Source organism: Pelagibius sp. (genome assembly GCF_965227505.1).
In the GTDB taxonomy this organism is placed as follows: Bacteria; Pseudomonadota; Alphaproteobacteria; order Kiloniellales; family Kiloniellaceae; genus Pelagibius.
In genome coordinates this window covers 2249032-2303159 of sequence record NZ_OZ245757.1, presented here as the reverse complement: position 1 = coordinate 2303159, position 54128 = coordinate 2249032, and the positions used below count along the sequence as shown (strand labels likewise).

Annotated in this window: 56 protein-coding genes and 2 riboswitches (2 of these 58 only partly in view); of the genes, 35 read left to right on the top strand and 21 right to left on the bottom strand. The window is 67.6% G+C overall.

From position 1 onward, the window contains the following. Together ACO06P_RS10895 and ubiA are read right to left on the bottom strand one after the other, a co-directional pair. Positions 1–580: the 5' portion of a class I SAM-dependent methyltransferase gene (locus ACO06P_RS10895; protein WP_420345269.1), read on the bottom strand. It extends 101 nt beyond the left edge of the window; the window shows 580 of its 681 coding nt (coding positions 1–580); it begins with the start codon at positions 578–580; the stop codon falls past the left edge of the window. Beyond that, positions 577–1545 (bottom strand): 4-hydroxybenzoate octaprenyltransferase, encoded by a 969-nt coding sequence (gene ubiA, locus ACO06P_RS10890; protein ID WP_420345268.1) that lies wholly within the window; start codon positions 1543–1545, stop codon positions 577–579. The genes ACO06P_RS10895 and ubiA overlap by 4 nt, the downstream gene beginning before the upstream one ends. 58 nt (positions 1546–1603) lie before the next feature. Between ubiA and ACO06P_RS10885 the strand changes: the two genes are divergently transcribed. The 3 genes from ACO06P_RS10885 (at position 1604) to ACO06P_RS10875 (ending at position 4694) form a co-directional block, all read left to right on the top strand. Then, the gene (locus ACO06P_RS10885) at positions 1604–2422 is read left to right on the top strand and encodes a 16S rRNA (uracil(1498)-N(3))-methyltransferase (RefSeq protein WP_420345267.1); all 819 of its coding nucleotides are present in this window, start codon (positions 1604–1606) and stop codon (positions 2420–2422) included. Between the two features lie 321 nt (positions 2423–2743). Next, positions 2744–4108: a glutamate--cysteine ligase gene (locus ACO06P_RS10880; protein WP_420345266.1), complete on the top strand. Its 1365-nt coding sequence runs from the start codon at positions 2744–2746 to the stop codon at positions 4106–4108. A 148-nt stretch (positions 4109–4256) separates the two neighbouring features. After that, complete coding sequence (locus tag ACO06P_RS10875; RefSeq protein ID WP_420345265.1) at positions 4257–4694, top strand: type III secretion system chaperone; 438 nt, start codon at positions 4257–4259, stop codon at positions 4692–4694. Here ACO06P_RS10875 and ACO06P_RS10870 read toward each other — a convergent pair. Both ACO06P_RS10870 and ACO06P_RS10865 read right to left on the bottom strand, forming a co-directional pair. Next, positions 4691–5227 (bottom strand): hypothetical protein, encoded by a 537-nt coding sequence (locus ACO06P_RS10870; RefSeq protein ID WP_420345264.1) that lies wholly within the window; start codon positions 5225–5227, stop codon positions 4691–4693. The two genes, ACO06P_RS10875 and ACO06P_RS10870, sit on opposite strands and share 4 nt — an antisense overlap. A gap of 212 nt (positions 5228–5439) precedes the next feature. Beyond that, positions 5440–6240, bottom strand: a complete 801-nt coding sequence (locus ACO06P_RS10865; RefSeq protein WP_420345263.1) for a hypothetical protein — start codon at positions 6238–6240, stop codon at positions 5440–5442. Positions 6241–6528: 288 nt separating this feature from the next. Between ACO06P_RS10865 and ACO06P_RS10860 the strand changes: the two genes are divergently transcribed. Next, positions 6529–6753, top strand: coding sequence for a hypothetical protein (locus ACO06P_RS10860; protein WP_420345262.1), 225 nt, complete (start codon positions 6529–6531; stop codon positions 6751–6753). 131 nt (positions 6754–6884) lie between these two features. Then, a complete protein-coding gene (locus ACO06P_RS10855; protein WP_420345261.1) occupies positions 6885–7268 on the top strand; it encodes a RidA family protein in 384 nt (127 codons plus the stop codon). Between the two features lie 40 nt (positions 7269–7308). Here ACO06P_RS10855 and ACO06P_RS10850 read toward each other — a convergent pair whose 3' ends face one another. Next, complete coding sequence (locus ACO06P_RS10850) at positions 7309–8427, bottom strand: cyclase family protein (RefSeq protein ID WP_420345260.1); 1119 nt, start codon at positions 8425–8427, stop codon at positions 7309–7311. A 143-nt stretch (positions 8428–8570) separates the two neighbouring features. Then, positions 8571–10004, bottom strand: a complete 1434-nt coding sequence (gene tldD, locus ACO06P_RS10845; RefSeq protein WP_420345259.1) for a metalloprotease TldD — start codon at positions 10002–10004, stop codon at positions 8571–8573. A 162-nt stretch (positions 10005–10166) separates the two neighbouring features. On the opposite strand from tldD, the gene ACO06P_RS10840 reads away from it, so the two are divergent. The 16 genes from ACO06P_RS10840 to ACO06P_RS10765 all read left to right on the top strand — a co-directional run bounded on the left by ACO06P_RS10840 (position 10167) and on the right by ACO06P_RS10765 (position 26051). Further along, complete coding sequence (locus tag ACO06P_RS10840; protein ID WP_420345258.1) at positions 10167–11474, top strand: DUF3422 family protein; 1308 nt, start codon at positions 10167–10169, stop codon at positions 11472–11474. Between the two features lie 307 nt (positions 11475–11781). Further along, positions 11782–12609 (top strand): cytochrome c oxidase subunit II, encoded by an 828-nt coding sequence (coxB, locus tag ACO06P_RS10835; protein WP_420345257.1) that lies wholly within the window; start codon positions 11782–11784, stop codon positions 12607–12609. 14 nt (positions 12610–12623) lie between these two features. After that, positions 12624–14231 carry a cytochrome c oxidase subunit I gene (gene ctaD / locus ACO06P_RS10830; protein ID WP_420345256.1) on the top strand — a complete coding sequence of 536 codons (1608 nt, stop codon included), beginning with the start codon at positions 12624–12626 and terminating at the stop codon, positions 14229–14231. Positions 14232–14335: 104 nt separating this feature from the next. Then, a complete protein-coding gene (locus tag ACO06P_RS10825; protein WP_421935204.1) occupies positions 14336–15262 on the top strand; it encodes a heme o synthase in 927 nt (308 codons plus the stop codon). 5 nt (positions 15263–15267) lie between these two features. Continuing rightward, positions 15268–15399, top strand: coding sequence for a hypothetical protein (locus ACO06P_RS10820; RefSeq protein WP_420345255.1), 132 nt, complete (start codon positions 15268–15270; stop codon positions 15397–15399). Continuing rightward, a complete protein-coding gene (locus ACO06P_RS10815; protein WP_420345254.1) occupies positions 15399–16040 on the top strand; it encodes a cytochrome c oxidase assembly protein in 642 nt (213 codons plus the stop codon). Before ACO06P_RS10820 ends, ACO06P_RS10815 begins: the two co-directional genes overlap by 1 nt. A gap of 73 nt (positions 16041–16113) precedes the next feature. Continuing rightward, the gene (locus tag ACO06P_RS10810) at positions 16114–16932 is read left to right on the top strand and encodes a cytochrome c oxidase subunit 3 (RefSeq protein WP_420345253.1); all 819 of its coding nucleotides are present in this window, start codon (positions 16114–16116) and stop codon (positions 16930–16932) included. 58 nt (positions 16933–16990) lie between these two features. After that, positions 16991–17419 carry a DUF983 domain-containing protein gene (locus ACO06P_RS10805; RefSeq protein WP_420345252.1) on the top strand — a complete coding sequence of 143 codons (429 nt, stop codon included), beginning with the start codon at positions 16991–16993 and terminating at the stop codon, positions 17417–17419. Beyond that, positions 17412–18203, top strand: a complete 792-nt coding sequence (locus ACO06P_RS10800; protein WP_420345251.1) for an SURF1 family protein — start codon at positions 17412–17414, stop codon at positions 18201–18203. The genes ACO06P_RS10805 and ACO06P_RS10800 overlap by 8 nt, the downstream gene beginning before the upstream one ends. An 85-nt stretch (positions 18204–18288) precedes the next feature. Continuing rightward, entirely contained in the window at positions 18289–19779 is a 1491-nt protein-coding gene (locus ACO06P_RS10795; RefSeq protein ID WP_420345250.1) for a carboxypeptidase M32, read from the top strand. 134 nt (positions 19780–19913) lie between these two features. Continuing rightward, positions 19914–20171, top strand: a complete 258-nt coding sequence (locus ACO06P_RS10790; RefSeq protein WP_420345249.1) for a hypothetical protein — start codon at positions 19914–19916, stop codon at positions 20169–20171. Positions 20172–20696: 525 nt separating this feature from the next. Further along, on the top strand, positions 20697–21431 hold the full coding sequence (locus tag ACO06P_RS10785; protein ID WP_420345248.1) for a hypothetical protein: 735 nt from the start codon (positions 20697–20699) through the stop codon (positions 21429–21431). Between the two features lie 315 nt (positions 21432–21746). Beyond that, positions 21747–22469 (top strand): hypothetical protein, encoded by a 723-nt coding sequence (locus ACO06P_RS10780; RefSeq protein ID WP_420345247.1) that lies wholly within the window; start codon positions 21747–21749, stop codon positions 22467–22469. Between the two features lie 306 nt (positions 22470–22775). After that, positions 22776–24197, top strand: coding sequence for a threonine synthase (gene thrC / locus ACO06P_RS10775; protein ID WP_420345246.1), 1422 nt, complete (start codon positions 22776–22778; stop codon positions 24195–24197). Beyond that, positions 24194–25450, top strand: a complete 1257-nt coding sequence (locus tag ACO06P_RS10770; RefSeq protein ID WP_420345245.1) for a M16 family metallopeptidase — start codon at positions 24194–24196, stop codon at positions 25448–25450. Before thrC ends, ACO06P_RS10770 begins: the two co-directional genes overlap by 4 nt. 13 nt (positions 25451–25463) lie before the next feature. Beyond that, positions 25464–26051, top strand: coding sequence for a GNAT family N-acetyltransferase (locus ACO06P_RS10765; RefSeq protein ID WP_420345244.1), 588 nt, complete (start codon positions 25464–25466; stop codon positions 26049–26051). Between the two features lie 284 nt (positions 26052–26335). Here ACO06P_RS10765 and ACO06P_RS10760 read toward each other — a convergent pair whose 3' ends face one another. Then, positions 26336–26899, bottom strand: a complete 564-nt coding sequence (locus tag ACO06P_RS10760) for a YqgE/AlgH family protein (protein WP_420345243.1) — start codon at positions 26897–26899, stop codon at positions 26336–26338. Between the two features lie 372 nt (positions 26900–27271). Between ACO06P_RS10760 and ACO06P_RS10755 the strand changes: the two genes are divergently transcribed. The 3 genes from ACO06P_RS10755 (at position 27272) to ACO06P_RS10745 (ending at position 31074) form a co-directional block, all read left to right on the top strand. Beyond that, a complete protein-coding gene (locus ACO06P_RS10755; protein ID WP_420345242.1) occupies positions 27272–29482 on the top strand; it encodes a protein-disulfide reductase DsbD family protein in 2211 nt (736 codons plus the stop codon). A gap of 242 nt (positions 29483–29724) precedes the next feature. Then, on the top strand, positions 29725–30207 hold the full coding sequence (locus ACO06P_RS10750) for a peroxiredoxin (protein WP_420345241.1): 483 nt from the start codon (positions 29725–29727) through the stop codon (positions 30205–30207). 111 nt (positions 30208–30318) lie between these two features. Then, complete coding sequence (locus tag ACO06P_RS10745; protein WP_420345240.1) at positions 30319–31074, top strand: class I SAM-dependent methyltransferase; 756 nt, start codon at positions 30319–30321, stop codon at positions 31072–31074. On the opposite strand, the gene ACO06P_RS10740 is transcribed toward ACO06P_RS10745, so the two are convergent. From ACO06P_RS10740 to rocF, 3 genes are read right to left on the bottom strand one after another with little or no spacing between them, the layout of a single operon-like run. Next, positions 31075–31965: an ABC transporter substrate-binding protein gene (locus ACO06P_RS10740; RefSeq protein WP_420345239.1), complete on the bottom strand. Its 891-nt coding sequence runs from the start codon at positions 31963–31965 to the stop codon at positions 31075–31077. Positions 31966–32009: 44 nt separating this feature from the next. Beyond that, positions 32010–33227: an ornithine--oxo-acid transaminase gene (rocD, locus tag ACO06P_RS10735; protein ID WP_420345238.1), complete on the bottom strand. Its 1218-nt coding sequence runs from the start codon at positions 33225–33227 to the stop codon at positions 32010–32012. A gap of 42 nt (positions 33228–33269) precedes the next feature. Next, positions 33270–34220: an arginase gene (gene rocF / locus ACO06P_RS10730; RefSeq protein ID WP_420345237.1), complete on the bottom strand. Its 951-nt coding sequence runs from the start codon at positions 34218–34220 to the stop codon at positions 33270–33272. Between the two features lie 173 nt (positions 34221–34393). Here rocF and ACO06P_RS10725 point away from each other — a divergent pair, with 173 nt between their 5' ends. Both ACO06P_RS10725 and ACO06P_RS10720 read left to right on the top strand, forming a co-directional pair. Continuing rightward, entirely contained in the window at positions 34394–34699 is a 306-nt protein-coding gene (locus ACO06P_RS10725) for an ArsR/SmtB family transcription factor (RefSeq protein ID WP_420345236.1), read from the top strand. Continuing rightward, complete coding sequence (locus ACO06P_RS10720) at positions 34686–35618, top strand: alpha/beta fold hydrolase (protein WP_420345235.1); 933 nt, start codon at positions 34686–34688, stop codon at positions 35616–35618. Before ACO06P_RS10725 ends, ACO06P_RS10720 begins: the two co-directional genes overlap by 14 nt. Before the next feature lie 29 nt (positions 35619–35647). Here ACO06P_RS10720 and ACO06P_RS10715 read toward each other — a convergent pair whose 3' ends face one another. Next, a complete protein-coding gene (locus ACO06P_RS10715) occupies positions 35648–36082 on the bottom strand; it encodes a hypothetical protein (RefSeq protein ID WP_420345234.1) in 435 nt (144 codons plus the stop codon). Positions 36083–36457: 375 nt separating this feature from the next. Then, positions 36458–37513, bottom strand: coding sequence for an MBL fold metallo-hydrolase (locus ACO06P_RS10710; protein WP_420345233.1), 1056 nt, complete (start codon positions 37511–37513; stop codon positions 36458–36460). A 152-nt stretch (positions 37514–37665) separates the two neighbouring features. On the opposite strand from ACO06P_RS10710, the gene ACO06P_RS10705 reads away from it, so the two are divergent. Continuing rightward, a complete protein-coding gene (locus ACO06P_RS10705) occupies positions 37666–38259 on the top strand; it encodes a TetR/AcrR family transcriptional regulator (RefSeq protein WP_420345232.1) in 594 nt (197 codons plus the stop codon). Between the two features lie 21 nt (positions 38260–38280). Here the strand turns inward: ACO06P_RS10705 and ACO06P_RS10700 are convergent, their stop codons facing one another. Then, positions 38281–39252, bottom strand: coding sequence for a nucleoside recognition domain-containing protein (locus ACO06P_RS10700; protein WP_420345231.1), 972 nt, complete (start codon positions 39250–39252; stop codon positions 38281–38283). 136 nt (positions 39253–39388) lie between these two features. Here ACO06P_RS10700 and ACO06P_RS10695 point away from each other — a divergent pair, with 136 nt between their 5' ends. Beyond that, a complete protein-coding gene (locus ACO06P_RS10695; protein ID WP_420345230.1) occupies positions 39389–39850 on the top strand; it encodes an Lrp/AsnC family transcriptional regulator in 462 nt (153 codons plus the stop codon). 28 nt (positions 39851–39878) lie between these two features. Here the strand turns inward: ACO06P_RS10695 and ACO06P_RS10690 are convergent, their stop codons facing one another. Then, positions 39879–40505: a GNAT family N-acetyltransferase gene (locus ACO06P_RS10690; protein WP_420345229.1), complete on the bottom strand. Its 627-nt coding sequence runs from the start codon at positions 40503–40505 to the stop codon at positions 39879–39881. Between the two features lie 106 nt (positions 40506–40611). On the opposite strand from ACO06P_RS10690, the gene ACO06P_RS10685 reads away from it, so the two are divergent. Beyond that, the gene (locus ACO06P_RS10685; RefSeq protein ID WP_420345228.1) at positions 40612–41502 is read left to right on the top strand and encodes a LysR family transcriptional regulator; all 891 of its coding nucleotides are present in this window, start codon (positions 40612–40614) and stop codon (positions 41500–41502) included. Positions 41503–41556: 54 nt separating this feature from the next. Here the strand turns inward: ACO06P_RS10685 and ACO06P_RS10680 are convergent, their stop codons facing one another. The 4 genes from ACO06P_RS10680 to ispH all read right to left on the bottom strand — a co-directional run bounded on the left by ACO06P_RS10680 (position 41557) and on the right by ispH (position 44631). Then, positions 41557–41979, bottom strand: a complete 423-nt coding sequence (locus tag ACO06P_RS10680; protein WP_420345227.1) for a group I truncated hemoglobin — start codon at positions 41977–41979, stop codon at positions 41557–41559. 138 nt (positions 41980–42117) lie between these two features. Then, on the bottom strand, positions 42118–42564 hold the full coding sequence (rnhA, locus tag ACO06P_RS10675; RefSeq protein WP_420345226.1) for a ribonuclease HI: 447 nt from the start codon (positions 42562–42564) through the stop codon (positions 42118–42120). Between the two features lie 37 nt (positions 42565–42601). Then, a complete protein-coding gene (locus ACO06P_RS10670; RefSeq protein WP_420345225.1) occupies positions 42602–43567 on the bottom strand; it encodes a homoserine kinase in 966 nt (321 codons plus the stop codon). Between the two features lie 104 nt (positions 43568–43671). After that, a complete protein-coding gene (ispH, locus tag ACO06P_RS10665) occupies positions 43672–44631 on the bottom strand; it encodes a 4-hydroxy-3-methylbut-2-enyl diphosphate reductase (protein ID WP_420345224.1) in 960 nt (319 codons plus the stop codon). Between the two features lie 249 nt (positions 44632–44880). On the opposite strand from ispH, the gene ACO06P_RS10660 reads away from it, so the two are divergent. The 5 genes from ACO06P_RS10660 (at position 44881) to gcvP (ending at position 50706) form a co-directional block, all read left to right on the top strand. After that, positions 44881–45120, top strand: coding sequence for a CDGSH iron-sulfur domain-containing protein (locus tag ACO06P_RS10660; RefSeq protein WP_420345223.1), 240 nt, complete (start codon positions 44881–44883; stop codon positions 45118–45120). 93 nt (positions 45121–45213) lie between these two features. Continuing rightward, positions 45214–45756, top strand: a complete 543-nt coding sequence (locus ACO06P_RS10655; RefSeq protein WP_420345222.1) for a hypothetical protein — start codon at positions 45214–45216, stop codon at positions 45754–45756. Positions 45757–45915: 159 nt separating this feature from the next. Then, positions 45916–46010, top strand: a riboswitch (glycine riboswitch). After that, positions 46011–46137: riboswitch (glycine riboswitch) on the top strand. 54 nt (positions 46138–46191) lie between these two features. After that, complete coding sequence (gene gcvT / locus ACO06P_RS10650) at positions 46192–47319, top strand: glycine cleavage system aminomethyltransferase GcvT (RefSeq protein ID WP_420345221.1); 1128 nt, start codon at positions 46192–46194, stop codon at positions 47317–47319. Positions 47320–47347: 28 nt separating this feature from the next. Continuing rightward, positions 47348–47725 (top strand): glycine cleavage system protein GcvH, encoded by a 378-nt coding sequence (gene gcvH / locus ACO06P_RS10645; protein ID WP_420345220.1) that lies wholly within the window; start codon positions 47348–47350, stop codon positions 47723–47725. Between the two features lie 80 nt (positions 47726–47805). Further along, entirely contained in the window at positions 47806–50706 is a 2901-nt protein-coding gene (gene gcvP / locus ACO06P_RS10640) for an aminomethyl-transferring glycine dehydrogenase (protein ID WP_420345219.1), read from the top strand. A gap of 30 nt (positions 50707–50736) precedes the next feature. Here gcvP and ACO06P_RS10635 read toward each other — a convergent pair whose 3' ends face one another. Further along, the gene (locus tag ACO06P_RS10635; protein WP_420345218.1) at positions 50737–51996 is read right to left on the bottom strand and encodes a hypothetical protein; all 1260 of its coding nucleotides are present in this window, start codon (positions 51994–51996) and stop codon (positions 50737–50739) included. Positions 51997–52293: 297 nt separating this feature from the next. Between ACO06P_RS10635 and ACO06P_RS10630 the strand changes: the two genes are divergently transcribed. After that, complete coding sequence (locus ACO06P_RS10630; protein WP_420345217.1) at positions 52294–52923, top strand: class I SAM-dependent methyltransferase; 630 nt, start codon at positions 52294–52296, stop codon at positions 52921–52923. Between the two features lie 18 nt (positions 52924–52941). Here the strand turns inward: ACO06P_RS10630 and ACO06P_RS10625 are convergent, their stop codons facing one another. Both ACO06P_RS10625 and ACO06P_RS10620 read right to left on the bottom strand, forming a co-directional pair. Continuing rightward, the gene (locus tag ACO06P_RS10625) at positions 52942–53391 is read right to left on the bottom strand and encodes a hypothetical protein (protein WP_420345216.1); all 450 of its coding nucleotides are present in this window, start codon (positions 53389–53391) and stop codon (positions 52942–52944) included. Between the two features lie 127 nt (positions 53392–53518). Further along, positions 53519–54128, bottom strand: the 3' portion of a protein-coding gene (locus ACO06P_RS10620) for a metal-dependent hydrolase (protein ID WP_420345215.1). It continues 479 nt past the right edge of the window; only the last 610 of its 1089 coding nucleotides appear in the window; its start codon lies beyond the right edge, outside the window; its stop codon occupies positions 53519–53521.

Sequence of the window (54128 nt, the reverse complement as noted above, 5' to 3'; positions counted from 1 at the left end):
CGCGCGGCAGATAGGTGCGGCCGGGATCGCCCATCAGCACCAGGCAGTCCGGCCCGGCCAGGCTGCGCAGCCAGGCGGTGATGCGCTCGGCCGCCGGGCGCTCGTAGCAGACGTCGCCGGCCAGCACCACGTCCCATCCCGAATTTGCCCGGCCCGGGTTGGCCGTGCCCACAATATCTTCCCGGCGGACCGCCACTTCCGCGCCGTTGGCGGCGGCGTTGAGGCGGCAGGCGGCGCAGGCGAAGGCGTCGATCTCCACCGCTTCGACGGAGGCAGCGCCGGCCAGCCTGGCGGCGATGCCCTGCAGGCCCGACCCGGCGGCGAAGTCCAGCACCCGCTTGCCGCGCACCACCTCCGGGTGGTCCAGCAGGTAGCGCGCCAGCGCCTGGCCGCCGGCCCAGGCAAAGGCCCAGAAGGGCGGCGGCAGGCCCTCGCGGGCGAGTTCCTCTTCGGTGGCCTGCCACAGCGGCACCACTTCGCTTGCCAGATAGAGCTTCACCTCGGGGACCAGCGGCGGCTCCTGCAGGCGGGTGTTGGCGCGGACGAAGTCTTCCGGATCGGCTTTTGCGGCAAGGGTCATGGCGCGCCCAGCACCCAGGCGTGCAGCCAGGGGCTGCCGGCCAGGATGCCGGCCAGCAGCAGCCAGCCGGCGATGCGGTTCGACTTGAACTTGGCGAGACAGTCCGTCGGCGTATCCATCTTCAGATCGGCGACCTGCCAGAGGAAATGCAGCGCGACCGCGGCGAGGCCGACCCAGAAGGGCCACAGCAGCCCGGTGGCCGCGCCCGCGAGGCCGAAAAGGGCCAGGGCCACGGCATAAAAGCCGATCAGCCAGGGTTTGGTGGCGGAACCGAAGCGCAGCGCCGTCGACTTCACGCCGATCAGCGCGTCGTCCTCCTTGTCCTGGTGGGCATAGATCGTGTCGTATCCCAGTGTCCAGGCGATGCCGCCGAGGTAGAGCAGCACCGGGGGCCAGCCGAAGCCGCCGGTCACCGCCGTCCAGCCGATCAGCGCGCCCCAGCTGAAGGTCAGGCCGAGCCAGGCCTGGGGCCAGTAGGTGATGCGCTTCATCAGCGGATAGGGAAAGACCAGCAGCAGCGAGGCGGCGCCCAGCAGGATGGTCAGTCCGTTCATCTGCAAAAGGATGACGAAGGAAGTGAGCAGCAGCGCCAGCAGGAAAAGCCCGGCCTGCAGCAGGCTGACCTCGCCGCTGGGCAGCGGCCGGTCGGCGGTGCGCGCCACCCGGCCGTCGAAATCGCGGTCCAGGATGTCGTTCACCGTACAGCCCGCCGCGCGCATCAGGAGTGCGCCGATGCCGAAGTAGAGATAGAGCAGCCAGGAGGGTGCGGCCGCCGGCGTGACGGCGTCGCCCAGCGCGATGGACCACCAGCCGGGAAACAGCAGCAGCCAGACGCCGATCGGCCGGTCGAAGCGGGCGAGCCGGCAATAGGGCCGCAGCGCCCGCGGCGCCAGACGCAGGACCCAGTGGTCGGCGCGGATGTCGCTGGCCGTGTTACCGGCGGGGCTGGGCGTTGTGCCGTTCATCGCCTAATCTTTAGCCGCGAATCCTTGCGGGAGAAAGACGTGCGGCCGGGGTGCGACCATGGCGCAGGCTAAAACGAGGGCGCAGCCGGCTACCCGGCTCCATGTCGACGACACTCTGGAGGAGGGCCGGACCCTCGGCCTGGACCGCGACCGGTCGCACTTCCTGCGCTCGGTGCTGCGCCTCGGCCCCGGCGCGCGGCTGGCGGTCTTCAACGCCCGCGACGGCGAATGGCAGGCCGAGATCGAGGGGCTGGGCAAGGGCTGGTGCTCCCTGAAGGTCGGGGCGCAGCGGCGGCAGCCCACGCCGGAGCCTGACCTCTGGTTGGTTTTCGCGCCCATCAAACGCGCGCGCATCGACTTCATCGCAGAGAAGGCCACCGAGCTCGGCGTCGCGGTGCTGCAGCCGGTGATGACCCGCTTCACGGCGGTCAGCCGCGTGAACGAGGACCGTCTGGCCGCCAACGCCCGCGAGGCGGCCGAGCAGTGCGAACGCCTCAGCATCCCGGAGGTGCGGGAGACCCGCAGTCTGGGCGAGGTGCTCGACCAGTGGCCGCAGGGGCGGCGCCTGCTGGTCTGCGCCGAATGGGGCGCCGCGCAACCCATCGCCGAGGCGCTGCAGGCCGTGCGCGCCGGGCGGGGGGGAACCGGGACCTTCGCCGCCGATCCCTGGGCCATCCTGACCGGGCCGGAAGGGGGCTTTGCGGAGAGCGAACTTGACGCCCTCCGCAAACTGCCCTTTGCTGTGCCGGTCGGGCTGGGACCGCGCATTCTGCGGGCCGACACCGCGGCGCTGGCGGCTTTGGCCTGCTGGCAGGCGGTCCTGGGCGACGGTGCGGAACGTCCGCCGGCGGAGTTGGCTGGCTTTCCCACGGGATAAGATTCGATTTGGGGACCAGCTTGGTCGGAGGTTTGCAATGCGCGGGCGAATACGAAGTTTCAAGACCCGACAGTGATCCTGGAGTGATCCCCAGAACCTGAAGACCTGTGCGAAGGCCCCGCGGAGAGGGCCGCCAAAGCGGGCGACCAAACAGGAAAACGAGCAGGATCGAGATCCACCAGTCGAGCGTGCCGGGGGGCGGGCGCCGATACCATCCACCAAAAGGAACATCTTCAGGGTCCGACGGCGTACCGGCACAACAGACTCCGGCACAAGGTCGATCCCGGTGTAAGGTAATCCGGCACAAGGTTCGAAAACGGCATGTCCGCTCCTCCCCAGGTTCAGGGCGAGACCCTGACCGACAAGGCGCAACTGATCGCCTATCTCGAGGCTGGCTGCAAGCCCGCCGCAGACTGGCGCATCGGCACCGAGCACGAGAAATTCTGTTACACACTGGACGACTTCCGGCCCCTGCCCTATCACGGCGCGCGCAGCATCGAGGCGCTGCTGAAGGGCCTGCAGGCGTTCGGCTGGGACGGGGTCAAAGAGGGTGAGAACGTCATCGCGCTCACCCACAACGGCGCCAGCGTGTCGCTGGAACCCGGCGGCCAGGTGGAACTCTCCGGCGCGCCGCTGGAGACCATTCACGACACCTGCAGCGAGGTCCACCACCACCTCGACCAGATCAAGAAGGTGACGGAGCCCATGGGCGTCGCGGCCATGGGGCTGGGCTTCCAGCCCAAGTGGGCGCGCAGCGACATCTCCTGGATGCCCAAGGGCCGCTACAAGATCATGGGCGCATACATGCCCAAGGTGGGGAACCTGGGGCTCGACATGATGCTGCGCACCTGCACGGTGCAGGTGAACCTGGACTTCCAGTCCGAAGCCGACATGGTGAAGAAATTCCGTGTCAGCCTGGCCCTGCAGCCTATCGCCACGGCGCTTTTCGCCAACTCCCCCTTCACCGAGGGCCAGCCCAACGGTTTCCTCAGCTACCGCAGCCACATCTGGACCGACACCGATCCGGACCGCACCGGCGTGCTGCCCTTCGTCTTCGAGGACGGCATGGGTTTCGAGCGCTATGTCGACCACGTGCTGGACGTGCCGATGTACTTCGTCTACCGCAACGGCAGGTACATCGACGCTTCGGGCCAGTCGTTTCGGGACTTTCTCGCCGGCAGGCTGCCGGCCCTGCCGGGCGAGAAGCCCAAACTCGGGGACTGGGCCGATCACCTCTCGACGCTGTTTCCGGAGGTGCGCCTGAAGCGCTTTCTGGAAATGCGCGGCGCCGACGGCGGGCCCTGGAAATCCCTCTGTGCGCTACCGGCTTTCTGGGTCGGTCTGCTCTACGACGATACGGCGCTGGACGCCGCCTGGGATCTGGTGAAGGACTGGACCCTGGAAGACCACCGCTATCTGCGCGCCGAGGTGCCCAAGCAGGCGCTCCACACACCCTTCCACGGCGGCAAACTCAACGCGGTTGCCCATCAGGCGGTGGAGATCGCCGCCGAGGGCCTGAAGGCGCGCAACCGCCTGGACGGCCAGGGCGACAACGAGAGTCACTTCCTTGAACTGCTGCGCAGCCGCGTGGAGCGCGAGAAGTGCCCGGCGGAATACCTGCTCGACGACTATCACGGCCGCTGGGGCGGCAACATCGACCCGATCTTCACCGAGTGCGCCTACTGAAAGGCAGGCAGGCCGCGCGATCAGTCGGCCAGTTCCCCTTTCTGCTCGAAATTCGTCACAGGTGCTTTGAACCTGACGCTGCATACTGCCCGACACCCGACAGATGGCGAAAGCCGAGAGATCCGGTCGGGTGTGAGGATTGCCCAAGGTGGACGAGACAAGGCGCATCGAGGACGCCGTGCTGCGGGGGCGACCCGCAGCACCCAAGGCCGAGCGCGGCCTGGACGCGGAGGAGGGCGGTGCGCCGTCGGTCGGGGAGCGGAGCGGCGTTGTCGTCGAATCCGCTGAGGGCGCCGGGATCTTCGTGGTTTCCGCCCCGCTGGGCCCCTTGCCTGAAAACCCTGCGGCCGCGGCGGAGCTGCTCGTCAAGGCGATGGCCAGCAACCTTTGCCTGGCGGCAACCGGCGGCGGCTCGCTCGGCCTGGACGCTCGGTCGGGGATGCTGGTCCTGTCCTACATTGAGGAGTCCGGGGGCAACGACCGGGCGCGTCTGGCCGAAGTCGTTGCGCTGTGTCGCCGCAAGACAGCCGAGTTGCGCGGCAGCCTGATGGCGGGCCGAGATCCACAAACCTGGATAAGCTTCTAGTCTGTGCCTGTCGCCGGAGCGCCTTGCGCCGCTTCCTTGGCGCGGGCCTGCTTGGCCAGGGTGAGGGCGCGCACCAGGGCCGGCGGCATATCGCCCTGGGCCTCTTCCTGCGCCGGCGTCAGGCCCAGTTCACGCAGTTGGATGGCGGCCTCGGTTGCCAGGATCTCCGCCCTTAGCGCCGCGATGCGGGAATCGACGGCTGTGGCGCCGGCGAAACTGCGCCGCGTGGCAACACCGCGGAAGGTGCGCGGCTGGCTCAGGGCCGAGCGGCCGGCCCCGATGATGTTGGAGGTGCGTGGCGGCGTGCCGGTCACGGCGAAGTTGCCGATCCGCTGCCCCGCGGGGCCGTTGTTGAAAATGATGCTTCTGCCCACGGTGTTGTGAGAGCCGCGGGTTCCGCAGAACACCGAGGAACCGATCGACGTGCAGGAGGCTTCGGCCTGCGACGGCAGCGCGACGGTGGAGGCTGCGGCTAGGACGGCGGGGGCCAGGAATGCCGCCCCCCAAACGAGGGACCGCGCAAGAATTCTCATCGCCTTACTCCCTTCCTGTCATGGGTTCGAAGAAGAACCAGACGCTTGGAGATACGGGCCGTCCCCCCGTTCGGCTTCACCGCCAGTATGCCCCCTGGCACCCTGGGCGCCAAGGGGCGGCGCTGGAACTGCCCCCGAACGCCCCCCGAACGCCCCCCGAGCGCCCCTGGAGCGCCCCGGAGGCGGCCTGGGTACTTCTTTTGATCCACCGGTCAGCCGTCGCCACCCGGCTCGGACGGTGCCGACTGGCGGGCCCGTGCGTCTTGTGCCCGGGCTTCCTTGGCGAGCGCGAGGGCGCGCTTCAGGGCCGGCGGCATGTTCGGCACCGCCGCTTCCTGGGCCGGGGTCAGGCCAAGCTCGCGCAGCCGCGCCTCGGCATCGAGGGCCAGAGCCTCGGCGCGCAGCGCGCGGACCCGGGAGTCGTCGAAGGGGCCGCGGCGAAACCCGCCGGGCCGCGGGCCGAAGAGGGTGGTGCTGCTCAGGCGGCTGCCGCGCACCAGGGGGAGGGTGCGCCCGCGCAGCACACTTGATCCGCCGAAGCTGCGGTCGCGCCGCAGCAGCCCCGACGTCAGGGAGTTTCCGAAGCGGGTCGGCGCCGCCGAACTTCCGAAGCTGCGGTCGCGCTGCAGAAACCTGCTGTTGAAGGAGGAGTTGAAGCCGCGCGGGCCGACCGAGGAGCGGTTGCTGCGGAGGCTGCTCCGAGCACTGCTCCGGGTGCTGCTGCGGGCACTGCGCTTGCTGAAGCCGGCCAGATGCAGGCGCGCCGCGGCGGGCTGGCGGTCCAGGGCGGCTTTGCCCGCCGGCAGGGCGCCGGCGGCGATGCCGCCTGCGGGGGATATGCCCTGGGGGCGATCGAGCGCGCCGTTGAGGGTGCCGTTGAGGGTGCCGGTAAGGGTGCCGTTGAGGGTGATTGGGCTGAGGGCTGCGGCCTCTTGCGCCGCAACCGCCGGCACGGCCAGGGCAAAGGCCAGGACAGCCGCACGCCGGAGACTCTGAACTGATTGAAATCTCATGTCTTTCCTTCCTTTCGCCGTCCCCCGGCTGCTGCTCTTCTCCCCCGTTGTTGACCCCTGTTCTTGACCTGTGGTCGGTCCTCCGTCCTGGCAAGCGAGATGGCGGCCGGGGGCGCTCCGCTCAAGGCACGATTTCGCGAGCGCTGCGTCAGCGCCGGCCCACATTGCCGGCCCGTGTTGTTGGCCCGCGTTGCCGGTTTGCGCTTCGCCCGGCGCTGAGACAGGATAGGGCCCGGCCTGCCGAACACCTTGGACCTCCGACCGGCAGGCGGCTGGGGACGACCGCAAGTGGACTCGAACGACCGAAACCCGAACGACCGGCGCTGGCTGCGGGAGTGGGCGCTGCGCATCGGCGGCACCGCCTACCTGCTTTTCGTCTTTGCCTTTCTCGTCGGGCATCCGCGCCCGGGCAGCATCGACAGCCTGACCCATGCCCTGGGCATGGCCGTCGTCCCCGCCCTGATCGGCACCCTCGCCGCCCTTGCGGTCATGCTTTATCTGCGCCGCCGCTAATGTTTCGCTCCAGCCCGCATTGATCCCCGCCGCCACTAGCCCAAGCCCGGGTTTGTCGCTTAAGCTGCCGGCTGGGGGGCTCAGGGTAGGCGTCGCTTGAGGGGGCGCGGGCCCAAGGAGGAGCAGCAGGCATGCGCATCTTGCACACCCCGGGGGCCATCGCCCCGCCGTTCTCCCGCTACAGTCACGGCGTCGAAGCCAAAGCTGTGAGCCGCTGGCTCTCGATCTCCGGCCAGGTGGGCGTTGCCAGCGACGGCAGGCTGGCGGAGGGGCCGGCCGGCCAGATGGAGCAGGCCTGGCACAACATCTTCGAGGTTCTGGCCTCGGCGCAGATGGCGCCGGAGAACCTCGTAAAGATCACGGCCTTTATCACCAGCCGCGAGGATCTGGGGACCTTCCGCGAGGTGCGCGACCGCCTTTTGGGCGCCGCGCAGCCGGCCTCCAGCCTGGTCATCGTCGCCGGGTTGGCGGACCCGGCCTGGCTGGTGGAGATCGAGGCGCTCGCGGCCGCCTGACGGCGGCGCGCGGGCGGCCTCTGTCGGACGGAAGCGCCGCTCAGGTTACGGCGAGCGGATTGCCCGGGGAGCCGGTCGCCCCTTTGATCGGCAGCGGCGCGAAGACGTAGGCGAACTGCCAGCTGCCGTCGGCCGCCAGGCTTTCGAAATCCAGGTTTTCCTGCAGGTAGATTCCATGGCGGACCAGCATCTCCTGGTGCACCGGAAACGCCAGACCGCTGTCGGGGTTCGGGACCACCTCCACGCCCCAATTGTCGGCGCCCACCAGCGACACCTGCCGTTCGGCAAGATAGCGCGCGACCTCCATGCCGATGCCGGGCGATCCATTGTTGTACCGCGCGTTGTCCTCCTTCCACAGCAGGCCCCAGCCGGTGCGGAACATCACCACGTCGCCCGGCGCAATGGCCTCGGTGGAGAGCCCCTGGCGCTCCAGCGCCGCCTCCAGATCGGCCAGGGTGACTTCCGCGCCTGCCTCCAGCATGCCGCCTCTCAGCCCCATGACGTCGACCAGCAGGCCGGGCGTGAAGAAGGGCCGCACGTTCTCGATGCCCAGCTTCTTGAGGCCATAGGGCGAGGCCGCTTCGGCCATGGTCACGCCGTTGTAGAGCCGCCGTTGGGTCTGCTCGCCCGGCGCGCCGGCCTCAACGCCGATATGGCCGAGCCCGTCGAACTGGGTGCCGACCTGACCGATCTCCGTCGCCAGGAATTCGTCGTTCCAGATGATCTTGTTGTCGCCGAAGGTGCCGCCGGTGGGCATGCCGGGGGTGCGCAGCGCAAAGACCCGCTCGCCGAACAGCGGCATCTCCCGTTCATAGACCCGCCCCAGGCTGTGCACCTTGCCGGTCCTGATCTGTTGGACCGCCGCCAGCGTCTTCTCCGGTGTCATGTGGTTTGACGCGCCGGCCTGATCGTCGGGGCCCCAGCGCGAAGGCCACCACTGCTCGCCGATCGGTGTGTCGGCGGCGCGGCCCGCCTGAGGCGCCGCGATCGCGCCGAAAGCGGCGCCCGCCAGCCCAAGCCCGGTTAATCCAAGCCCTGCCCCCGCCAGAAACCGCCGGCGCTCCGTCGCGATCCCGCCGGACGCGCCATTGCCGGCGCCAACAGTGTTTTTCGCCCCGGCCGCTCGTGCCGGGGACGTCCCATCTCCCTTGGTACCCATACTGGCTTGCCTCGCTTTGCTTTACAGTTGAGCTGTTTCAGCCGGGCAACCCTTTGGCCGTGTCTTTCCTCCTTTCGGCGTGCAGGCCCCCCTTCGCCCCGACCCCTCGGGGCGCGGGAAGATCCTGACCTCTGGTTACCGCTTCAGGCTGCCGTGCCGCCGACGGTGATGGCGTCGATCAGCATGGTCGGTTGCCCAACCCCCACCGGCACCCCCTGGCCTTCCTTGCCGCAGGTGCCGACCCCGTCGTCCAGCTTCATGTCGTTGCCGATCATCTTGACCTTGGTCATGACGTCGGGCCCGTTGCCGATCAGGGTCGCGCCCTTGACCGGTGCGCCCAGCTTGCCGTTCTCGATGAGATAGGCCTCGGTGCAGGAGAACACGAACTTGCCGGAGGTGATATCCACCTGGCCGCCGCCGAAGTTGACCGCGAAGAGGCCGCGGTCGACGGAGGCGAGAACCTCGTCCGGGTCCTTGTCGCCGGCCAGCATGACGGTGTTGGTCATGCGCGGCATGGGAATGTGGGCGTAGCTCTGGCGCCGCCCGTTGCCGGTGGGCGCCATGCCCATCAGGCGGGCGTTCTGGCGGTCCTGCATGTAGCCCTTCAGGATGCCGTCCTCGATCAGCATCGTGGCCTGGCTCGGCGTGCCCTCGTCGTCGATGGTGAGCGAGCCGCGGCGGTCCTGCATGGTGCCGTCGTCCATCACGGTCACGCCGGGCGCGGCGACCCGCTCGCCCAGCAGGCCCGAAAAGGCCGACGTCTTCTTGCGGTTGAAGTCACCCTCCAGGCCGTGGCCCACCGCTTCGTGCAGCAGGATGCCCGGCCAGCCGGAGCCCAGCACCACCGGCATCTCGCCCGCCGGGGTGTCGACGGAGTCCAGGTTCACCAGGGCGCGGCGCAGCGCCTCCTCGACCCCGGCCTGCCAGTAGACCGGGTCGAGCAGCAGGTTGTAGGCCAGGCGTCCGCCGCCGCCGTAGCCGCCCGCTTCCATGCGGTCGCCCTCGCCGACGACCACGGAGATGTTGAGGCGCACCAACGGGCGGATGTCGGCGGCCCGCTCGCCGCCGGCGCGCAGGATCTGAACCGCCTGCCACTCGCCGGCCAGGGAGGCGCTGACCTGTTTCACCCGCGGGTCCTTGGCGCGGGCGAAGGCGTCGATCTCCGCCAGCAGCTTCACCTTGTCCTCGAAGGGAACGGCGGCGATGGGGTTGTCGTCGCGGTAGAGAATGCGGTTGGTGCGGGCCGGACCCTCGGCCATGGTGCCGGAGTGGCCGGACTGCACCGCCCGCACTGTGTCGGCGGCGCGCTTCACCGCGGCCTCGGAAAGCTCGCTGGCGTGGGCGTAGCCCGCGGCCTCGCCCGCGATGGCGCGCAGGCCGAAGCCCTGCGAGGTGTCGAAACTGGCCGACTTCAGCCGGCCGTCGTCGAAGGCCAGGGCCTCGGACTGGCGGTATTCCAGGAACAACTCGCCGTCGTCGGCGCCGGTCAGGGCGTCGTCGACGGCGGCTTCCAGGCGGCTGCGGTCGAGGCCGGCCTTGGTGTAGAAAAGCTCGTCGGTTTCGGCGAGATGTGACATGCAGAGCGCTCCGGGGTCCGCTTGAGGTCTGGCAAAGTGCCGTTAGCTTGCCTCAATATGGGGGCCGGCGGCCAGGATATCATCCCTTGGCCGGGCCGCCGCGGCGCTTCCGGGCGGCGCGCGAGGCGGTTTTGAAGGGGTGACGGAGAGGGGGCAACAGCCGTGATCGACGGAATGCGGGACCACCCGCTGCGCGGAACCTTGAATGCCGAGGTGCATTCGCGGCCCTTCGCCAGCCTGCAGTCGCCGGAGCGGATCACCCATCTGGCGCTGCTCTCCGGGGAGCGCTCCGCGGAGCGCGACCGCCGGCATGTCGCCGGTCTGTGCGAGCGCTACGGCCTCGCCGCGCCGGACGCCGGGGTCAACCATTTCATCGCCGATGTCGGGGGTTTCCGCCTGAAGTGGGAGCGCCACACCGAGTTTTCGACCTACACGTTTTTCCAGAACGGCGCCTTTGAGACCGAGGCCTTCAGCGGGTTTGCCCTCGACCTCGTGCCGCGTGACTGGGTGATCGCTCTCCCCGGCGATCTGCTGGTCGCGGTCCATCTGGATCTGATCGGCCGCGATGCCCCGGCGCCCGACGCGGCGGCGCTGGTGCGCCACTTCGGGCACGACAACATGATCGGCAGCGAGGTCTCCGGCGGCTCCGCCGAGGTCTGGATGGACTTTACCGTTCAGGCCGACGGTTTTGCGCGCATGCTGCTGCGCGACCGGACCCTGCGGCCGCGCCAGGCGGGCCGGCTGGTCCAGCGCCTGCTGGAAATCGAGACCTACCGCATGATGGCGCTGCTGGCGTTTCCGGCTGCCAAGCGCCATGGCGGTGCCTTGGCGGACGCCGGGGAGCGCCTGACCGGGATCACCGGCCGCATGACCGAGATCGAGGGCATGGGCGAGGAGCGCAAGCTGCTCGACGAACTGACCGCCTTTTCCTCCGAGATCGAAGACGTGGCGGCGGCCACCAACTACCGCTTCGGCGCCGCGCGGGCTTACTACGCCCTGGTGCGCCGCCGGGTCGAGGAACTGCGCGAGCAAAGGGTCGAGGGGCTGCAGACCATCGAGGAGTTCGTCGACCGCCGGCTGGCCCCGGCAATGCGCACCTGCGAGGCGGTCTCAGAGCGTCTGGAAACGCTCTCGCGGCGTGTTGCCCGGGCCAGCGAGCTGCTGCGCACCCGGGTCGATATCCAGTTGGAGGCCCAGAACCGGGACCTGCTGGTCTCGATGGATCGCCGCGCCCGCCTGCAGCTGCGCCTGCAGGAGACGGTCGAGGGGCTCTCGGTCGCGGCCATCACCTATTACCTGGCCAGCCTTGTCGGCTATCTGGCCAAGGCCCTGAAGGACGCAGGGCTGCCGGTAAACCCGGCGATCGCGGCGGGGGTCTCGGTTCCGGTGGTCGCTATCCTGGTCTGGCTCGGGGTACGGCGCCTGCGGCGAATCGTCAGCCGCGAACAGGGTGCGGGCGACTCCGGCTGAAACCCTCTGGAAGAGGGCCTGCGGCCGGATTGCGGCATTCGGTCGCACCGGCCACCAAGGGCCGCCACCTGCGCTATCCTGGGACGGTAGCAGGAGAGGGGAAAGGCGGTCTTTCGGCGGCTTTCCCCTTTCTTGCGGAGCAGACTCACATGGGTTAGGTTGCGCGCGCAGTGGCGGATCAGGCACCTCGACAGGGGAATCCCGGCGGATCGCAGTCGATCGACGGGGCTGGAATGGGGGAGATCGCTCTGCCTCGCGGGAAAGATTGGGATGGCTTAATATGACACTGCTGGGACGGTTGAGCCTCATGGCTGCCGCATTCTTGTCGACCCTGGGCGTCGCCCAGGCGTCTGAGCCGCAGAACTACCAGCTTGGCCTTCAGGCCCCTGTCACGCCGGTGGCCGAGCGCATCTCGAGCTTCCATGACATGTTGCTGATCGTGATCACGCTGATCACGCTCTTCGTGCTGGTGTTGCTGCTCTACGTGATGTGGCGCTTCTCGGAGAAGCGCAATCCGAACCCTTCGAAAACCACGCACAACACCACCATCGAGGTGCTGTGGACGGTGGTGCCGATCATCATTCTGGTGGTCATCGCCATCCCCTCCTTCCGGCTGCTGTACTTCGCCGAGACCATCGAGGATGCGGACATCACGGTGAAGGCGATCGGACGGCAGTGGTACTGGTCTTTCGAGTACCCGGACCACGGCAACTTCACCTTCGATGCCTACATGGTGCCGGACGATGAGCTGCAGCCGGGTCAGCCGCGCCTGCTGGCGACGGACAACGCGCTGGTGCTGCCGGTGGATACCAACATCCGCTTCCAGATCACCGCCAGCGACGTGCTGCACAACTTCGCCATGCCGTCCTTCGGCCTGAAGATGGACGCGGTGCCCGGCCGCCTGAACGAGACCTGGGCCTACGTGCCGGCCGAATTCGCCGGCCAGACCTTCTACGGCCAGTGCTCGGAACTCTGTGGCACCGGCCACGCTTACATGCCGATCATGATCCAGATGGTGACGAAAGAAGAGTTCGCCGCCTGGACCGAGCAGGCCCAGCAGGAATTCGGCCGGGTTGACGAACCCGCGCCGGTACGGGTGGCCGATGCCGCCGCAGCCACCCCTGAGTCCGAGTAGAGGAACCCATCGCCATGGCTTACAGCAGCAGCGACGCGCACGATCATCACGACCATAAGCCCGGGTTCTTCATCCGGTGGTTCTGCTCAACCAATCACAAGGACATCGGCACCCTCTACCTGCTCTTCGCGATCGTCGCCGGCATCATCGGCGGCCTGTTCTCGCTGATCATGCGCATGGAGCTGCAGGACCCGGGGGTCCAGTACCTGCTCGCCGACGGCGAACCGGACGGCCAGCTGTGGAACGTGATCATCACCGCCCACGGCCTGATCATGGTGTTCTTCGTGGTCATGCCGGCCCTGATCGGCGGCTTCGGCAACTGGTTCGTGCCGCTGATGATCGGCGCGCCGGACATGGCCTTCCCGCGCATGAACAACATCTCGTTCTGGCTCATCGTGCCCGCCTTCCTGCTGCTGCTGGCTTCGGCCTTCGTCGACTCGGGCGCCGGCACCGGCTGGACGATCTATCCGCCGCTCTCGGGATCTCTCGGCCATGGCGGCATGTCGGTCGACATGGCGATCTTCGCCCTGCATCTGGCGGGAGCGTCTTCGATCCTCGGTGCGGTGAACTTCATCACCACGATCTTCAACATGCGCGCGCCGGGCATGACGCTGCACAAGATGCCGCTGTTCGTCTGGTCGATGCTGATCACCGCCTTCCTGCTGCTGCTGTCGCTGCCGGTGCTGGGCGGTGCCATCACCATGCTGCTGACCGACCGCAACTTCGGCACCACCTTCTTCGATCCGGCCGGCGGCGGTGACCCGATCCTGTTCCAGCATCTGTTCTGGTTCTTCGGTCACCCCGAGGTCTACATCATGATCCTGCCGGCCTTCGGGATCATCAGCCACATCGTCTCGACCTTCTCGCGCAAGCCGGTCTTCGGCTACCTTGGCATGGCCTACGCGATGGTCTCCATCGGCTTCGTCGGCTTCATCGTCTGGGCACACCACATGTACACCGTGGGCCTCGACGTCGACACCAAGGCCTACTTCACGGCGGCCACCATGGTGATCGCGGTGCCCACGGGCGTGAAGATCTTTTCCTGGATCGCCACCATGTGGGGCGGATCGATCCGCTTTACCGTGCCCATGCTCTGGGCCATCGGCTTCATCTTCCTCTTCACCGTGGGCGGCGTGACCGGCGTGGTGCTGGCCAACGCCGGCATGGATATCGCCATGCACGACACCTACTACGTCGTGGCCCACTTCCACTACGTACTCAGCCTTGGCGCCGTCTTCGGCATCTTCGCCGCCTTCTATTACTGGTTCGGCAAGATGAGCGGGCGGGAGTTCCCGGAATGGGCCGGCAAGCTGCATTTCTGGGTCACCTTCGTCGGCGTGAACCTGACCTTCTTCCCGCAGCACTTCCTGGGGCTGGCGGGCATGCCGCGCCGCTACATCGACTACCCCGACGCCTTTGCCGGCTGGAACGCCGTTTCCTCCTACGGGTCCTACATCTCCATCGCGGCGACCCTGTTCTTCGTCGTCATGGCGCTCTACGCCCTGGTGGCCGGGCGGCGTGCCGAGGCCAACCCCTGGGGCGAGGGAGCGACGACGCTGGAGTGGACCGTGTCCTCGCCGCCGCCGTTCCACACCTTCAACGATCTGCCGCAGGTCCGCTGAGGCCGGGGATTTGCCAACGATGACCATGACTTGGCTTTGGGCGACAGAAGGAAAGCTGCGGCGTGAGTGACGCGACGATCGGTATCGCGGCGGGCGGGGCCTCCCTGGCGGAGGCCTCTGCCGTACGCAACGGCCGGGTCTCCGACTATTTCGCGCTTCTGAAACCGCGGGTGATGACGCTGGTGGTGTTCAGCGGCTTCGCCGGTCTCTACGCCGCGCCGGGGGCAATCCACCCCTTCCTGGCCGCGGTGGCGGTGCTCTGCATCGCCGTCGGCGCCGGCGCCGCCGGGGCCATCAACATGTGGTACGAGCGCGACATCGACGCGGTGATGGACCGCACCCGCGGCCGCCCGCTGCCGCGCGGCCGCATCGCCCCGCAGGAGGCCCTGGCCTTCGGCGTCATCCTCAGCCTCCTCTCCGTGATGCTGATGGGCCTGGCCCTCAACTGGGCCGCGGCGGCGCTGCTGGCTCTGGCCAACGCCTTTTACGTTTTCATCTACACCATCTGGCTGAAGCGCCGCACGCCGCAGAACATCGTCATCGGCGGTGCCGCGGGGGCCTTCCCGCCCATGATCGGCTGGGCCGCCGTGACCGGCGGTGTGGACCTGCAGTCCATCGCGCTCTTCGCCCTCATCTTCATGTGGACGCCGACCCACTTCTGGGCGCTGGCGCTCTACCGCCAGATCGACTACGCCAAGGCCAGGGTGCCGATGCTGCCGGTGGTGGCGGGCAAGGCGGCAACCAAGCGGCAGATCCTGCTTTACAGCCTGCTGCTGGCGCCGCTCGGTCTGGCGCCGGCGCTGCTCGGCACCGCCGGGATCATCTACGGGCTGGTGGCCGCGGCCATGGGCGGCTTCTTTGTGTTGCTGGCGCTGCGGGTGCTGCGGGACGAAAGCGACCGCGCGGCCAAGCAGCTCTTCGGTTTCTCGATCCTTTATCTTTTCGTTCTGTTCAGCCTCATCATCGTGGACCGGGCGCCGGGCATGCTGGCGCCGGACCTGTTGCTGGCATCGTCCTGGATTGCGGGATGAGGGTGATGGACGATCAGGATGAGAAGGAGCGCTTGCGCCAGCGGAAGATCAAGAACTGGGCGCTCCTGGCGGTCCTGGTGACCTTTGTGGTCGTGGTTTATTTTGTTTCCCTGATCCGGATGGGCGGAGGCGGCTAATGACCGATAGATCGACTGGCGAAGTGCGGCAGGCGCGCAGCAACGGACGCGTTGCCTTTATCTGCGTCAGTGTTGTGGTTGCAATGATCGGCCTGTCCTACGCCTCGGTCCCGCTCTACGAGCTGTTCTGCCGGGTCACCGGTTTCGGCGGCACCACCCAGGTTGCCGAAGCCATGCCGGAGGAGGTTGGCGAGCGCATGATCACCGTGCGCTTCAACGCCGATATCAGCCCCGACCTGCCCTGGGCCTTCCAGCCAATCGAACGTGAGATGCAGATGCGCGTCGGCGAGGCGGGGCTCGCCTTCTACCGGGCCACCAACCAGGCGGCGGGGACGAACGCCGGCACCGCGACCTTCAACGTCACTCCGCTGAAGGCCGGGCAGTACTTCAACAAGGTCGCCTGCTTCTGCTTTACCGAGCAGCAGCTTTCGTCCGGCGAGTCCATGGACATGGCGGTCAGCTTCTTCGTCGATCCGGCGATCGAGGAAGACCGCAATCTGGATGACGTGAAAACCATCACCCTCTCCTACACCTTTTTCCCCGACCTTGACGCGATGATCGAGGAGCCGATCGGCGATCTGTCACAGGCAGAGCCGGTGCCCGATCGGGGAAATTGGGTGTCGGGGACCTCAGTGAATTGATGGCGGCACAGTTAAATTAGCTGGCAAGAGAGTTGGCAAGAGAACTGCCGGAAGTAATCAAGCGGGGAAGATCATGAGCGCAGGCCACGAACAGAACCATCCGTATCACTTGGTGGACCCCAGCCCCTGGCCGTTTTTCGGGGCCATTGCCGGCGGCGTGCTGGCGACGGGCATGGTGCTGTTCATGCACGACGTCACCCCCTGGCTGCTGCCGCTCGGCGTCGTGCTCGTCGCGGCGACCATGGTCTTCTGGTGGCGGGAAGTGATCAAGGAAGCCACTCACCAGGGCCACCACAACAAGGTTGTGCAGCTCGGCCTGCGCTACGGCATGGTGCTTTTCATCGCCTCGGAGGTGATGTTCTTCGCCGCCTTCTTCTGGGCCTTCTTCGATGCCAGCCTCTTCGCCGGCGAGGCCCAGCAGTTCGAGCGGGTCGAACATACCGGCGGCGTCTGGCCGCCGGTCGGGGTCGAGGTCTTCCCGGCCTTCCACCTGCCGTTCCTCAACACCATGATTCTGCTGCTGTCCGGCTGCACCGTGACCTGGGCGCATCACGCGCTGCTCAACGGCGACCGGCAGGGCCTGCTGCAGGGCCTGGGGGTCACCATCTTCCTGGGCGCCCTCTTCACCGCCGTGCAGATCTACGAGTACGGCCATGCGGCCTTCGGCTTCACCGACGGGATCTACTCCTCGACCTTCTACATGGCGACCGGCTTCCACGGCTTCCACGTGCTGGTCGGCACCATCTTCCTGATCGTCTGCTGGTTCCGCGCCTACCTCGGTCACTTCAAGCCGGACCACCACTTCGGCTTCGAGGCGGCGGCCTGGTACTGGCATTTCGTCGACGTGGTATGGCTGTTCCTCTTCGTCTGCGTCTACTGGTGGGGCGGCTGACCGCGCGCGACGGCCGGGGGCCGACGCCACCTTCCGCACAGGCCTCGGGGGCGCCGTCATGACGGCGCCCCACGACCCCGCAGGCCCACATCAAACGTCGGTATCGAAGACACCCAAGAGCTATCCGCCGCTCTCGCCGTTCCGCACCGGTTTGGCGAGCCGCTGCCCCCGCTGCGGGCAAGGGCGCCTCTTTGCCGGGTTCCTCACCGTTGCCTCCAGCTGTTCGGTCTGCGGCCTGGATCTCAGCAAGCAGGACAGCGGTGACGGTCCCGCGGTCTTCATCATCTTCATCCTCGGCGCCGTCGTCGTACCGCTGGTGTTCTGGGTCGAGTTCACCTACGAGCCGCCGATCTGGCTGCACATGGTGATCTGGGTACCGGTCATCCTGGGCGGCGCGCTTGGCTTGTTGCGGCCGATGAAGGCGGTCATGATCGCCCTTCAGTTCCGCAACAAGGCCAGCGATACGGGAACCGTGGATTATGACTGAGACCTCCCGAGCGCCCCTGGGGCGCCGGCGCTTCCGCCCGACCTTCTGGGCGACCGTCTGCGCCATCCCGGCCCTTGCCATCCTCATTGCCCTCGGCACCTGGCAGGTCCAGCGCCTGCATTGGAAAGAGGGTGAGATCGCCAAGCGGGTCGAACGCTCCCAGGGGCCGGCCATTCCCCTGCCGGCAAGCTTTCCCGACCCCGCCGCCGTGGAATTCACCCGCGTGGGGCTCAGCGGCAGCTTCCTGCACGAACAGGAGTTCTACCTGGGCGCCCGCACCGAGAACGGCCGCGTGGGCCTGAACGTCGTCACCCCCTTCCGGCTCGACGACGGCCGCACGCTGCTGGTGAACCGCGGCTGGGTGCCGCAGGAATACCGCGATCCGGCGACCCGAGGCGAGGGGCAGCTTGCCGGTCCGCTGGCGATCGAGGCGCTGCTGCGCACCGACGGCTGGAAGGGCGTCGAATTCGCCAAACCGCCCAACAAGCCGGAGGAGCGCTTCTACTTCTGGCTCGACCTGCCGGTGATGGCGGCTGATCTGGAAACGGGGGGCATCGGCCAGCCGATCGTCACCGCGGTCTATGCCGATGCCGTCGCCGCCGAGGTTCCGGGCGGACTGCCGATCGGCGGGCAGACCCGCATCGCCCTGAAGAACGACCACCTGGAATACGCGCTCACCTGGTATTCCTTCGCCGTCATCCTGGCGGTGATCTACTTCCTCTTCCACTACCGTCCGGAGCGCGAGGACGGGCAGGACGCTGCGGGGGGCGGCAAGGGCGTCTGAGCGCATTGCCAGGAGCCGGCGGAAACCGCATATCTAAGGTTCATCCGCACCGCCGGGTCCGGAAACTGTCGTTCAGGAGCAGCTCATGACCGCCTACGAAGAACTCTCGCGCAAGTTCAAGCGCCTGCATGCCCTGGGGGAGGCGGCGGGCCTGCTGTCCTGGGACATGTCGACGGTCATGCCCTCCGGCGGCGCCGAGGCGCGCACCGAGCAGCTGGCGACGCTGGACGTGGTCTGTCACGAGATCCTGACCGACGCTTCGCTCGACGAACTCTTCGATCAGGCTTCTGCGGAGGCTAAGGGGCTCTCGCCCTGGGCCCAGGCGAACCTGACGGAGATGCGCCGGCGCTGGCTGCATGCGACGGCGGTGGACAGCGATCTCGTCGAGGCGCTGTCCAAGGCCTGCAAGCGCTGCGAGCTGATCTGGCGCGAGGCGCGGCCGAAGGCCGATTTCGCCGCCGTTCTGCCGTCGCTGAAGGAGGTCCTGAACCTGACGCGGCAGGAAGCGGCCGCCAAGGCCGAACGCTTGGACTGTTCCCTCTATGACGCGCTGTTGGACGCCTACGAGCCGGGCGGCTCGTCGGCCCATATCGATGCCGTCTTTGCCGATCTGGCCGACTTTCTGCCCGGCTTCCTGGAACAGGTGATGGCGCAGCAGGCGGCCAAGCCCGCGCCGATGCCGCTGCCCGGGCCCTTTCCGCGGGAACGGCAGGAGGCGCTGGGCCGCAAGATGATGGCCGCCGTCGGCTTCGACTTCGATCACGGCCGCCTGGACGTCTCCCTGCATCCCTTCTGCGGCGGTGTGCCGGACGACGTGCGCATCACGACGCGCTACGACGAGGACGACTTCATGACCGCGCTGATGGGCGTGCTGCATGAGACCGGCCATGCCATGTACGAGCGCGGCCTGCCCCGGGACTGGCGTCTGCAGCCGGTGGGCGAGGCCCGCGGCATGGCGATGCACGAAAGCCAGTCCCTGATGGTCGAGATGCAGGCCTGCCGCTCGGCCGAGTTCGTCGCCTTCCTGGCGCCCCTGGCGCGCGATGCCTTCGGCGGGCAGGGCGCGGCCTGGGAGGCGGAAAACCTGCTGCGCCACTACAACAAGGTGGCGCCCGGCTTCATCCGCGTCGATGCCGACGAGGTGACCTATCCGGCCCACGTCATCCTGCGCTACCGCCTGGAGAAGGCACTGATCGCCGGCGAGATGGAGCTGGAGGCGCTGCCCGACGCGTGGAACCGGGGCATGCAGGATCTGCTCGGCATCACGCCGCCGGACGATCGCCTGGGCTGCCTGCAGGACATCCACTGGTATGACGGCGCCTGGGGTTACTTCCCGACCTACACGCTGGGGGCGATGACCGCGGCCCAGCTCTTCGCCGCCGCCAAGCAGGCGCTGCCCGAGATCCCGGCGGCGCTGGGGCAGGGCGACTTCTCCCCCCTGATGGGCTGGCTCCGCGAGCATGTGCACGGCCAGGCGTCCTCCGCCAGCGGCGAGGCCATTCTGGAGCAGGCGACCGGCGAGCCCCTCAACCCCGAGGTCTTCAAAGAACACCTGAAGGCACGCTACCTGGCCTGACGCTCTGCAGGGCGCCTGACGTTCTGCGCTGCGCCTGATGCTGCGCAGCGGGGGGCGGCGCCCGCCGGTTGAACCGGCGCCACCGCGCGTCTACATGAAGGGGCGGTGCATTCCGGCAGGAAGGAAGGGCAGGCATGGCCATCGGCGGTCTTGGAGGCGGTATCGGACGGGTCGGCGCCCGCGCGGCGGAGACGGCCGTTGGCCTCGTGCAGGATCTCGCCGGCTCCGGCGTCTATCCCGCAAACGACCAGGCCTTGGCGGCCTATCTCTTCGAGCGCATCGCCCAGGCGGAAAAGGAAACCGCCACCCAGGACCGGCAATACTACCTGGACCTCATGGCGCGCTGCCTTGCAACCGTGCGCGACGCCCGCCCGGGCGCTGCGGCGGACTGACAGCCGCAGCGACGCCGGCCGGTCTGCACAAACTCGGCCTGCGGGCCGAAGTGCCGAACGGCTTCAAAGTGAAGTCGAAAAAGCAGACCTACAGGATCGGCTGCCGGTCTCAGACCCCTCCAACCATGGCCCGCGGCCGCACGGCCTGGCGCAGACCGGCAAGCGGAACGCGGCGCCCGGCTCCGTGTCGACGCGCCGGAGGCTGCCCGATCTCAAGGTCGCCAGGGTGATGACATCCTTCAGACCCTGGGAGCTTCTGGTCCAGGTTCAGAGCAACAGCTTTCTGCAGACCAAGGCGACCCGGCTTCCGGCCAGCTGCAGGCAGGGCGGCACGAGGCTCCGCCGGCACGTTCGGGGCCGTCCCCGGCGGAGGGGGGCGGCTGCGTTAACCGCTACTCTTGGCCAAGATATTGAATTAAATAGATTTTCTTTCGATTTACGAAGCATTTAGCACAGTTTTGAACCATCCCGGAATTCCAGTCGACCCATGGACAACCAAACAAATGGTGCGATTGGAGAAAACCCATGTTTATCAACACGATGACCAAGGGGCTGATGGTGTCCGCAGCGGCGCTGATGCTCGGGTCCAGCCTGGCCGCGGCTGACGACACGGCCTCTGGCAGCCTGATCGGCGATGCCGCCGCCCAGCTTGCCGCGCGCAGCGACGTCTTCCAGGCCACCACCGCGAACCTGGACGTGGTTCCCGCGCAGATGGCCGGTTCCTGTCCCATGGCCTATGCCTTCAACGTGCGGCTCGGCGCCCAGTCCCCGGGCAAGCTGTCCTACAAGATCGTGACCGACGACGGCCGCGAGTCCCAGGTCTTCGAGGCCCGGGCGAACGCCACCGAAGACGGCCTCTTCGCCGCCCAGGCCAGCCACCAGATCGCCCTCGCCAAGAGCGCGCGGACCGATGCCGATGCCTCGATCGTTGTCTTCGATCCGCCGGCCAAGCTGAAGGAGGTCCGTGAGCCGGATTTCTTCGAGCGGCTTTTCGGCACCGGTCCTGCGGCCGAGCAGGACGATCCCCAGGGCCTGCGCAATCTCTCCTTCAAGGTGATGGTCGTGGCTCCGAACGAGGTGGTCTCCGCCTTTGACAACCACACGGTGTCCTGCGAAGACCAGCAGGATACGCGGGTCATCCGCACCGGCTTCGAGGAGCAGCGCGACGACCGTGATCGTGGCGGCCGGGATCCGGGCGATCGGGGCGATCGGGGCGATCGTGACCCCGGTGGCGGACCAAGTGGCCCCGGCGACCTGTAGGACGCGATGGTTGGTCACTTCCGGAACTGGATAAGAACAGACGAGAAGGCCCGCCTGATGGCGGGCCTTCTTTCCCGTCCGTTCCTCAGGAGCAGCAAGGCGCCAATCCGTCTGGGCAGGGCAGATGTCCAGGCCGCTTCCGCAGCAACGCTCTCCGCCGCGGGTCTCGCGGCGTTAACCATGCCGGCAGCCCGTACTGCCGACCCGCCCGGATTGCCTCTACGGACTCCGGGGACTTTGGCGCCGCTCTGAACCACTTCGCGACTCTCGCCGACCCATTGACGAGAGAACACCTCGTGCAAGTGGAGAGACTTCATGCCTGTTAACACCATGACCAGGGGCCTCTTGGTCTCTGCTGCGGCGCTGATGCTTGGGGCCGGCGTTGCCGCCGCTGATGAAGCGGCCTCTGGCAGCCTGATCGGCGATGCCGCCGCCCAGCTTGCCGCGCGCAGCGACGTCTTCCAGGCCACCACCGCGACCCTGGACGTGGTGCCCCTGCAGATGGCCGGTTCCTGTCCCATGGCCTATGCCCTCAACGTGCGCCTCGGCGCCCGGTCTCCGGGCACGCTGTCCTATAAGATCGTGACCGACGACGGCCGCGAGTCGCAGGTTTTCAGGGCTCGGGCGAACGTCACCGACGACGGTCGCTTCGCCGCCATGGCCAGCCACCAGGTCGCCCTCGCCGAAAGCGCGCAGACCGATGCCGACGCCTCCATCGTTGTCTTCGATCCGCCGGAGACGGCGGCCGAGACCCGCGAGCCGGACTTCTTCGAGCGGATCTTCGGGACCGGCCCGGCTGCCGAGCAGGACGATCCCCAGGGCCTGCGCAACCTTGCCTTCAAGGTGATGGTCGTGGCCCCGAACGCGGTGGTCTCCAGCTTCGACAGGCATTCCGCGTCTTGCGAGGAACAGGAAGACCCGCGCAGAATCCGCACCAGCACCGAAGAGCAGCGCGACGATGGCGATCGTGGCCGCGACGATTCCGGCGATCGCGGTGGCCGCGGCGGCGGAGGTGGGACCGCTGCGGGTACGCCCTGACCCCCCCGAACCTCTCAGGGCACCCCTCAGGGCACCGCTCAGGGCACCGCTCAGGGCACCGCTCAGGAAGGAGAGGGGGTCCTGGAACAGGACGAACGCGACGACAAACCGCAGTTCGGCGGTTAACCATGCCCCCGATCCGCAGGGAACTGGCGGGAGAGTGGGCAGCGGAGTGAGCGGGGGAGCCGCGCCTTGCGGGTCCCCCGCAGCGCGTCTAGATTAGCCCTTCTGCCGCTGGGGCTTAGACGGGTCCCGGGGGTTAGTGCGACTGGGGCTTTTGCGACTGGGGCTTACGGACCGCTGGCCATGAAGTACATCTCCACGCGCGGCGCCGCGCCCGCGCTCTCCTTTGACGAAGTTCTGCTCACCGGGCTGGCGCGCGACGGCGGCCTTTACCTGCCGGAGAGTTGGCCGAGCTTCTCGCCCGAAGAGATCCGCAGCCTCGCCGGCAAACCCTACGCCGAGGTCGCCTACGCGGTGATCCGGCCCTTCGTCGGTGACAGCATCGCCGAGGCGGATCTGAAACGCATCCTCAAGGAAACCTATGCCGTCTTCGAACACAGGGCCGTCGCACCCCTGAAACAGCTCGACGAGCGGACCTGGCTGATGGAGCTTTTTCACGGACCCACCCTGGCCTTCAAGGACTACGCCCTGCAGCTTGTCGGGCGGCTTTTCGATCATGTCCTGAAGGCGCGCGGGGAGCGGGTGACGGTGATCGGTGCGACCTCCGGCGACACCGGTTCGGCGGCCATCGAGGCCTGCCGCGACCGCGCCCAGGTCGACATCTTCATGCTCCACCCCAAGGGCCGCACCTCCGAAGTGCAGCGCCGGCAGATGACGACCATCCTGTCGCCCAATGTCCACAACATCGCCCTGGAAGGCACCTTCGACGACTGCCAGGATCAGGTGAAGGCGATGTTCAACGACATGGCTTTCCGCGATGCCATGAATCTCTCGGCGGTGAATTCCATCAACTGGGCGCGGATCATGGCCCAGATCGTCTACTACTTCGTCGCCGCCGTGGCGCTGGGGGCGCCGGACCGCGCGGTGGCCTTCTCCGTGCCGACCGGCAACTTCGGCAACATCTACGCCGCCTACGCCGCCGGGCGCATGGGCCTGCCGGTCAGCCAGCTCATCGTCGGCTCCAACAGCAACGATATCCTGACCCGCTTCTTCAACAGCGGCACCATGGAGATGGCGGCGGTGAGCCCGACGCTTTCGCCCTCCATGGACATTCAGGTCTCCTCCAACTTCGAACGCCTGCTCTTCGACGTGCTGGACCGCGACGGCGACGCGGTCGCCCGGACCCTGCAGGGCTTCCGCCAGAGCGGGCGCTTCGCGGTCACGGCCGAGCAGTTGCAGCGCCTGCGCCGCCTCTTCGACTGCCACCGTCTGGACGACGCCGAGACCCTGGCCGAGATCGCCGCCCGGCACAAGGCAAGTGGCGAGCTTCTGGATCCGCACTCGGCCATCGGCACGGCTGCAGCCGCGGCGGCTCTGCGCGACGACGTGAGCGTCGTCGTTGCCCTGGCCTGTGCGCATCCCGCCAAATTCCCGGATGCCGTCAAAAAGGCCGCCGGCGTTCACCCCGCCCTGCCGCCGCGTCTGGCCGATCTCTATGAGCGCGAGGAACGCTGCACCGTGCTGCCCAACGACCTCTCGGCGCTGCAGCGCTACATCGGCGGCAACCGCCCGCCGGCCGATGCCGATACACGGGGCGCGGCATGAGCGTGGAGGTCACCCGCCTGCCGTCGGGGTTGACCGTCGCCAGCGATGCCATGCCCGGAACGGCGAGCGTCTCTCTGGGCGCCTGGGTCGGCGCCGGCACCCGGCACGAAACGCCCGAGGTGAACGGCATCGCCCATCTGCTGGAACATATGGCGTTCAAGGGCACCGAGCGGCGTTCGGCCCGCGACATCGCCGAGCAGATCGAGGCCGTCGGCGGGCATCTGAACGCCTACACCAGCCGCGAAAACACAGCCTTTTACGCCAAGGTTCTCTCAGAGGATGCCGGGCTGGCGCTGGACATCGTGGCCGACATCCTGCAGCACCCGACCTTCCTCGAGGACGAGTTGGAGCGTGAGCGGGCCGTGGTTCTGCAGGAGATCGGCCAGGCCCTCGACACGCCCGACGACATCGTCTTCGACTACTTTCAGGAAACCGCCTATCCGGCCCAGGCCTTGGGCCGGCCGGTGCTGGGCGAGAGTACGACGGTGGCCGGGCTCAGCCGCGCCGCCCTCTGCGACTATATGCAGAACCACTACGGCCCCGGCCAGATGGTTCTGGCGGCGGCGGGCGATGTCGAGCACGAGCGTTTCGTGACCCAGGTTGCAGAGGCCTTCGGCGATACCGCCTTCACGACCAACGGCGCCACCGACCCGGCGGTCTACAGCGGCGGCGACCGGCGCGAGAACCGCGAGCTGGAGCAGGTGCACCTGCTGCTCGGTTTCGACGCGCCGGGCTACCTCGACGACGACTACTACGCCCTGACCCTGCTTTCGATGCTGTTCGGCGGAGGCATGTCCTCGCGCCTGTTTCAGGAAGTGCGGGAGAAGCGCGGCCTGGTCTACTCCGTCTACTCCTTCCACTCGGCCTTTCAGGACGGCGGCCTCTTCGGCATCTATGCCGGCACCGGCGAGCGCGAGGTTGCCGAGCTGGTCCCGGTGGTCTGCGACGAACTCGCCAAGCTGACCGGTGCGATCGAGGAAGAGGAACTGGACCGCGCGCGTGCCCAGGTGAAGTCCTCGCTGCTGATGAGCCGCGAGAGTTCTTCGGCCCGGGCCGAGCAGCTGGCCCAGCAACTCCTTATCTACGGGCGTGCGCTGCCGGTGTCGGAGGTCCTTGAGAAGATTTCGGCAGTCACCGCGGCGGACCTGCAGGGCGTGGCGGCGAAGCTGTTGGCCTCGGCGCCCACGGTGACGGCCCTCGGCCCCTTGTCGCAGCTGGAATCTGCCGAGCGGCTTTCGGCGCGCTTCGCGTGATCGGGGAGCGGCCATGCTCTTCACGGTGTTTCGCGGCGACGGCCCCCTCTCGGTGCGTCTCGAGGGGCCGCGGGTCTATCTCTGCCCGCCACGCATGGGCGATTGGAAGACCTGGGCCCTGCTGCGCGAGGAAAGCCGAGAGTTTCTGGTTCCCTGGGAACCCACCTGGCCGCACGATGCGCTGACCCGGCAGGCTTTTCGCCGCCGCCTGAAGGCCTATAACCATGAATGGCGCCAGGGCACCGGCTTCAGTTTTCTGGTCTACCGACTCAATGACAGCGGCCTCATGGGCGGCGTGACTCTCTCCAACGTGCGCCGTGGCGTCGCCCAGGCGGCGAGCATGGGTTACTGGATCGGCGAGCGCTTCGCGCGCCAGGGCTATATGACCGAGGCGGTGCTGGCGGTGGTGGAATTCGCTTTCGAAGAGCTCGGCCTGCATCGGATCGAGGCGGCCTGTCTGCCGCACAACGACCCCAGCCGTAGCCTGCTGCTGAAGGTCGGCTTTCGTCAGGAAGGCTATGCCCGCCAGTACCTGCGCATCAACGGAAAGTGGCAGGACCATCTGCTCTTCGAACTGCTGCGCGACGACCCGCGCTTGTGAGTCGATCTCCCGGGCAGCGACTCAATCCAGCCTGTCAGTATCAGGCGGCTCGAAACGGAAAGGATGTCACCCCCACCCCGTCCCTCCCCCATCTAAGGGGGAGGGGGTCCCATTTGCAGGGACCACTCAATCTCTCCTCCCCCCTTGATGGGGGGAGGTCGAGAGGGGGGTGACCTGCGCGTCCGATGTTTGCCCATTCGCATCGGGAGTCTGATCGCAAACAATCTCATCTGCCGCATGCCTCTGCGGCAGTGAGCGAAGTCAGAAGACGTCGGCCGTGACGCTCAGGCGTGCCCGGCCTCGCCGGAGAGCATGGAGATGTCGACGCCGAGCTTGCCGATGGCGCGTTCCCACTTGTTGTCCAGGTCGTTGTCGAAGACCAGCTCTTCGTCCGGCGCCACGTGCAGCCAGCCGTTGGCCTGGATCTCGGAATCGAGCTGCCCCGGCCCCCAGCCGGCATAGCCGAGGGCCAGCAGCCGCCGCCTGGGGCCGGCCCCCGCGGCGATGTCGCGCAGGATGTCGGTGGTCGCGGTGAGCGCGATGGCGTCGTTCACCTGCAGGGTCGAATCCTGGTTGTACTCGCCGGAATGCAGGACGAAGCCGCGCCCCGATTCGACCGGTCCGCCGAAGTGGACGCGAATCTCCTCGTTCAGCCGCGGCGGTTCGATGCCCAGCTGGGCCAGGAGGTCGGTGAAGGTAATCGCCCCGACCAGGCGATTGATCACCAGGCCCATGGCGCCGTCCGGGTGGTGGGCGCAGACGTAGATGACGCTGCGGGCAAAACGGGCATCGCGCATGCTGGGCATGGCGATGAGCAACTGGCCGGTTAGGAATTCTTGGCTGTCCATGAGCTTCGTCGATCCGGCCCCAGGGGCTGTGGCAGGGGACCCGCTGTTCTCCTATCTCCGCCGTTAAGCTCTTGCAATTCTTATCTTAACCTCATTCGGGCCCGGGTCCAAACCCGCGCCCGGACGCCGATGACACGATATTGTGAGCGCGACGACAAGGCCACTGGATATTATGGGCCGGGCCGGCTATATGCCCCAGAGACTTTTGTGGCCGGGCCATTGAGTCCAGGGTGACGATAGCCCGACAATGCGGTCATTCTAGGGCGCAGCCGCGCCTTTTTGGGCCGCCTCGATGGTCGGCAGTGGACCGCCCCGATTGGGGAAGCGACTCCGGCGGAGCGATTTTGGCAGTCTGCGAATGGCAGTGATCGAATGGCTGTGAACCGGCGAAGCCTGCGCGAGCCCGGCAGGAGCACCGGCACGAGCAAAGGGCCGAGGGCCTTTGCCGCCGCTGTGGTGGCTGCGGCAGGGCTTCTGGGCGGCGCCGCCGATGCGCTGGCAGTCGCCAGCGGCTGGGCGGAGGAAGAGCAGGTGCGGGTGCGCTTGGTCTCCGCAGGTCAGACCGTTTCAGGCCCCGAGGCTCTGCTGGGCCTGGAATTCGAGCTGCAGCCCGGCTGGAAGATCTACTGGCGCAGCCCGGGTGATGCCGGTTTTCCGCCCTCGATCGACTGGAGCGGTTCGCAGAACCTGGCGAGCGGCGAGATCGCCTGGCCGGTGCCGTACCGTTTCTCCCTGTTCGGCCTCGAGACCTTCGGCTACGGCGACCGGGTGGTACTGCCGGTTGACGCGGTCGCGGCCGATCCCGGCCAGCCGCTGGTCCTCGCGGCCAGTGTCGACTATCTGATCTGCGAAGAGATCTGCATTCCCTATCAGGCCAACCTCAGCCTCGACCTGCCGGCGGGTCCGGAAAGCCGTGCGCCGGGGGCCTTCATCATCGAAAGCTTCAACCGCCAGGTGCCCGGACGCGGGGCCGAGCGCGGTCTCAGCCTGGAGAGCGCCACGCTGACCGGCAGCCTGGAGGCGCCGGTGCTGCAGGTGAGCGCGCGCTCCGACATTCCCTTCGACGCGCCTGACCTGCTGGTGGAGGGGCCGCCGGGATTCACCTTCGCCAAGCCCGAGGTGGCGCTGTCGGACGACGGCCGCACGGCGACGCTGCGGGTTGCCACCAGCACGCACCTGGAACAGGCGGTGTTGGAAGGCAAGCAACTGACCCTCACCGTCACCGACGGCCTGCGCGGACTGGAGCAGCCGAGCATCGCGCGCTTCGCCACGGCTCCATCCGCTGCCGGCACGGCAGAGAGCATCTTTGCCGACCCCGTGGCGCTTCTGGGCATTCTCGGGCTGGCGCTGCTCGGCGGCCTCATTCTCAATCTGATGCCCTGCGTTCTGCCGGTGCTTTCCATCAAACTGCTGTCGATCGCCGAGCAGGGCGGGAAGGAACGCCGCCAGATCCGCGCCGGTTTCCTGGCCTCGGCGGCGGGGATCCTGTTTTCCTTCCTGGTGCTGGCGACGGGCGCGGTGGCGCTGAAGGCCAGCGGCATGGCGGTCGGCTGGGGCATCCATTTTCAGCAACCGCTCTTCCTCAGTGCGATGGCCCTGGTGATGGCGCTTTTCGCCTACAACCTTCTGGGGCTCTTCGAGGTGCCGCTGCCGGCCTTCCTCGGCAACCTGGGCAGCGGCGGCGGCGCAGACAGCGGTCTGGCCGGGAACTTCGGTACCGGGGCGCTGGCGACCCTTCTGGCGACGCCCTGCTCGGCGCCTTTCCTCGGCACCTCCGTCGGCTTCGCCCTGTCGCGGGGCGCCGTGGAGATTTACCTGATCTTCACCGCCCTCGGCATCGGGCTTGCCTTGCCCTACCTGCTGGTGGCGGCGGCGCCGCGCCTGGTGTCCTGGCTGCCGCGGCCCGGCGGCTGGATGATCACGCTGCGGCGGATCCTCGGGCTCCTGCTCGCCGGCACGGCGGTCTGGCTGCTGTCGGTGCTCGCCGTCCAGGTCGGGATGGCGGCGGCGCTGGTGGCCGGCGGGCTGCTGCTCGGTCTCGGCCTTGTGCTCTGGGCCGGGCCCAATCTCATGCAGAAGCACCGCCTCGCCACGCCGGCGGCGGCCAGCCTGCTGGCGCTGGCCGTTCTGGCGCTGCCCAGCGGCCTTCCCCAAAACCCGGCTCAGACGCGCGCGACTGCGGCGGAAGAGGCCTGGCGCCCCCTGGATCAGGCGGCCATCGCCGAGCTGGTGAATGCCGGTCAGGTGGTCTTCGTCGACGTGACCGCCGACTGGTGCATCACCTGTCAGGTGAACAAGAAGCTGGTGCTGGATACCGAGACGGTCACCGGGCTGCTCGCAGCGCCGGAGGTGGTGCAGATGCGCGGCGACTGGACCCTGCCCAGCGATGAGATCTCCGCCTATCTCGCCGGGTTCCAGCGCTACGGTATTCCCTTCAACGCGGTCTACGGCCCCGGCGCGCCGGAGGGTCTGCCGCTGCCCGAGCTGCTGAGCGTGGAGGCGGTGACCGAAACCCTGAAGGCTGCGGCGGGCAGCGCGACGGCGGGGGCCGCGCCGCAGGCGGGGACCGGCGAAGGCTCCTGACAGCCTGTCCGTCCGTTGCGGCGCCAGCCCCGACGAACCCCCCGGCGAGCCCCCAGCGAACCCCCAGCCGGGCCTTCCCCTTGGAAAGCCCGGCATGGCGGCCTATCTTTCGAGCAGCGCCTCGCGCGCCGGGGCCCTGGCGCCCCTCACGACAGAACTCTTCACGCTCAGGCCTTTTTCTGCAGGTTCGCCGACGCGCAGGCTTGCCGGGGCCGGGCCATCAATTCAGGGGAAACTGCACCATGACGATCAAGGTTGGCGACCGCGCACCCAGCGGATCCTTCAAGCACATGACCGGCGAGGGGATGGAAGAGATCTCCACCGGCGATCTTTTCGGCGGCAAGAAGGTGGTGCTGTTCTCGCTGCCCGGCGCCTTCACGCCCACCTGCTCGGCCAAGCACCTGCCCGGATATGTCCAGCATGCCGCCGACATCAAGGGCAAGGGGGTCGACACCATCGCCTGCATGTCGGTGAACGACGCCTTCGTCATGGACGCCTGGGGCAAGGACCAGGGGGTCGGCGATTCGGTTGTGATGCTGGCCGACGGCAACGGCGACTACGCCAAGGCCCTGGGTCTCGACTTCGATGCCAGCGGCTTCGGCATGGGCACCCGCGCCCAGCGCTTCGCCATGATCGTGGACGACGGCACGGTCACCGCCTTGAACGTCGAAGAGCCGGGCGCCTTCGAGGTTTCCAGCGCCGAGGCCATGCTGGCCAAGCTGTAAACCCGATCCGGTTCCAGGACGGCAGAATAACGGCCCGTCTCCGGCCCTGTTTGGGAAAGGGGAGGCGGGCCGTTTGACGTTCCCCGCATCCGGGTCTTGTATGGTCCTGCCATGACCGCTTTCCAACCGGACGACGACAGGCTTTACCAGGACCCGGCGCTGGCCCGGTTCTACGACCTGGAGAACGGCTGGGCCGCGGATTTCGATACCTGCCTGGGCTTGGCGGAAGAGGCCGCATCGGTCCTCGATCTCGGCTGCGGGACCGGAGAGCTGGCGGCACGCCTCGCAGACGGCCGGGCGGTTGTCGGGATCGATCCCGCCGCACCGATGCTGGCAGTCGCCCGGCAGCGGCCCGGCGGCGACAGGGTCGAATGGCTGGAGGCCGATGCCCGCGGTCTCGATCTCGGGCGCCGCTTCGATCTCATCGTTCTCACCGGTCATGCCTTCCAGGTGTTCCTCACCGCGGACGATCAGCGCGCCGTGCTCGCCACCATCGCCCGCCACCTGGCGCCCGAAGGCCGCTTCATCTTCGACTCGCGCAACCCGGCCGCCGGGGCCTGGCGCGGCTGGACGCCGGAACGCTCACGCCGCAGCCTCGCCCATCCGCAGCTGGGTGCGGTGGAGGCCTGGAACGACGTAGCGCAGGACGCGGCGACCGGGATCGTCACCTACCGGACCCACTACCGGGTCGCAGCCTCCGGTCAGACGTTCTCAGCCGCTTCGAAGCTGCGCTTCACCGACAAGGTGACCTTGACCGCTTTGCTGACAGAGGCTGGGCTGCACGTCGAGCGCTGGCTCGGCGACTGGCAGGGCGGTCCCTCCACTGACGACTCTCCGGAACTCATCCCCATCGGGCGCCGTCTCTGATCATTCCCCGCCCGGCGGGTCCGCGCAGACCTGGTCGTAGCGGTAGCGCTCCTTCAGCAGACCGTTGTAGGCGTAGATGTCCAGCGTCGCTTCGAAGGCCTCTTGGGTGATCTCCACATGGGGCGTCCAGCAGCCGAGTTGCTGGTAGGTGGCGATGCAGTCGGCCAGCACCGCCTCGTCGATCTCCGGAAAATAGGGTTTCTCGGCGCGGGCGATCTCCGCCGCAGGGGTCTCGTTCATGTGGCGCCGTGTCTTGGCGTAGGCGCGCATGAAAGCCCGGGCCATGTCGGTCTTCAGCCAGTCCGGTCTGGCCGCGAGGCTGGAGAACCCGCAGGGGCCGATCTGCCGGCCGACCTGCGCGACGATATGGCCGAGGCCGTCGGCCTGAAGCTGCTGGGGAAAGGGCCCCTGCTGCTGGACGTAGTCGCCCTGTCCGGCGCGGAAGGCGGCGTCGATGGCCGCCGCGCCGCCCGGCGTGATGAGCTTGATCTTCGCAAAATCGATGCCGGCCTTGTGGCAGGCATACTTGAACATCGCCAGCGGCTGGCCGCCGCCGAAGGCGACCACCTCCGCACCCTCCAGCCTGTCCCAGGTGAAATCGGGATCGGCACTGCGGGCGGTGAGGAAAAAGCCATCCATCTCGTTGATCTGGGCGAAGTGGACCGCCGTGGGCGTCTCGCCGGCGTTCAGGGTCGTAAGGCCCTGGCTGAGAGCCGACTGGACTACATGAGCGGAGCCGTCCTCCAGCGCCGCGATGGCGGTGACGCCGGGGGCGGCGACGGACCACTCGGGGTCCAGGCCTTCGGCCTTCAGGAAGCCGCCGGACATCGCCGAGATCAGCGGCGAGTAGAAGGCCGAGAACAGCGTGAATTGTATATTGATCCGCTCCAAGGGCCGGCCCTCTCTCCGCTGGATGATGGTGGCAGGGGCTGACTTCAGGTGTCGCGCAGGACCTGATCGATGCGCTCCAGCGCCCAGTCCACCTCGTCGCGCTTGATGACCAGGGGCGGGGAGATGCGCAGCGTGTCCTCGTGGGTTTCCTTGCACAGCATGCCGACGGCGCGCAGCGCCTCGCTGTACTGGCGCGCGCCGCCGATTTCGGGATGGAACTCGATCGCCAGCATCAGGCCGCGGCCGCGCACCTCCTTCACCTTGTTGTTGCGCAGCTTCTGCAGTTCATCGAGGAAGTAGGCGCCCTGTCTGGCGGAGTTCTCGATCAGGCCCTCTTCGGTCAGGACTTTCAGGGCCGCGCGGGCCACCGCGCAGGCCAGGGGATTGCCGCCGAAGGTGCTGCCGTGCTGGCCGGGCTGCAGCACCCCCAGCACCTCGGTGTTGGAGAGCACCGCCGACATCGGATAGAAGCCGCCGGAGAGTGCCTTGCCCACCAGGGTGACGTCGGCTTCCACGCCCTCGTGCTCCTCGGCGAAGAGCTTGCCGGTGCGCCCCAGCCCGGTCTGGATCTCGTCCATCACCAGCATCACGGTGTTGGCCGAACAGATCTCGCGGATGCGCTTCAGGTAACCGGCGGGCGGAATGTTGACGCCGGCCTCGCCCTGGATCGGCTCCACCAGAAAGGCCACCGTGTTGGGCGTGATCGCCTGCTCCAGCGCCTCGGCGTCGCCGTAGGGGATGATTTTGAAGCCGGGGGTGAAGGGCCCGAAGTTGCGGTGCGCCTTGGGGTCGGTGCTGAAGCCGACGATGGTGATGGTGCGGCCGTGAAAGGCCTCCTCGCAGACGATGACCTCGGCCTGGTCGTGGGGCACGCCCTTGACCTCGTAGCCCCACTTGCGCACCGCCTTGATGGCGGTCTCCACCGCCTCGGCGCCGCTGTTCATGGGCAGCACCTTGTGGGAGTTGGTGAGCGCGCAGATCTCCTCGTAGAACAGCGCGAGTTGATCGTTGTGGAAGGCGCGGGAGGTGAGGGGCAGGCGGCTCGCCTGCTCGATCAGGGCGTTCAGGATCTTGGGGTGGCAGTGCCCCTGGTTCACGGCCGAGTAGGCCGAGAGGCAGTCCATGTAGCGCTTGCCGTCCACGTCCCACACCCAGATGCCTTCGCCGCGGGTCAGCACGACGTCCAGCGGGTGATAGTTGTGCGCGCCCAGCTCGGACTCTATGTCCATCAGTTGCTGCGCCGAATGCTGTCCTTGCGCCATGGTCTGCTCCTGCTGTTCGCGCCGGCCCGGGGCCTGTTGGCCCTAGAGCGTCGAGTGGTGGCGGCTGAGGATCTGTTCGCCGAAAAGGCTTTCGACCAGTTCCACCACCAGGGCCGCCGTGCGATTGTGGTCGTCGTAGGCCGGGTTCAATTCCATGATGTCGAGCGAGCTCATCAGGCCGGAATCGTAGATCATCTCCATGCAGAGCTGCGCTTCGCGGTAGGTCGGGCCGCCGGGCACCGTGGTGCCGACCCCGGGCGCGATGGCCGGGTCCAGGAAGTCGACGTCGAAGCTGACGTGCAGATGACCGCCCAGGCTGGCGATACGGCCCAGGATGACATCCATCGTCTTGCGCATGCCGTTCTCGTCGATGCGCCGCATGTCGTGCACCTCCAGGCCCGACTCCACCACCATGCGCTTCTCGATCCTGTCTACGGAGCGAATACCAAGCTGGATGATGCGCGCCGGGTCCATCATCGGCTTGGCATGGCCCAGGCCGGTCAGGGCGTCGGGCCCGTAACCGGCAGCCACGGCCACGGGCATGCCGTGGATGTTGCCGGAGGGGGAGGTCGCGGGCGTGTTGAAGTCGGCGTGGGCATCCAGCCACAGCACGGTCAGCGGTGTGTCCTGCTCCGCGCAGTGCTTCGCCAGCCCGGCGAGGGAGCCGATGGCCAGGCAGTGGTCGCCGCCCAGCAGCATGGGGAACTCGCCCTGCTGCAGCGATGCATAGACCGCGTCGCGTACCGCCGCGCACCAGGCCGTCACTTCGGCCAGATGGCGGTAGCCGTCGACCGGCGCGGTGTTGGGGTTGGTCGGGCCGGCGAGGTTGCCGCGGTCTTCCACCCTATAGCCCAGGCGCTGCAGGGCCTCCGCCAGGCCCGCCACACGCAGAGCTTCCGGGCCCATCGATCCGCCCCGGTGGCCGGCGCCCACGTCGGTGGGCGCGCCGATCAGGGCGATGGTCTGGCCATCCTCTGCCTTTCTCTTGATCATTCCGTCCTGTGCTTCCGCGGCGGTTCCGACTTGCGGTGGATAGGGCGACAGAGTGACCCATTTGCCGGGAATTGCAATCGCATGGGGCGTGCCGGCCCCCGCCGTTCAGGTCCCTCCACTGTGGCTCCCCTAATTCATCGACATTTAGCTATGAATAGATTAATAAGACCCTGATGAACGACCGCATCGACCAGAGCAAGGCCCTGGCCAGCGATGCGCGGATGCGGATCCTGGACTGGCTGAAAGACCCGCGTCTGCACTTCGCGCAGCAGAAGACCGGCGACCCGGCGGAGATCGGCGTCTGCGTGACGCTGATCGCCGACAAGCTGGGCATGAGTCAGCCGACCGTGAGTCGGCACCTTGAGCTCCTGCGGCGCGCCGACTTCGTCGCCGTGAACCGCATCGGACGCTGGTCGTACTTTTTCCGCAACGAGGCGGGACTTGCAGACTACCGGGGCTGGCTGAATGACGCCCTCTGAACCCTTGCCCGAGACACCGTCGTCCGCAGCGCTGGATGCCGCGTTGCTGCCGGGCTTCGAGCGCCGGCGGGTTGCGGCGCCGGAGGGGGAGGTCCTCGCCCTTGTCGGCGGCAAGGGACCGCCGCTGCTGATGCTGCACGGCGATCCCCAGACCCATCTCTGCTGGCATCGCATCGCGCCGCGCCTGGCAGAGCGCTTCACCGTCGTCCTGACCGACCTGCGCGGACGCGGCGAGAGCCATAAGCCGGGGGGCAGCCCCGGCCACCACGCCTACCACAAGCGGACGCTGGCGGCCGAACAGCTGACGGTGATGGAACGCCTGGGGTTCCGGCGCTTCAACCTTGTCGGCCACGACCGCGGCGCGCGGGTGGCGCGCCGCCTCGCCCTGGACCATCCCGACCGGGTGGAGCGCCTTGCGGTCATGGATATCGTGCCGGCCCTCGATTTCTACGAGCGGGCGGACAGCGCCATCGCCCAGGACTACTTCTACTTTTTCTTCCTGACCCAGCCGGCGCCGCTGCCCGAACGCCTGATCGCGGGCGATCCGCGGGCCTTCATGGGGCAGATCCTGACGGGGCTGGCGGATCGGGCCGTGCCCTACGACCCGCGCGCGCTGGAGGCCTACCTCTCCGCCGCCAGCAGCGAACAGGCGGTCGCCGCGATGTGCGAGTGCTTTCGCGCCGGGCTGACCGGGGATCTCGCCGCCGACCGGGCCGACCGCGCGGCGGGCCGGCGGATTGCCTGCCCCACCCTGGTGTTCTGGGGCGAGCAGGGGGTGGTCGGACGCCACTTCGACATGGCGGCGATCTGGCGCGCCTGGGCGCCCGAGGCAGGCTTCGCCCCGCTGCCCTGCGGCCACTTCATTCCGGAAGAGGCGCCGGAGGCGGTGACCGGACGGCTGCTGGCATTCCTGAGCTGAGCTTGCCGCGCCGCCGCCGAGTGCGCGGACTAGGGCGCTGAGGTGGAAGGCGCGGCGGGCCGCTTCATCACCAGGAGAGTGTCGCGCTCGCGCAGGAAGAACAGCACCGCCAGCAAAGCCAGGACCGGCACCGCGGCCCAGAACAGGTGGTTCGGCGGCGTGAAAGGGTCCAGCAGGCGGGGCGCCGAGACGAGGACCGAAACGCCGTGCATGACCAGCAGTGCGCCGTAGGTCCAGAGGCGGAACAGACCGGCCATGAAGGCGAGAATGACGAGGCCCTGCAGGATGCCGATGGCCAGTAGGACCCCGTCCGATGGCGAGGAAGAATAGAAGGTCTCGAAGACGCGCCGGGCGATCTCCGGCGCCAGGATCTTTTCCACGGCCCAAATCAGGAAGAAGGCGCCGGTACTCAGGCGCAGGGCCGCGAGGCTCAGGGCGAGCGGGCGGTCGTTGGCCACGGACATGGCAGGGTCTCCTTATGGCTTTGGGGCCAGGGATCGGCGCCCGTCCTGATGGCAGGTGGGGTGTCCGACTTCCGTGTTAAGCCGTCGGCTCATCACGCTTCGACGTTGGCGCATCACGAAGGGGTGAGGCCCCTAGGTAAAGAAGCAGGACTACTGCATTTGGTGGCCTGATGCTTCGAGACGCCGGCCCAGCTTGTGTTTTTGGGGCCGGCTCCTCAGCATGAGGGAGTGTTTGCAATTATGGGATTTCCTCATGTTGAGGAGGCCTGAAAGGCCGTCTCGAAACACGAGGAAATCCTACTGCTCTCATATGCAACAGCCCTGGGTAAAGAAGGGGGCCGGTCTCGGACGGAGACCCGGCCCCGCTGTTCTGCCTTACCGGAAGGCGGCGTCGCTGCGCACCTCCGCGCCGCGCTGCTCGGCGACGAAACCGGCCACCGCGCTCAGCACTTCGATGCGCGCGTTGCCGCCGACGCCGTGCCAGTAGGGATAGCGGGCCTCGAGGTCGAAGGCGATGGCTTCCGCCTCCGCGCCGTCGAGCACGCCGTCCCCGATGGCCGCCGTCACCGCGGCGCCCAGGTCTTCCAGATAGGCGCGCTGGGCTGCCAGCGCCGGGCCGAGGGGACCGTGCGGCCCATGGCCGATGTAGATGGTGGTGTCGGCGGCATAGCGCGCTTCGATCTCGTCCAGTTGGACCAGCCAGTTGTCGAGGCTTTCCAGCGGCGCCGGCACGAAGCCGTCGTTGATCAGATCGCCGACGAAGAGCAGGTCATGGTCGCGCAGATAGAGCATGGAGGTGACCTCCGCTTCGCTCGGCCCCATCTTGTGCACTTCGAAGCTGAGGCCGCCCAGTTCGACCACGTCGCCGTCGTCGATCGTGCGGTCGGGCAGGTTGGCGCTGATCACCGCCTGGCTCGGGAAGATGTCGCCGTGGCGCGCCTTGCGCGCCGCGTTGTAGCCGCGGCTGTCTTCGCGCATGGAACGGGTCGTCTCCGCGGCGGCGAAGACCGGCGCATCCGGAAAGGCCGCCTTGAAGAGCGAGAGTCCGCCGTAGTGATCGGTATGGGCATGGGTGATGAAGATGCCGAGGACCGGTTTGCCTGTTCTCTGGATGTGCCGCACCGCGCGCTCGGCCTCCGGGAAGACGCGCTGGGTGTCGATGACGATCACGCCCTCATCGGTCTCGACCCAGTGGGTGTTCGTGGTGTCGACCAGCTTGGGTTGGGCGGCAAAGCTGTGCACGGTCGGCGCCGTTGCGGCCTGTGCAGGTGCGCTGTCGAACAGGGCCGGGGCGGCGAACAGGGTCGGGGTGGCGAGCGCGGCCAGGGCAACGGCCGGGATGACGGATTTGAAGAAGGCGCCGGTGCGCAGAGCCTTGGAGCCCGGGGCCGCGAATCTCGGGGCGCGCGGGCGGTCTTTGGCCACAGACATGGCTGTTTCTCCTCATGGTTCTGGGGCCGGGGATCGGCACCCGTCATGACGGTAGATGGGATTTTTGACATCAGTGTCAAACATTGTTTTTATGACGGCGAGAGGCCGTTGCGCCACAACTGTGCGCGGGTCTCGGGTGAAGGAGGGTGTCTATGGTCGGCGTGCGGCAGTTTGACGAGGACGCGGTCCTCCAGGCCGTGATGGAAACGTTCTGGGAGAAGGGCTATGGCGAGACCGCCATGGCCGATCTCGCAGCCGCCGCCAAGGTGCAGCGCGGCAGCCTCTACCATGCCTACGGCGACAAGGAAGCCCTGCTGCTGCGCGCGCTCGAGCGCTATGGCGAACGCTACGGCGGCGCGGTGCGCGAGGCCCTGGCCGACCCCGACCCCCGCCGCGCCCTTGAGCGGTTCTTCGAGAGCCATCTGGCGCGCATGGCTGAGGCCTCCACGCCCGACGGCTGCCTGATGTGCCAGACGGCGATGGAGTGCGGCGGCCGCGACCCCGTGCCTGCGGAGGCCGTGAAAGCGAACTTCCTGCGCACGGAAGCGGCGCTGAGGGAGACGTTGGAGCGCGGCCGCGCCGCGGGCAGGCTTCCCGAAGACACGGATACGCAGGCCCTGGCGCGTTTCTTCCTCGGGGTCACCCGCGGCATGGCGGTGCTGCACCGGGTCTATGGCGACCTCGGGCCTGTGCGCGACATGGCGCGCAGCGCCTTGCTGGTCCTGGATCAATCCGGCAGGCCGTAGGCGCGACGACGCGGAGGCTGCTCACCGCAGTCTGCCCGAACTCTCCCTGGCTCTTTTCCGCAACCGCCCGGCGCTTGCCGGCCAGCGCTTAAGCAGGGCGGCCAGGGCGGCGACGATCGCCAGGGTGAAGGCCACCCGGCCCACCAGCACGATCCAGACATCGGCACCCAGCGCCAGCATCAGCGCGGTGTCCTCGATCAGCGCGTGGGACAGCGACAGGCAGGCGAGGGCGAGAAAGCGCGCGCGGGCATCGAACTGCTCGTCCTTCGTGGCCTGGATGATGAGCGCGCCGCCGTAGGTGAGGCCCAGCAGCATGCCGATGGTGGTCATCGGCGCCATGCGTGGATCGAGCCCGATGCCGCGCAGCAGCGGCTCCAGCAACCGCGTGGTCCAGCGCAGCACGCCGAGCGCCTCCAGCCCGTCGAGCAGGGCGAAGAGCAGGGCGACGATCACAAGAATCGAACCCAGAGAGACCGCCGTCTCCACCGCCCAGGCACCCCATCCGGCATCGCCCGCGCCGCCGCCAAGCAGGACGGGCTCCAGCGGTTCGGAGAGCGCGCCCGTTGCCGCGCAGATCCAGGCAACGGCTGCGCCGTAAGCCAGCGCCGCGCCGACGCGCAGCAGGCTGGTGAGCAGAAAGCTGGCCCCGGCCCGGCGTACGATCGCCTGCTCCACCGGCAGGGCATGGGCGAAGAGGATCATGGCGCAGAGGATGCTGTGCTGGGCGACCGTCATGCCCAGGTCCGGCAGCAGCACCAGATAGGCGCCGATCCCGCCGTAGACGCCGGTCAGAAGCGCCGTGGCCCAGACGATGCCGGTCTCCGGCGGCAACCCCGCCAGGCCCATCACCGGCGCGAGCAGCCAGGCCAGGGCCTCCGACAGCCCGAATGCGTTGCCCAGGCGCACCAGGATCATGACCGGCAGCATGATCTGGAGAAGCTCTGCAAAGGTCGTCAGGCTGCGGCGGGCGAGGTCGGTGAGATAGCGTGTCATGGTGTCTTCGGCTTCCGTCCGGGAGGTCAAGGAAGACCGAAGAATTGCCCAGGCTTGCCGCATTTTGTCATCGAAGATTGCAGATTCTTCGGTTCAGATTGCGTATTTGGTTCTTATGCGCAATAATTGTGCTCCGATGGAGCTGGACCAGATCGACCACCGGATTCTCGCGCTGCTGCGCAAGGATGCCGACCTGCCCAACACGAGCCTGGCCGAGCAGGTGGGCCTGTCACCCTCGGCCTGCCTGCGGCGCGTTGCCCGGCTGAAGGAGGGCGGTGTGATCCGGCGTATCGTGGCGCTGATCGATCCGGCCCAGCTCGACCGGCGGCTTTCCGCGGTGGTGACGGTGAAGCTGGAGCGCCACGGCCCGGAGTTTCGCCGCGACTTCATCACGCGTGTGAAGGCCGAAGCCGCGGTCTCCCAGTGCTACATGGTCACCGGCAACATCAGCTGCGTGGTGATCCTGCATGTGGCCGACATGGACGAGTACTCGGCGCTGGCCGACCGCCTGTTCCACGCCGACAGCAACGTGGCCGCCTTCACCACCTATCTGGTCATGAGCACCATGAAGGCCGAAGCCTCCCTGGCCATGGAGTAGGCTTGCGAAGCCGACGGCAAAGGCCGGGTCAGAGCGCCTTGGTCATCTGGCAGCCCGGAATGCCCACCCCTGAGCGTGTCTCGACCAGGGCTTCCTTGACCACGTGATAGCCGCAGGCGCGGTAGAGCGGCAGACCGGCCAGGGTCGCCACCAGTTCGGCGCGGCGGAAGCCTTGCCGGCGGGCGGCGTCCTCGCAGACCTCCAGGATCAGGCGGCCGACACCCCGGCGCACGTGATCCGGGTGGGTGTACATGGCGCGGATGCGCGCCGCGTCGACTGCGGGGTCGAGCAGGGCTTCATCGCGCCCCGGGGAATGGCTTCCCCCGTAGAGTGTGGCCCGCCGGCTCCAGCCGCCGCATCCGGCGATCAGGCCCTCATCTTCCACAACGTAATAGGTCCGGTCTTCTATGAGCTGATCATCGAGCCCCATGATGTCGAAGGAGGCATCGATCTGTGCCGGCTTGAGGAAGGGCTCCTGGAGTTGGCGGATCGACCGCTGCATCAGCGCCTCGATCTCGGCCCTGTCCGCCGCGGTTGCCAGGCGAACGCCAAAGCGCCGACCCTCGAGGCCCCGCTTACCCGGGCCTGAGGGTTGTGGCTCCTGTTCCGACACCGGGGCCGGCAGCGCCGCGCCGCCGCCTTGGGGCGTTTTCATAGCATCTCCTCAAAGCGCGGCGTCCTTTTCTTGACCCTCAGATAGCGCCCCTTTATTCATCGATCAAATCGAATATTTTTCTTATATTGATCAGGAATTTTGATTGATGCGCGAACTCAGCCTCGATCAGCTGCGGACCTTTCAGACCGTTGTCGCGCTTGGCGGCTTTACCGCCGCGGCGCGGCGGCTGAACTATTCCCAATCCGCCGTCAGCACCCAGATCCGGGAGCTGGAGCGGCGGCTGGGGGTGCGTCTCATCGACCGCGTCGGCAAGAAAGCGTTCGCGACCGCGGCGGGCTTCAGGCTGCTGGAGCATGCCCGCCGGATCGACCGGGAGGCCGAGGACGCGGTGGCCGCCATGAAGCGGCATCGCCAGGGCCGGCTTGGCCGGGTGCGGATCGGCGCCCAGCCGAGCGTCGCCACCTATGTCCTGCCGCGCCTTCTGCAGGCGGTGCGCCGGCAGTACAGCGATATCGAGATCATCATCCGCACCGGGCTGACGGAGGATCTCGCCCCCCTTGTGGCCGACAACCAACTCGATCTCTGCGTCGGGACGCCGCCCAGGATCGACAGGCGCCTGACAGTGACCGCGCTCTACGATGAACCGATGTTCGCGGTTCTGCCGGCGTCGGCCCGCGATGCCTGCGATCCCCTGACGCCTGCCGGATTCGAGGAGCACGACCTGATCCTCGACGGCGTCAGCTGGACCGACCGGACGGTGCGCGATTGGTTTTGGGCGGCCGGCATCGAGGCGAAGCCGGTGATGGAGCTCAGCTACATCGAAGCCATCAAGAACGTTGTCGCCGCGGGGCTCGGCGTGTCCGTTCTTCCGGCCTGCGTCCTGGAAGACCGGCGCGATGCGAGGGATCTCGTTCTCTGTGACCTGGACCCGCCGATCACACGCCCCATGGTGCTGGTCGAGCGGCGGGACAGGCGCGACGATCCCGCGCTCGACATCGTGCGCCATGCGGTTCTTTCGTTGGGCGAAAAAGGATAGCGGCGGCCCGCGCAGGCCAGGCCGTCGAGCACCGGCCTGTCCCGACGCTTCCGCCTAGCAGGGTTTTTCGACCACCACCACGGGGTCGGTGTTGTAGCGTCCGGCGCACTCCGAGACCGAGGACTTCACCAGCACCTTCTTCATGCGCAGGTCATAGCCCAGCCAGCGCTTTCTCAGATCCGGTCGTATCCCCGCTTCGATGAGCGATTCCTCGAGGAGACCATGGCGGATCATGAAGACCTCCTCGGTGATGAACAGATGGACATGGGCGCTTTTCGGCGGCCGGCCCCCGTAGATCTTGGGTCCGCCGAAGACACCGGCCATGAAGTCGGTCTGCTGCGACTCAAGATGATGGCGCGGCACGCCCTCGAAGAACCCCTTCAGCCAGGGGTGGCTTAGAAGCTTGCCGTAGAAGATCCGGTGAACCCGCTCCAGGCAGTCCATGCCGCCGAGTTCCTCGAAGAAGCTGTCTGCCATGATCCGTATCCGCCGCAGTCCGGCGCACCGCCTCTCGCGGAGAGGGCGCCCGGCGGAAAGCCTAGCGGGCTGTCTTGAATGATCGGTTAAATACTGCAGTGCAGCAGTCCCTTTTGCGCCCTTGCACCCTTGCGCGCGTCAGCGCGCGGTTTCCAGGCCGGCGCGGGCCAGTTCGTCTGCGCGCTCGTTTTCCGGGTGGCCGGCATGGCCCTTCACCCAATGCCAGCGCACCTCGTGGGGACCGAGCGCCGCTTCCAGGCGCTGCCAGAGGTCGACGTTCTTCACCGGCTTCTTGGCCGCGGTCTTCCAGCCGTTGCGCTTCCAGCCGTGGATCCACTTGGTGATGCCGTCGCGCAGATAGGTGCTGTCGGTGTGCAGGTCGACCCGCGCCGGCCGTTTCAGCGCCTCCAGGGCCACGATCGCGGCCATCAGCTCCATACGGTTGTTGGTGGTCGAGGCCTCGCCGCCGCAGAGCTCTTTCTCGTTTCCCTTGAAGCGCAGCAGCGCGCCCCAGCCGCCCGGCCCCGGGTTGCCGGAGCAGGCGCCGTCGGTGAAGATTTCGATGCTGTCGGGGTCTGCCGCCATTGTGCGGTGCTCAAGCTCCTTCGATCTGCGGTGTCTTCTAGAGATCCAGCCCGTATGCGCCGGGCCCGCGCACCTGCTGATGAAAGCGCAGCTTCTTCCAGTACTCCAGCGGGTCCTTGGGCTGGACGAACGCCCCCTCCGGGTGGTGCAGCCAGTCGTAGAGGCGCGTCAGCAGGAACCGCAGGGCGGAGCCGCGCGCCAGCAGCGGCAGGGCAGCCAGTTCCGCTTCGGAAAGGGCGCGGACCTTCGCGTAGGCCTGCAGCAGCATACGCGCCTTGGTAACGTTGAAGGCGTTGTCCTGCTCGAAGCACCAGGCGTTCAGGCAGATCGCCAGGTCGTAGGCGAAGAAGTCGTTGCAGGCGAAGTAGAAGTCGATGATGCCGGTCAGCCGCTCGCGCCGGAAGAAGACGTTGTCGGGAAAGAGATCGGCGTGGATAACGCCGGCCGGCATGTCCTCGGGCCACTGCGCTTCCAGCTGCGTCAGTTCCTCTTCCAGGGCCTTGGCGAGACCGGGCATCACTTCGTCGGCGCGCGGCGCGCAGGCCTCAAGCAGCGGGCGCCAGCCGGTTACGGAGAGCGCGTTGGCGCGCCGCATCGCAAAGTCCGCGCCGGCCAGATGCATGCGGGCCATGGCCTCGCCCAGGGCGCTGCAGTGAAAGGTCTGGATGCGCCGCGGCCAGAGGCCCTCCAGGAAGGAGATCAGGGCCGCCGGGCGTCCGCAAAGCTCGCGCAGCGCCCTGCCGTCCTTGGCATGGAGGGGGACCGGGCAGCTTATGCCCTGGTCCGCGAGATGCTCCATCAGGCCGAGGAAGAACGGCAGGTCGGCCGCCGCCACCCGTTTCTCATAGAGCGTCAGGATGTAATGGCCGCTCTCCGACTGCAGAAGGTAGTTGGAGTTCTCCACGCCTTCCGCGATTCCCTTGAAGGTGAGCAGTTCGCCGAGGTCGTAGTCCGCCACGAAACAGGCAAGATCCTCGGCAGAGACTTCGGTGTAGACGGCCATGGGCGGGAAGGGTCTGGTTCACGGGGGTGGCTGTTGGGGATTGGCTGGCGGGGGTGGGCGGTGTCGCGCGCGGTCGGCCGCTGCGCGCCGGGCCCGCCAGGATGTCAGCCTGTTGCGGCCCGGTCGGAAAGCTCTTTCGGCAGTTTGAAAATCACGTCTTCGACAACCCCGCTGACCTCGCGGATGGAGACGTCGAAGTGATCGCGGCAGGCCTGCAGGAGCTCCTCCACCAGAACCTCCGGCGCCGAGGCACCGGCGGTGAGGCCAAGCGTCGAGATGCCGGCCAACTGCGACCAGTCCAGGTCCTCCGCACGCTGTACCAGAACCGCGGTTTTGCATCCCTCGCGCTCGGCAACCTCGACGAGGCGCTGGGAGTTCGAAGAATTGGGCGCGCCGACCACCAGCAGGGCGTCGCACTGCTGGGCGATGGCCTTCACCGCTTCCTGCCGGTTGGTGGTGGCGTAGCAGATGTCCTCTTTCTTCGGTCCGTGGATTCGCGGAAAGCGGCGGCGCAGGACCGCGATGATTTCCGCCGTGTCGTCGACCGAAAGCGTCGTCTGGGTGATGTAGGCCAGGTTCTCCGGGTCATCAACAGCAATGCTCTCCGCCTCGGCGGCGCTTTCCACCAGGGTGATGGCGTCCGCCGGCACCTGGCCCATGGTCCCGACCACCTCGGGATGGCCGGCGTGGCCGATCAGCAGGATGTGGTGGCCGACGCGGACATGGCGTTCGGCCTCGCGGTGCACCTTGCTGACCAGTGGACAGGTGGCATCGAGGTAGAACATCTGCCGGCGCTCGGCATCCGCCGGCACGTCCTTGGGCACACCGTGAGCGGAGAAGATGACCGGCACGCCCTCAGGCACCTCGTCCAGCTCCTCGACGAAGACAGCGCCCTTGGATTCCAGCGACTCGACCACGAAGCGGTTGTGGACGATCTCGTGGCGCACGTAGACCGGCGCGCCATATTTCTGCAACGCCCGCTCGACGATCTCGATCGCGCGTTCCACCCCGGCGCAGAAACCGCGGGGATTGGCCAGAAGTACGGTTAGCGGCCTCTTGCTCATCGTGACGGTCTTCGCCTTTTCGACACAGGTCCCTGTTAAAACGCTCCACGGTTTATATGGCGCGCGGTCCCGTCTGCGCCAGCCTTGCCGGGGCCCTGGGGTGAGAACAAAGCCGGGCCTTGTGGCCTGCCCGGCGGTTCCCTAAAGTCCGCCAGTCACTCGAAAGCCGGTCAATCGAGTCGGATGCAGACCCCCGTCCGGCGTCCGCCCGCGGACAGTAAACCAGCCGGCCAGCAGAAGGAAGGCTTCATGTCAGACCCGATTCCTGCGCAAAAAGAGCCTTACAAGGTCCAGGTGGAGGCCGGAAAGAAGTACTTCTGGTGCGCCTGCGGGCGCAGCAAGAAGCAGCCTTTTTGCGACGGATCGCACTCCGGGACCGGGATCACCCCGGTCATGTACGAAGCCGCCGCCAGCAAGGACGTTTTTTTCTGCGGCTGCAAGCAAAGCGCGAAGCAGCCGCTCTGCGACGGCAGCCACAGCCGGCTCTAGTCTGTGCCGCCGATCCTGGCCGCGCCAATGGTGGCCGTGCCGGGGCTGAGCCTGCCGCATTTCCTGTGAGTCCCGATTTCTTTGTGAGTTCCGATGAAAGCCTACCGAACGCGTCCCGCCCTTTTTCGCAAGCCGTCCTTGGGTATCGCCCTGGCTGCAGTTGCCCTTCTGGCGGCCTGCGCCGGCGACGAGGATGCGCCGAGGCCCTGCCCTGAGGTGGTCCTGCTCTCCGATGCGTCCAAGCAGGTGAAGTTCAGCGGGCAGGGGCGTGACCTGACGGACGTGCTGTTCGAGGCGGAGATCGAGCCCGGGCGCGTCGTCTGCGAGTATGACGACAACACTGTCGATGTCGACCTGCAGGTCCGGGTTGTTGCCTCGCGCGGTCCGGCCAACAGCGACAGGCTGGCCAACATCAACTACTTCGTTGCGGTGGCCCGCGCCGATCAGACAGTGCTGGCGCGCGAGTCCTTCGACATCGCGATTCCCTTTCCCGGCAACCGCACGCGGGTTTCCGGGCTGGAGGAGATCGGTCAGATCATCCCGCTCTCCCAGGGCGAAGACGGCCGCGACTACCGGGTTTATCTGGGCTTCGATCTGACGCCCGAAGAACTCCAGTTCAATCGCGCCAACCGCTAGTACTTCTGGCCCTGAATATTGTTGTATTTCAATAGATTAATCGCCGTTGTCCGGGCCATCACGAGAGCCTGATCGGTCGGTGGTTGAAAACCGGCCAGCGAAGGGCTAGCTTCCGATCAGCAACGAAGTGGTGAGACCACTTTGTCACTGCGATGCCAGTGATCCCTAGCGGGAGAGACCGGTCTTTTGACCAGACCGGCGCCGAAGGAGCAACCGCCCCGGAAACTCTCAGGCAAAAGGACCGCAAGGGGGAGGCGCTTCTGGAAAGTGGTCGCATCCGCTCCTTGGGCGTTTGCGCCTCACCGAAGGAGTAAACCGCGCTAGAGCCCTGCAACGGGCGGCGCGGCGAATCTCTCAGGTATCCATGACAGAAGGGGCCGGAACCACTGAAACAAGGTGGTGACGGCACAACGACCTTTGTCGGAGGATCTGGGAGTGGCCAACAACGGCGAATCGGCGGTTGCGGCGGAACCGAAGCACACCCCGCTTTACAGCCTGCACCAGGAACTGGGCGGCAAGGTGGTGGACTTTGCCGGCTATGCCCTGCCGGTCCAGTACCCCGCCGGTATTATGGCCGAGCACCAGCAGGCCCGCCGGGCCGCCGCGCTCTTCGACGTTTCCCACATGGGCCAGCTGCGTCTCGAAGGTTCCGACCGCGTCGCCGCGCTCGAAGCCCTGGTGCCTGCCGACATCGCGGGCCTCGCAGCGGGCCGCCAGCGCTACAGCTATTTCACGGCCGGGGATGCCGGCATCCTGGACGACCTGATGATCAGCAACCAGGGGGACTGGCTTTCCCTGGTGGTGAACGCCGCCTGCAAGGACGCCGACATCGCCCATCTGCAGGCAAACCTGCAGGGCGACGTCCGCCTGGTGGTTGAGGAGGACCGCGCGCTGCTGGCCCTGCAGGGCCCGGCGGCGGCGGCCGTTCTGGCCCGCCTCGCGCCCGGGGTCGAGACCCTGCGCTTCATGGATGCCGTTCCGGTGGAGATTGCGGGTCTGGACTGCCGGGCCAGCCGCTCCGGCTACACCGGCGAGGACGGCTACGAAATCTCCGTGCCGGCGGATGGGGCTGCGGCGCTTGCCCGCCGCCTGCTGGCCGAACCCGAAGTGGAGGCGGCCGGTTTGGGCGCGCGCGATTCGCTGCGGCTGGAGGCGGGGCTCTGCCTCTACGGCCACGACATCGACACCACCACCACGCCCATCGAGGCGGATCTGGCCTGGGCGATTCAGAAACGCCGGCGGGCCGAAGGCGGTTTTCCGGGGGCCGAGGTGATCCGGCAGCAGCTGGCCGAGGGGCCGCCGCGCCGCCGCGTCGGGCTGCTGCCCCAGGGCCGCGCGCCGGTGCGCGAGGGCGCGCCGCTGAAGGGCGCCGACGGGCAGGAGATCGGGCGCGTCACCTCGGGCGGCTTCGGCCCCAGCGTCGGCGGACCGGTCGCCATGGGCTATGTCGCAAGCGAACAGGCATCCGAAGGAACCGAAGTGCACGCGGAGGTGCGCGGCAAGCTGCTGCCCTGCCGCGTCACAGCGCTGCCCTTCGTCAAACACAACTATCACAGAGGCTGAAGCAAGCTTTAGAGGGGGAACCTTTGCCATGAGCCAACGTCGTTATACGGAAGATCATGAATGGCTGAGCGTCGAGGGCGACGTCGCCACGGTGGGCATCAGCAACCACGCCCAGGAACAGCTCGGCGATATCGTCTTCGTTGAACTGCCGGAGATCGGCAAGAGCCTGGAGAAGGGCAGCGAGGCCGCGGTCGTGGAGTCGGTGAAGGCGGCCAGCGAGATCTACGCCCCGGCCGACGGCGAGGTGGTCGAGGTGAACGAGGCCCTGAACGACGAACCGGGCAAGGTCAACAGCGAGCCCGAGAGCGGCGGCTGGTTCTTCAAGATGAAGCTTTCCGACGCCGGACAGCTTGCCGATCTGATGGACGAGGCCGCCTATGGCGCCTTTGTCGAAGGGCAGGGCTGAGAGGCCCGGGTCAAGGTTGAGGGTTTCTGGTCGATAGCAGGGGCCAAGAGGGACCATGAGGGACCAAAAGGGAGACAAGCATGAGTGACGCAGTGCGCAGCCTGGCGGAGTTGGAAGTGAAGGACGACTTCGTCCGCCGTCACATCGGCCCCGGCGAACCGCAGACCCGCGCGATGCTGGACAGCCTGGGTCTGGATTCGCTGGAGGCCTTGATCGACAAGGCGGTGCCGGCGGCGATCCGCAGCGCGACGCCCATGCCCCTGCCGCCGGTGGTCAGCGAGCGCGGCGCCCTGGAGGCCCTGCGCGCCATGGCCGACAGGAACCAGGTCATGGTGTCGATGATCGGCATGGGCTACTCCAACACCATCCTGCCCGGTGTCATCGTGCGCCGCGTGCTGGAGAACCCGGGCTGGTACACGGCCTATACGCCCTACCAGGCCGAGGTGAGCCAAGGCAGGCTGGAGGCGCTGCTGAACTACCAGCAGATGATCATCGATCTGACCGGGATGGAACTCGCCAACGCCTCGCTGCTGGACGAGGCGACGGCGGCGGCCGAAGCCATGGCCATGGCCCACCGCGTCGCCAAGTCCAAGTCCGAGCGCTTTTTCGTCGCCGAGGACTGTCATCCCCAGACCCTGGCGGTTCTGCAGACCCGGGCCCGGCCCCTGGGCATCGACCTCGTCGTCGGCGATCCCGAAAGCGACCTGGCCGGGCAGGAGGTTTTCGGCGCCCTGCTGCAATACCCCGGTACTTGTGGCCATGTCCGCGATCTGACGCCGGTCATCGAGGCGCTGCACGGCCAGAAGGCCCTGGCCATCGTGGCTGCCGATCTGCTGGCGCTGACCCTGATCACGCCGCCGGGCGAGATGGGAGCGGACATCGTCGTCGGCTCCTCCCAGCGCTTCGGCGTGCCGATGGGCTATGGCGGCCCGCACGCGGCCTACTTCGCGACGCGCGAAGCCTACAAGCGCTCGGTGCCGGGCCGGCTCATCGGCGTCTCCGTCGATGCCGAGGGGCGCCCGGCCCTGCGCATGGCCCTGCAGACCCGCGAACAGCACATCCGCCGTGAAAAGGCGACCAGCAACATCTGCACCGCCCAGGTCCTGCTCGCCATCATCGCCGGGCTCTACGCCACCTATCACGGCCCCGACGGCCTCAGGACCATCGCCCAGCGGGTGCAGCGTCTGACCGGCATCCTCGCCGGCGGGCTCGCCCGGCTCGGCTACGTCGTGGAGAACGACAGCTACTTCGACACCCTGACGGTGAAGGCGCCGGGGCGCGCCGCGGCGCTGGTCGCCGCCGCACGGGCTGCCGGCATCAATCTGCGCCCCATCGATGGCGACCGCCTTGGCATCGCCCTGGACGAGGTGACGACCCGCGAGCACCTGGACCTGCTGCTGGAAGCCTTCGCCAAGGGCGACGCGCCGACCGTGGAGACCCTGGAGAACGAGGCCCGGTCTGGCATCCCCGAGGCGCTGCGCCGGCGCAGCGACTTCCTCACCCATCCGGTCTTCAACCTCTATCACGCCGAGACCGAGATGCTGCGCTACCTGCGCCGCCTCCAGTCCAAGGACATCGCGCTCGACCGCGCCATGATCCCGCTCGGCTCCTGCACCATGAAGCTCAACGCCACGACGGAGATGGAGGCGGTCACCTGGCCGGAGTTTGCCGATCTGCATCCCTTCGCGCCGCTCGACCAGGCCGCCGGCTACCGCCAGCTGTTCGACCGGCTGGAAGCCATGCTCTGCGCGGTTACCGGCTTCGAGGCGGTGTCCCTGCAGCCCAACGCCGGCTCCCAGGGCGAGTACGCCGGTCTCATGACCATCTGCAAGTACCATGAGAGCCGCGGCGAGGGGCATCGCAACATCTGCCTCATCCCCTCCTCGGCGCACGGCACCAATCCGGCCTCGGCCACCATGGCCGGTCTGCGCGTCGTCGTGGTCGCCTGCGACGACCAGGGCAACGTCGACGTCGAGGACCTGAGGGCCAAGGCCGGCGAGCACCGCGACAACCTGGCGGCGCTGATGGTCACCTATCCCTCGACCCACGGCGTCTTCGAGGAGGCGATCCGCGAGATCTGCCAGGTCATCCACGACAACGGCGGCCAGGTTTACATGGACGGCGCCAACCTCAACGCGCTGCTGGGCGTCTGCAAGCCGGGGGAGATCGGCGCCGACGTCTCCCACATGAACCTGCACAAGACCTTCTGCATTCCCCACGGCGGCGGCGGCCCGGGCATGGGCCCCATCGGGGTGATGGCGCATCTGGCGCCCTTCCTGCCGGACCACCCGGTGGTCCCGGGCGTCAATCCGGCGGCGGGGCCGGCCGGCACCATCGGCACCATCTCAGCCGCGCCCTGGGGCTCCTCCAGCATCCTGCCGATCTCCTGGGCCTACATCGCCATGATGGGCGCGGAGGGGCTGACCCGGGCGACCCAGATGGCGATCCTCGGCGCCAACTACGTGGCGCACCGCCTGGCGCCCCACTATCCCGTGCTCTACACCGGCCAGAACGGCATGGTGGCGCACGAATGCATCATCGACCTCAGGCCGATCAAGGAGGCCTGCGGCATCTCCGTGGAGGACGTGGCCAAGCGGTTGGTGGATTACGGCTTCCACGCCCCCACCATGTCCTTCCCGGTGGCCGACACCCTGATGATCGAGCCGACGGAAAGCGAGGCCAAGCGGGAGCTGGACCGCTTCTGCGATGCCATGATCGCCATCCGCCGGGAAATCGCCGAGGTGGAAAGCGGTGCGGCGGATGCCGCGAACAACCTGCTGCACAACGCCCCCCACACCCACGGCCTGCTGCTGGGCGACTGGGACCGGCCCTACGACAAGGCGCGCGCCTTCTTCCCGCTGCCCGGCATGCAGGAGGACAAATACTGGCCGCCGGTCGCGCGCATCGACAACGTCGCCGGCGACCGCAATCTGGTCTGCACCTGCCCGCCCATGGAGGCCTACCAGGAGGCGGCAGAGTAAAGAGCCCTTCCCGGTCTCAGCGGCATCCGCTCACTCGCCGTAGTGGCCGGAACCGAGCAGCAGGTCGGTGGGCTTCGCGGGGTCGTCCTCGTCCATCATGGCGAAGGACGTGGTGAGCCGGCGGCCGTTGTCGTAGACCAGCTGGATGACGTTGCCGTCGATGCGGTACCAGCCGGTGCTGTCGCTGCTGGCAAGGCCGGCAGAGGCCGGGCCACCGGACCCGCCGGAGGCCAGTGAGACAGCCTTGTCGTTGGAAAAGCGCCCGTTGCCGGCGAAGCACCAGGTGTTGACCGAGACGGAATGGGTGGCGCCGGCGCCGAAGCCGATCGAGTGGCCGCTGCGGGAAGAGAAGCAGCCGTCCAGGCGTTTGTCGGCGGCGCCGGCATCGGTGTGGCGCGTCAGGTAGAAATCGCTGAATGTGTCTTTGCCGGCCCAGCGGATTTCCAGTTCCCCCTTGCCGTTGATCCGCCAGACGCCCCAGTCCTTCGGGTTGCGCTGCTTCGAGGCGGCGATGCCGTCGGCGAAGATGGTATCGATATCGTCGGAAACGGTTTTGTCGGCGAAGGTGATGACCGCCTTCTGGCGTGCGGTCATGCCGGCGACGCCGGGCACGAAGTCGCCGATGTACCAGATGCGCTCGAAACCGGCGGGCGGTTTGCCGCGCTGGAAGTCCGGGCGCTCTGCTTGCGGACGGATGGCCGCTTCCTGCGGGCGTGGATCGCCCCAACCGGGTTGGTCCGGCGATCCGGCGGCCTGGGGCGGCGTGGCGCAGGCCGTCTGGGTGATCAGCTGGGCCTCGCGCTGCACCGCCCGCTTGGCGAAAGCGGCCGGCGGGCCGTAGAGGTTCGCCACCAGAGCCCGGCCCTCGCGGGCGCAGGCGGCCAGCATGGAGGAGACCTTGCTGCCGCCCTGCGGTTGCAGGCGCCGGGTGACGATGGCGAAGTCGTAGCCGCCGCGTGCGTCGCTGCCGCTCAGCGCCTTGGGGCCGTCGCCGGTGCGCGCGGTGACGGCCAGGGGGCCGAGCGGCGCGTCCCAGCGCGCCCGCAGCCAGGCGGTCAGCGGTTCTCCGCCGAGCTGGGACCAGGGCAGGACGCGCAGGGTCATGGCCTCTCCGCCGAAGGTCTTGCGGAAGACCTGCACCGCGCCGTCGCGCTCCAAAGACCAGCCGGCGGGCGGCGTGACGGGCGAGATCTCATCGGCCTGGGGCGACAGGGCCGGGGCCGGGGAGGCCATGAGCAGCAGCCCCAGCAGCGCTGCCGAGACCGGCAGGAAAGTGGCAAGAGGGGCCATGGGCACCGTCCTCTCGTGAAGCTTCGTCGGGCGCAATCAAAGCGCACCGCAGAAGCGGCAGGATAGACCGCTACTGTGACAGCCGCGCAGTGGCCCCGCGGTGTCACCGGCGGAGCGGGCGGCAGATAAATGGGGGTAGGCGCCGCCGCCAATCCGGTCCTGCCTCTTTAGCCTGCCTCTTTAGAAGGAGCTCACACAAAGCCTTTGCATTTTGACGAAGGCGGGAGGACCTTACGCGGCGCCGGCCGCGGGTGGGGCCGGAGTCCTTTTCGGGCAAGATCATTTGTGGGAGATGCTATGGCTCATGCAGCCAGGTTTTGGGACAAGGTCGCGCTGCGTTATTCGAAAAAGCCGGTCAGCGACGAGGCGTCCTACCAGAAGAAACTGAAGATCACGCAGGAGTACTTTCGTCCTGGCATGGAGGTGCTGGAACTCGGCTGCGGCACCGGCTCGACCGCCATGGTTCATGCCCCTTTCGTGAAGCACATCCATGCCGTCGACATCTCCGCCGGGATGCTGGAGATCGCCAGGGATAAGGTCGAGGCCGCCGGGATCGACAACATCACCTTCGAGTGCGCGGCGGTCGACGATTTCACTGCACCCGACGAAAGCCTCGATGCCGTGCTGGCGCTCAGCCTGCTGCACCTTGTGACCGACAAGGAGGCGGTGATGGCGAGGATTCACCGGATGCTGAAGCCCGGTGGCCTCTTCGTCAGCAGCACCGTCTGCCTGGGCGAAAGCATGATGCGCTACATCGGGCTCATCAATCCGCTGGGCCGGGCGCTCGGCCTGATGCCGCTGGTCAAGGTCTTCACCGCCAAGGAGATGGAAGACAGCGTCGAGGCCGCCGGCTTCGAGATCGACCGCCTCTGGCTGCCGCCGGACGGGATCACGGCCTTTATCGTCGCCCGGAAAGCGGAGACTTGAGGGCCGCGGCGCCTTGCGTCAGTAGCGCTGCCGGGCGCTGTCCAGGTCGGCGATGATGCTGTCGTAGTTGTCCAGGATCCAGAGCAGCGCGTCGACATCGGTGCGCGCGCCGTCGAAGACGTTGCGGGTGAACTTGCCGTAGCTCTTGCCGTTGCGGTCGCGCACCACCGGGGCGTCGGTGGAGTGCGGGTGCCAGGGGCTCAGTGCGTTGTAGGGCGAGCCATAGGGGCTGGCCTTGCTCCAGATCGTCGAGCGGTCGTGTTCGGAGCCGTAGGCGCCGGCCTTGTTCCAGACCGAGTCGCTGTCGAAGCGCGAACAGTTCAGGCAGCCCAGGAAGATGGTGTGATCCCTGCCGCCGTAGAGCAGGTAGTCCGGTTCCTGCGCCTGGGCCGGAGCGGCGCCGGCACCCATGCCGGCAGCGGCGGCGAGCAGGAGCGCGGCGGCTGAGAGAAGAGGCAGTCTGTTCATGGTCCTGGCGGGTCCGTTGGGTTGACGGGCTTTCAGGGCGCACACTTCGGGGGCCGAAGGGGCGCCTTTCCGCTGTGGGTCGTCGGCCGCGACGCGGCGGTTCAAGCCGCGGGACGCGAAGCCGGCGTCAGCACCCGGGTGTCGCGACCACCGACCCGGCAAGGGCCGCCGGCCCGGAAAGATCCGCCACCCGGGCGGCCTCCGCCGGGCGCAGGGCGGCCTCGCCGGAAAGGTTGGCGAGCAGCCAGTCCAGGTCGCCCTCGGCCTGGCGCTGGCTGCGCCGGCGCTCCGGCGCCATGGCCTCCAGGCCCGCCGCCGTTTCCTCGGCGATGGCGAAGCGGAAGACGTAGTTGGGCGTCATCCCCATGCGCAGGTCGGAGACCACGATCTCGCCGTCCTCCAGGTCCACGCCGTAGAAGCCGTCGCTGAAGGCGGCCAGCTTGTCCAGCGCTTCCGACTCGCCGAGGCATTCCAGGTGCTCGGTGCCGCGCGGGTGGATGTAGGCGGTGATCCGCTCCTGCGGACCGAAGAGGGGGACGTAGAGATTGATGTAGCGGTCACCGGTGACGGCGATGACCTTCCAGAACAGGCTGTTGAAGGGCGTCGGGTTCGCCAGCAGGCGGTCCGGATAGACGTTGGCTTCGGCCAGCAGGGTGCGCGCCCTGGTCTCGACCGCCTGCTGGGCGGCCAGCCCGGCGCCGAGGTAGGCGGTGGAGACGATCAGCACGGCGGTCACG

Excerpts from the sequence above, each read along its gene's own strand:
- ubiA (WP_420345268.1), bottom strand. The coding sequence starts at position 1,545 with ATGAACGGCACAACGCCCAGCCCCGCCGGTAACACGGCCAGCGACATC.
- ACO06P_RS10885 (WP_420345267.1), top strand. The coding sequence starts at position 1,604 with ATGGCGCAGGCTAAAACGAGGGCGCAGCCGGCTACCCGGCTCCATGTC.
- ACO06P_RS10880 (WP_420345266.1), top strand. The coding sequence starts at position 2,744 with ATGTCCGCTCCTCCCCAGGTTCAGGGCGAGACCCTGACCGACAAGGCG.
- ACO06P_RS10870 (WP_420345264.1), bottom strand. The coding sequence starts at position 5,227 with ATGAGAATTCTTGCGCGGTCCCTCGTTTGGGGGGCGGCATTCCTGGCC.
- ACO06P_RS10865 (WP_420345263.1), bottom strand. The coding sequence starts at position 6,240 with ATGAGATTTCAATCAGTTCAGAGTCTCCGGCGTGCGGCTGTCCTGGCC.
- ACO06P_RS10855 (WP_420345261.1), top strand. The coding sequence starts at position 6,885 with ATGCGCATCTTGCACACCCCGGGGGCCATCGCCCCGCCGTTCTCCCGC.
- ACO06P_RS10850 (WP_420345260.1), bottom strand. The coding sequence starts at position 8,427 with ATGGGTACCAAGGGAGATGGGACGTCCCCGGCACGAGCGGCCGGGGCG.
- tldD (WP_420345259.1), bottom strand. The coding sequence starts at position 10,004 with ATGTCACATCTCGCCGAAACCGACGAGCTTTTCTACACCAAGGCCGGC.
- coxB (WP_420345257.1), top strand. The coding sequence starts at position 11,782 with ATGGCTGCCGCATTCTTGTCGACCCTGGGCGTCGCCCAGGCGTCTGAG.
- ctaD (WP_420345256.1), top strand. The coding sequence starts at position 12,624 with ATGGCTTACAGCAGCAGCGACGCGCACGATCATCACGACCATAAGCCC.
- ACO06P_RS10820 (WP_420345255.1), top strand. The coding sequence starts at position 15,268 with ATGGACGATCAGGATGAGAAGGAGCGCTTGCGCCAGCGGAAGATCAAG.
- ACO06P_RS10815 (WP_420345254.1), top strand. The coding sequence starts at position 15,399 with ATGACCGATAGATCGACTGGCGAAGTGCGGCAGGCGCGCAGCAACGGA.
- ACO06P_RS10810 (WP_420345253.1), top strand. The coding sequence starts at position 16,114 with ATGAGCGCAGGCCACGAACAGAACCATCCGTATCACTTGGTGGACCCC.
- ACO06P_RS10805 (WP_420345252.1), top strand. The coding sequence starts at position 16,991 with ATGACGGCGCCCCACGACCCCGCAGGCCCACATCAAACGTCGGTATCG.
- ACO06P_RS10800 (WP_420345251.1), top strand. The coding sequence starts at position 17,412 with ATGACTGAGACCTCCCGAGCGCCCCTGGGGCGCCGGCGCTTCCGCCCG.
- ACO06P_RS10795 (WP_420345250.1), top strand. The coding sequence starts at position 18,289 with ATGACCGCCTACGAAGAACTCTCGCGCAAGTTCAAGCGCCTGCATGCC.
- ACO06P_RS10790 (WP_420345249.1), top strand. The coding sequence starts at position 19,914 with ATGGCCATCGGCGGTCTTGGAGGCGGTATCGGACGGGTCGGCGCCCGC.
- ACO06P_RS10785 (WP_420345248.1), top strand. The coding sequence starts at position 20,697 with ATGTTTATCAACACGATGACCAAGGGGCTGATGGTGTCCGCAGCGGCG.
- ACO06P_RS10780 (WP_420345247.1), top strand. The coding sequence starts at position 21,747 with ATGCCTGTTAACACCATGACCAGGGGCCTCTTGGTCTCTGCTGCGGCG.
- thrC (WP_420345246.1), top strand. The coding sequence starts at position 22,776 with ATGAAGTACATCTCCACGCGCGGCGCCGCGCCCGCGCTCTCCTTTGAC.
- ACO06P_RS10770 (WP_420345245.1), top strand. The coding sequence starts at position 24,194 with ATGAGCGTGGAGGTCACCCGCCTGCCGTCGGGGTTGACCGTCGCCAGC.
- ACO06P_RS10765 (WP_420345244.1), top strand. The coding sequence starts at position 25,464 with ATGCTCTTCACGGTGTTTCGCGGCGACGGCCCCCTCTCGGTGCGTCTC.
- ACO06P_RS10760 (WP_420345243.1), bottom strand. The coding sequence starts at position 26,899 with ATGGACAGCCAAGAATTCCTAACCGGCCAGTTGCTCATCGCCATGCCC.
- ACO06P_RS10755 (WP_420345242.1), top strand. The coding sequence starts at position 27,272 with ATGGCTGTGAACCGGCGAAGCCTGCGCGAGCCCGGCAGGAGCACCGGC.
- ACO06P_RS10750 (WP_420345241.1), top strand. The coding sequence starts at position 29,725 with ATGACGATCAAGGTTGGCGACCGCGCACCCAGCGGATCCTTCAAGCAC.
- ACO06P_RS10745 (WP_420345240.1), top strand. The coding sequence starts at position 30,319 with ATGACCGCTTTCCAACCGGACGACGACAGGCTTTACCAGGACCCGGCG.
- rocD (WP_420345238.1), bottom strand. The coding sequence starts at position 33,227 with ATGGCGCAAGGACAGCATTCGGCGCAGCAACTGATGGACATAGAGTCC.
- rocF (WP_420345237.1), bottom strand. The coding sequence starts at position 34,220 with ATGATCAAGAGAAAGGCAGAGGATGGCCAGACCATCGCCCTGATCGGC.
- ACO06P_RS10725 (WP_420345236.1), top strand. The coding sequence starts at position 34,394 with ATGAACGACCGCATCGACCAGAGCAAGGCCCTGGCCAGCGATGCGCGG.
- ACO06P_RS10720 (WP_420345235.1), top strand. The coding sequence starts at position 34,686 with ATGACGCCCTCTGAACCCTTGCCCGAGACACCGTCGTCCGCAGCGCTG.
- ACO06P_RS10715 (WP_420345234.1), bottom strand. The coding sequence starts at position 36,082 with ATGTCCGTGGCCAACGACCGCCCGCTCGCCCTGAGCCTCGCGGCCCTG.
- ACO06P_RS10710 (WP_420345233.1), bottom strand. The coding sequence starts at position 37,513 with ATGTCTGTGGCCAAAGACCGCCCGCGCGCCCCGAGATTCGCGGCCCCG.
- ACO06P_RS10705 (WP_420345232.1), top strand. The coding sequence starts at position 37,666 with ATGGTCGGCGTGCGGCAGTTTGACGAGGACGCGGTCCTCCAGGCCGTG.
- ACO06P_RS10700 (WP_420345231.1), bottom strand. The coding sequence starts at position 39,252 with ATGACACGCTATCTCACCGACCTCGCCCGCCGCAGCCTGACGACCTTT.
- ACO06P_RS10695 (WP_420345230.1), top strand. The coding sequence starts at position 39,389 with ATGGAGCTGGACCAGATCGACCACCGGATTCTCGCGCTGCTGCGCAAG.
- ACO06P_RS10690 (WP_420345229.1), bottom strand. The coding sequence starts at position 40,505 with ATGAAAACGCCCCAAGGCGGCGGCGCGGCGCTGCCGGCCCCGGTGTCG.
- ACO06P_RS10685 (WP_420345228.1), top strand. The coding sequence starts at position 40,612 with ATGCGCGAACTCAGCCTCGATCAGCTGCGGACCTTTCAGACCGTTGTC.
- ACO06P_RS10680 (WP_420345227.1), bottom strand. The coding sequence starts at position 41,979 with ATGGCAGACAGCTTCTTCGAGGAACTCGGCGGCATGGACTGCCTGGAG.
- rnhA (WP_420345226.1), bottom strand. The coding sequence starts at position 42,564 with ATGGCGGCAGACCCCGACAGCATCGAAATCTTCACCGACGGCGCCTGC.
- ACO06P_RS10670 (WP_420345225.1), bottom strand. The coding sequence starts at position 43,567 with ATGGCCGTCTACACCGAAGTCTCTGCCGAGGATCTTGCCTGTTTCGTG.
- ispH (WP_420345224.1), bottom strand. The coding sequence starts at position 44,631 with ATGAGCAAGAGGCCGCTAACCGTACTTCTGGCCAATCCCCGCGGTTTC.
- ACO06P_RS10660 (WP_420345223.1), top strand. The coding sequence starts at position 44,881 with ATGTCAGACCCGATTCCTGCGCAAAAAGAGCCTTACAAGGTCCAGGTG.
- ACO06P_RS10655 (WP_420345222.1), top strand. The coding sequence starts at position 45,214 with ATGAAAGCCTACCGAACGCGTCCCGCCCTTTTTCGCAAGCCGTCCTTG.
- gcvH (WP_420345220.1), top strand. The coding sequence starts at position 47,348 with ATGAGCCAACGTCGTTATACGGAAGATCATGAATGGCTGAGCGTCGAG.
- gcvP (WP_420345219.1), top strand. The coding sequence starts at position 47,806 with ATGAGTGACGCAGTGCGCAGCCTGGCGGAGTTGGAAGTGAAGGACGAC.
- ACO06P_RS10635 (WP_420345218.1), bottom strand. The coding sequence starts at position 51,996 with ATGGCCCCTCTTGCCACTTTCCTGCCGGTCTCGGCAGCGCTGCTGGGG.
- ACO06P_RS10630 (WP_420345217.1), top strand. The coding sequence starts at position 52,294 with ATGGCTCATGCAGCCAGGTTTTGGGACAAGGTCGCGCTGCGTTATTCG.
- ACO06P_RS10625 (WP_420345216.1), bottom strand. The coding sequence starts at position 53,391 with ATGAACAGACTGCCTCTTCTCTCAGCCGCCGCGCTCCTGCTCGCCGCC.